Origin of the sequence: Paenibacillus hebaui, assembly GCF_051934385.1 — a bacterium.
Classification (GTDB): Bacteria; Bacillota; Bacilli; order Paenibacillales; family Paenibacillaceae; genus Paenibacillus.
In genome coordinates this window covers 2,998,918-3,056,588 of sequence record NZ_CP196836.1, presented here as the reverse complement: position 1 = coordinate 3,056,588, position 57,671 = coordinate 2,998,918, and the positions used below count along the sequence as shown (strand labels likewise).

50 protein-coding genes and 1 pseudogene (1 of these 51 running past the window's edge) are annotated in these 57,671 nt (G+C 45.2%); 11 read left to right on the top strand and 40 right to left on the bottom strand.

The genetic code is table 11. The features are described from left to right. Window positions 1–77: 77 nt before the first annotated feature. The gene (locus ACR32F_RS13635; RefSeq protein WP_440119202.1) at window positions 78–467 is read right to left on the bottom strand and encodes a winged helix-turn-helix transcriptional regulator; all 390 of its coding nucleotides are present in this window, start codon (window positions 465–467) and stop codon (window positions 78–80) included. A 175-nt stretch (window positions 468–642) separates the two neighbouring features. Between ACR32F_RS13635 and ACR32F_RS13630 the strand changes: the two genes are divergently transcribed. After that, a complete protein-coding gene (locus tag ACR32F_RS13630) occupies window positions 643–1,203 on the top strand; it encodes an NAD(P)H oxidoreductase (RefSeq protein ID WP_440119201.1) in 561 nt (186 codons plus the stop codon). Window positions 1,204–1,452: 249 nt separating this feature from the next. Here the strand turns inward: ACR32F_RS13630 and ACR32F_RS13625 are convergent, their stop codons facing one another. Next, complete coding sequence (locus ACR32F_RS13625; protein WP_440119200.1) at window positions 1,453–6,696, bottom strand: S-layer homology domain-containing protein; 5,244 nt, start codon at window positions 6,694–6,696, stop codon at window positions 1,453–1,455. Between the two features lie 433 nt (window positions 6,697–7,129). Further along, window positions 7,130–8,686, bottom strand: a complete 1,557-nt coding sequence (locus tag ACR32F_RS13620; RefSeq protein ID WP_440119199.1) for an ABC-F family ATP-binding cassette domain-containing protein — start codon at window positions 8,684–8,686, stop codon at window positions 7,130–7,132. Between the two features lie 366 nt (window positions 8,687–9,052). On the opposite strand from ACR32F_RS13620, the gene ACR32F_RS13615 reads away from it, so the two are divergent. Beyond that, window positions 9,053–9,526: an SET domain-containing protein gene (locus tag ACR32F_RS13615; protein WP_440119836.1), complete on the top strand. Its 474-nt coding sequence runs from the start codon at window positions 9,053–9,055 to the stop codon at window positions 9,524–9,526. A gap of 231 nt (window positions 9,527–9,757) precedes the next feature. Here the strand turns inward: ACR32F_RS13615 and ACR32F_RS13610 are convergent, their stop codons facing one another. The 6 genes and pseudogenes from ACR32F_RS13610 to ACR32F_RS13585 all read right to left on the bottom strand — a co-directional run bounded on the left by ACR32F_RS13610 (window position 9,758) and on the right by ACR32F_RS13585 (window position 16,333). Beyond that, complete coding sequence (locus ACR32F_RS13610; protein ID WP_440119197.1) at window positions 9,758–10,366, bottom strand: DUF1349 domain-containing protein; 609 nt, start codon at window positions 10,364–10,366, stop codon at window positions 9,758–9,760. A 259-nt stretch (window positions 10,367–10,625) separates the two neighbouring features. Further along, window positions 10,626–11,970 (bottom strand): annotated as a pseudogene (locus ACR32F_RS13605) (dihydrolipoyl dehydrogenase family protein). A 37-nt stretch (window positions 11,971–12,007) separates the two neighbouring features. Continuing rightward, a complete protein-coding gene (gene opuFB / locus ACR32F_RS13600; RefSeq protein WP_440119196.1) occupies window positions 12,008–13,522 on the bottom strand; it encodes an osmoprotectant update ABC transporter permease/substrate-binding subunit OpuFB in 1,515 nt (504 codons plus the stop codon). Further along, window positions 13,515–14,558: an ABC transporter ATP-binding protein gene (locus ACR32F_RS13595; protein ID WP_440119195.1), complete on the bottom strand. Its 1,044-nt coding sequence runs from the start codon at window positions 14,556–14,558 to the stop codon at window positions 13,515–13,517. Before ACR32F_RS13595 ends, opuFB begins: the two co-directional genes overlap by 8 nt. Before the next feature lie 200 nt (window positions 14,559–14,758). Further along, the gene (locus tag ACR32F_RS13590; RefSeq protein WP_440119194.1) at window positions 14,759–15,616 is read right to left on the bottom strand and encodes an ergot alkaloid biosynthesis protein; all 858 of its coding nucleotides are present in this window, start codon (window positions 15,614–15,616) and stop codon (window positions 14,759–14,761) included. A 132-nt stretch (window positions 15,617–15,748) separates the two neighbouring features. Further along, window positions 15,749–16,333, bottom strand: coding sequence for a TetR/AcrR family transcriptional regulator (locus ACR32F_RS13585; protein WP_440119193.1), 585 nt, complete (start codon window positions 16,331–16,333; stop codon window positions 15,749–15,751). A 170-nt stretch (window positions 16,334–16,503) separates the two neighbouring features. Between ACR32F_RS13585 and ACR32F_RS13580 the strand changes: the two genes are divergently transcribed. After that, complete coding sequence (locus ACR32F_RS13580; protein ID WP_440119192.1) at window positions 16,504–16,857, top strand: iron-sulfur cluster biosynthesis family protein; 354 nt, start codon at window positions 16,504–16,506, stop codon at window positions 16,855–16,857. A gap of 51 nt (window positions 16,858–16,908) precedes the next feature. On the opposite strand, the gene ACR32F_RS13575 is transcribed toward ACR32F_RS13580, so the two are convergent. Continuing rightward, window positions 16,909–17,901, bottom strand: a complete 993-nt coding sequence (locus ACR32F_RS13575) for a WG repeat-containing protein (protein WP_440119191.1) — start codon at window positions 17,899–17,901, stop codon at window positions 16,909–16,911. Window positions 17,902–19,211: 1,310 nt separating this feature from the next. Between ACR32F_RS13575 and ACR32F_RS13570 the strand changes: the two genes are divergently transcribed. Then, on the top strand, window positions 19,212–19,988 hold the full coding sequence (locus ACR32F_RS13570; RefSeq protein ID WP_440119190.1) for a M15 family metallopeptidase: 777 nt from the start codon (window positions 19,212–19,214) through the stop codon (window positions 19,986–19,988). Window positions 19,989–20,166: 178 nt separating this feature from the next. Here ACR32F_RS13570 and ACR32F_RS13565 read toward each other — a convergent pair whose 3' ends face one another. Continuing rightward, window positions 20,167–20,406: a hypothetical protein gene (locus ACR32F_RS13565; RefSeq protein ID WP_440119189.1), complete on the bottom strand. Its 240-nt coding sequence runs from the start codon at window positions 20,404–20,406 to the stop codon at window positions 20,167–20,169. A 130-nt stretch (window positions 20,407–20,536) separates the two neighbouring features. Between ACR32F_RS13565 and ACR32F_RS13560 the strand changes: the two genes are divergently transcribed. Then, window positions 20,537–21,169, top strand: a complete 633-nt coding sequence (locus ACR32F_RS13560; RefSeq protein WP_440119188.1) for a nitroreductase family protein — start codon at window positions 20,537–20,539, stop codon at window positions 21,167–21,169. Between the two features lie 72 nt (window positions 21,170–21,241). Here the strand turns inward: ACR32F_RS13560 and ACR32F_RS13555 are convergent, their stop codons facing one another. Further along, a complete protein-coding gene (locus ACR32F_RS13555; RefSeq protein WP_440119187.1) occupies window positions 21,242–22,051 on the bottom strand; it encodes a leucine-rich repeat domain-containing protein in 810 nt (269 codons plus the stop codon). Window positions 22,052–22,501: 450 nt separating this feature from the next. Here ACR32F_RS13555 and ACR32F_RS13550 point away from each other — a divergent pair, with 450 nt between their 5' ends. Next, window positions 22,502–22,966, top strand: coding sequence for an AraC family transcriptional regulator (locus ACR32F_RS13550; RefSeq protein WP_440119186.1), 465 nt, complete (start codon window positions 22,502–22,504; stop codon window positions 22,964–22,966). Between the two features lie 205 nt (window positions 22,967–23,171). On the opposite strand, the gene ACR32F_RS13545 is transcribed toward ACR32F_RS13550, so the two are convergent. The 4 genes from ACR32F_RS13545 to ACR32F_RS13530 all read right to left on the bottom strand — a co-directional run bounded on the left by ACR32F_RS13545 (window position 23,172) and on the right by ACR32F_RS13530 (window position 25,580). Next, window positions 23,172–23,411, bottom strand: coding sequence for an indolepyruvate ferredoxin oxidoreductase subunit alpha (locus ACR32F_RS13545; protein WP_419892256.1), 240 nt, complete (start codon window positions 23,409–23,411; stop codon window positions 23,172–23,174). 36 nt (window positions 23,412–23,447) lie between these two features. Further along, window positions 23,448–23,990: an NADPH-dependent FMN reductase gene (locus tag ACR32F_RS13540; RefSeq protein WP_440119185.1), complete on the bottom strand. Its 543-nt coding sequence runs from the start codon at window positions 23,988–23,990 to the stop codon at window positions 23,448–23,450. A gap of 34 nt (window positions 23,991–24,024) precedes the next feature. Then, window positions 24,025–24,453 carry an Rrf2 family transcriptional regulator gene (locus tag ACR32F_RS13535; RefSeq protein ID WP_440119184.1) on the bottom strand — a complete coding sequence of 143 codons (429 nt, stop codon included), beginning with the start codon at window positions 24,451–24,453 and terminating at the stop codon, window positions 24,025–24,027. Between the two features lie 128 nt (window positions 24,454–24,581). Further along, entirely contained in the window at window positions 24,582–25,580 is a 999-nt protein-coding gene (locus ACR32F_RS13530) for an NAD(P)/FAD-dependent oxidoreductase (RefSeq protein WP_440119183.1), read from the bottom strand. Window positions 25,581–25,782: 202 nt separating this feature from the next. Between ACR32F_RS13530 and ACR32F_RS13525 the strand changes: the two genes are divergently transcribed. Continuing rightward, complete coding sequence (locus tag ACR32F_RS13525; protein ID WP_036608584.1) at window positions 25,783–26,022, top strand: indolepyruvate ferredoxin oxidoreductase subunit alpha; 240 nt, start codon at window positions 25,783–25,785, stop codon at window positions 26,020–26,022. Window positions 26,023–26,091: 69 nt separating this feature from the next. Here ACR32F_RS13525 and ACR32F_RS13520 read toward each other — a convergent pair whose 3' ends face one another. Next, window positions 26,092–26,739 carry a helix-turn-helix transcriptional regulator gene (locus ACR32F_RS13520; protein WP_440119182.1) on the bottom strand — a complete coding sequence of 216 codons (648 nt, stop codon included), beginning with the start codon at window positions 26,737–26,739 and terminating at the stop codon, window positions 26,092–26,094. A 334-nt stretch (window positions 26,740–27,073) separates the two neighbouring features. On the opposite strand from ACR32F_RS13520, the gene ACR32F_RS13515 reads away from it, so the two are divergent. After that, window positions 27,074–27,715 (top strand): superoxide dismutase, encoded by a 642-nt coding sequence (locus ACR32F_RS13515; protein ID WP_440119181.1) that lies wholly within the window; start codon window positions 27,074–27,076, stop codon window positions 27,713–27,715. A 105-nt stretch (window positions 27,716–27,820) separates the two neighbouring features. Here ACR32F_RS13515 and ACR32F_RS13510 read toward each other — a convergent pair whose 3' ends face one another. From ACR32F_RS13510 to ACR32F_RS13500, 3 genes are all read right to left on the bottom strand, one after another. After that, window positions 27,821–29,065, bottom strand: a complete 1,245-nt coding sequence (locus ACR32F_RS13510) for an aminopeptidase (RefSeq protein WP_440119180.1) — start codon at window positions 29,063–29,065, stop codon at window positions 27,821–27,823. 73 nt (window positions 29,066–29,138) lie between these two features. Beyond that, a complete protein-coding gene (locus tag ACR32F_RS13505) occupies window positions 29,139–30,680 on the bottom strand; it encodes an acyl-CoA synthetase (protein WP_440119834.1) in 1,542 nt (513 codons plus the stop codon). 279 nt (window positions 30,681–30,959) lie between these two features. Further along, window positions 30,960–31,964, bottom strand: a complete 1,005-nt coding sequence (locus ACR32F_RS13500) for an aldo/keto reductase (RefSeq protein ID WP_440119179.1) — start codon at window positions 31,962–31,964, stop codon at window positions 30,960–30,962. A gap of 202 nt (window positions 31,965–32,166) precedes the next feature. Between ACR32F_RS13500 and ACR32F_RS13495 the strand changes: the two genes are divergently transcribed. After that, window positions 32,167–33,012 carry an AraC family transcriptional regulator gene (locus ACR32F_RS13495; RefSeq protein WP_440119178.1) on the top strand — a complete coding sequence of 282 codons (846 nt, stop codon included), beginning with the start codon at window positions 32,167–32,169 and terminating at the stop codon, window positions 33,010–33,012. Between the two features lie 73 nt (window positions 33,013–33,085). On the opposite strand, the gene ACR32F_RS13490 is transcribed toward ACR32F_RS13495, so the two are convergent. The 11 genes from ACR32F_RS13490 to ACR32F_RS13440 all read right to left on the bottom strand — a co-directional run bounded on the left by ACR32F_RS13490 (window position 33,086) and on the right by ACR32F_RS13440 (window position 46,423). After that, window positions 33,086–33,484, bottom strand: coding sequence for an Asp23/Gls24 family envelope stress response protein (locus ACR32F_RS13490; RefSeq protein ID WP_440119177.1), 399 nt, complete (start codon window positions 33,482–33,484; stop codon window positions 33,086–33,088). Between the two features lie 55 nt (window positions 33,485–33,539). Then, a complete protein-coding gene (locus ACR32F_RS13485; RefSeq protein WP_440119175.1) occupies window positions 33,540–34,619 on the bottom strand; it encodes an AI-2E family transporter in 1,080 nt (359 codons plus the stop codon). A gap of 72 nt (window positions 34,620–34,691) precedes the next feature. Continuing rightward, on the bottom strand, window positions 34,692–36,107 hold the full coding sequence (locus ACR32F_RS13480; protein ID WP_440119174.1) for a sensor histidine kinase: 1,416 nt from the start codon (window positions 36,105–36,107) through the stop codon (window positions 34,692–34,694). 10 nt (window positions 36,108–36,117) lie between these two features. Continuing rightward, entirely contained in the window at window positions 36,118–36,825 is a 708-nt protein-coding gene (locus ACR32F_RS13475; protein ID WP_440119173.1) for a response regulator transcription factor, read from the bottom strand. A gap of 363 nt (window positions 36,826–37,188) precedes the next feature. Further along, window positions 37,189–39,141: an ABC transporter permease gene (locus tag ACR32F_RS13470; protein ID WP_440119172.1), complete on the bottom strand. Its 1,953-nt coding sequence runs from the start codon at window positions 39,139–39,141 to the stop codon at window positions 37,189–37,191. Further along, window positions 39,116–39,886 (bottom strand): ABC transporter ATP-binding protein, encoded by a 771-nt coding sequence (locus ACR32F_RS13465; RefSeq protein ID WP_440119170.1) that lies wholly within the window; start codon window positions 39,884–39,886, stop codon window positions 39,116–39,118. Before ACR32F_RS13465 ends, ACR32F_RS13470 begins: the two co-directional genes overlap by 26 nt. Window positions 39,887–40,142: 256 nt before the next feature. Next, entirely contained in the window at window positions 40,143–41,126 is a 984-nt protein-coding gene (locus ACR32F_RS13460; RefSeq protein WP_440119168.1) for a sensor histidine kinase, read from the bottom strand. Then, entirely contained in the window at window positions 41,123–41,827 is a 705-nt protein-coding gene (locus ACR32F_RS13455) for a response regulator (RefSeq protein ID WP_440119167.1), read from the bottom strand. Before ACR32F_RS13455 ends, ACR32F_RS13460 begins: the two co-directional genes overlap by 4 nt. Before the next feature lie 75 nt (window positions 41,828–41,902). Next, window positions 41,903–43,291, bottom strand: coding sequence for a beta-N-acetylhexosaminidase (gene nagZ / locus ACR32F_RS13450; protein ID WP_440119166.1), 1,389 nt, complete (start codon window positions 43,289–43,291; stop codon window positions 41,903–41,905). A 478-nt stretch (window positions 43,292–43,769) separates the two neighbouring features. Continuing rightward, window positions 43,770–44,873 carry an NADH:flavin oxidoreductase gene (locus ACR32F_RS13445; protein WP_440119165.1) on the bottom strand — a complete coding sequence of 368 codons (1,104 nt, stop codon included), beginning with the start codon at window positions 44,871–44,873 and terminating at the stop codon, window positions 43,770–43,772. Window positions 44,874–45,373: 500 nt separating this feature from the next. After that, window positions 45,374–46,423: a 2,3-butanediol dehydrogenase gene (locus ACR32F_RS13440; protein WP_440119164.1), complete on the bottom strand. Its 1,050-nt coding sequence runs from the start codon at window positions 46,421–46,423 to the stop codon at window positions 45,374–45,376. A gap of 594 nt (window positions 46,424–47,017) precedes the next feature. Between ACR32F_RS13440 and ACR32F_RS13435 the strand changes: the two genes are divergently transcribed. Beyond that, window positions 47,018–48,055: a LacI family DNA-binding transcriptional regulator gene (locus tag ACR32F_RS13435; RefSeq protein WP_440119163.1), complete on the top strand. Its 1,038-nt coding sequence runs from the start codon at window positions 47,018–47,020 to the stop codon at window positions 48,053–48,055. A gap of 150 nt (window positions 48,056–48,205) precedes the next feature. On the opposite strand, the gene ACR32F_RS13430 is transcribed toward ACR32F_RS13435, so the two are convergent. The 3 genes from ACR32F_RS13430 to ACR32F_RS13420 all read right to left on the bottom strand — a co-directional run bounded on the left by ACR32F_RS13430 (window position 48,206) and on the right by ACR32F_RS13420 (window position 50,293). Then, a complete protein-coding gene (locus tag ACR32F_RS13430) occupies window positions 48,206–49,180 on the bottom strand; it encodes a D-2-hydroxyacid dehydrogenase family protein (protein ID WP_440119162.1) in 975 nt (324 codons plus the stop codon). Between the two features lie 203 nt (window positions 49,181–49,383). Further along, on the bottom strand, window positions 49,384–49,635 hold the full coding sequence (locus ACR32F_RS13425; protein ID WP_440119161.1) for a hypothetical protein: 252 nt from the start codon (window positions 49,633–49,635) through the stop codon (window positions 49,384–49,386). Between the two features lie 46 nt (window positions 49,636–49,681). Then, a complete protein-coding gene (locus ACR32F_RS13420) occupies window positions 49,682–50,293 on the bottom strand; it encodes a TetR/AcrR family transcriptional regulator (RefSeq protein WP_440119160.1) in 612 nt (203 codons plus the stop codon). A 219-nt stretch (window positions 50,294–50,512) separates the two neighbouring features. Between ACR32F_RS13420 and ACR32F_RS13415 the strand changes: the two genes are divergently transcribed. After that, on the top strand, window positions 50,513–51,739 hold the full coding sequence (locus ACR32F_RS13415) for an MFS transporter (RefSeq protein WP_440119159.1): 1,227 nt from the start codon (window positions 50,513–50,515) through the stop codon (window positions 51,737–51,739). On the opposite strand, the gene ACR32F_RS13410 is transcribed toward ACR32F_RS13415, so the two are convergent. The 6 genes from ACR32F_RS13410 to ACR32F_RS13385 form a co-directional block, all read right to left on the bottom strand. Further along, window positions 51,736–51,894 (bottom strand): hypothetical protein, encoded by a 159-nt coding sequence (locus ACR32F_RS13410; protein ID WP_440119158.1) that lies wholly within the window; start codon window positions 51,892–51,894, stop codon window positions 51,736–51,738. The two genes, ACR32F_RS13415 and ACR32F_RS13410, sit on opposite strands and share 4 nt — an antisense overlap. Before the next feature lie 6 nt (window positions 51,895–51,900). Next, window positions 51,901–52,383: an SRPBCC family protein gene (locus tag ACR32F_RS13405; RefSeq protein WP_440119157.1), complete on the bottom strand. Its 483-nt coding sequence runs from the start codon at window positions 52,381–52,383 to the stop codon at window positions 51,901–51,903. A 157-nt stretch (window positions 52,384–52,540) separates the two neighbouring features. Further along, window positions 52,541–53,626, bottom strand: coding sequence for an HD-GYP domain-containing protein (locus ACR32F_RS13400; RefSeq protein ID WP_440119156.1), 1,086 nt, complete (start codon window positions 53,624–53,626; stop codon window positions 52,541–52,543). 279 nt (window positions 53,627–53,905) lie between these two features. Next, window positions 53,906–55,741, bottom strand: a complete 1,836-nt coding sequence (locus tag ACR32F_RS13395) for a UbiD family decarboxylase (RefSeq protein ID WP_440119155.1) — start codon at window positions 55,739–55,741, stop codon at window positions 53,906–53,908. A gap of 287 nt (window positions 55,742–56,028) precedes the next feature. Next, window positions 56,029–57,363 (bottom strand): sensor histidine kinase, encoded by a 1,335-nt coding sequence (locus tag ACR32F_RS13390; RefSeq protein ID WP_440119154.1) that lies wholly within the window; start codon window positions 57,361–57,363, stop codon window positions 56,029–56,031. Window positions 57,364–57,365: 2 nt separating this feature from the next. Beyond that, window positions 57,366–57,671, bottom strand: the final stretch of a protein-coding gene (locus tag ACR32F_RS13385) for a response regulator transcription factor (RefSeq protein ID WP_440119153.1). The gene runs 363 nt beyond the window's last position; the window shows 306 of its 669 coding nt (coding positions 364–669); its start codon lies beyond the right edge, outside the window; its stop codon occupies window positions 57,366–57,368.

Sequence of the window (57,671 nt, the reverse complement as noted above, 5' to 3'; positions counted from 1 at the left end):
AAATGACAAAAAACAACAAATACCCTCCTTTTCAAATCAAGGACGGTTTTTGTTTTATTTTTAATTTGGCGGCCAGCTTAGGTTGAAGTTGAAAGTGGAATATAGTCACTAAAATGATTTCCCAGCACTCTGCTTTTATCTCCGTATACTTTGTCTAGGTGATTTTCTCCCCACAGACAGATGCGGTCGATGATGTCCTGTAGTGTCAAGCCGTACTCGGTCAGCTCATACTCTACCTTGGGCGGAATCTGGGGATGAATAATCCGATGGATGATTTCATTTTTTTCCAGGTCACGCAGCTGTTGGGTTAGGACCTTCTGGGTAATGCCAGGGATGGCTCTGCGAAGTTCACTTGTGCGTTTTTTACCTGATATCAGCTGATGCAGAATAAGAATCCTCCATTTTCCACCGACCAGTTCCAGCATCGCCTGCACACCACTCTCATATTTTTTCAGTTCTTGTTCCACTTGTACTCCCCCTTAAATCACATATGTATATCCATTATTAAAAGTAACCGAAGAACCCCAAGGTATCTACAGCACTCTCAGGTGCGTACTTCTCAATAAGATGTCATGAAACTTATAATAACATTGGTCAGAACGTTAAACCAAAATATAAAGGAAAAAGGATGGTTACTCCTACATGAAAGTTAAACTGGTCGTTACTCACCCAAGACAGGATTCCCTAACATTTGCCGTGATGAATCGTTTTATAGAAGGTATGAAGGAGAATCACCACGAAATCGATATCCTCGATCTGTATCATGACGGATTCGATCCGTTATATAGCGTAGAAGATGAGCGAGACTGGCAAAATCCCGATAAACAGCATGCCCCTGTGATTCGCAAAGAGCTGGATCGTGTGCTTGCGGCTGATGCCATTGTATTTGTTTTCCCGATCTGGTGGTACAACGTTCCCTCCATGCTCAAAGCCTATCTGGACAAGGTATGGAACATGGGGCTACTGAATAAAGCAAACTCCAAAAAGGTACTGTGGATTGCACTAGCTGGAGGGACGGAGGCTTCATTCCATAAATACGACTATTACAACATGATTTCCAATTATCTGAATAATGGGATCGCAGGCTATGCAAAATTGCAGGAATCCCGAGTCGAATTTCTCTATGAAACCATATCAGAATCCAAAGAGCATATTGAAGGCTTGCTGGAGCAAGCGTATCAAATCGGCAGACATTACAATTAACTACTGCAAGCGGATAGCCGGTTACTCGTTCGTTGAGTAGCCGACTTTTCACACCACCGTACGTACCGTTTGAGTATTCGACGGTTCAACCGTTGAAATGCAATTTACGTAAACGCTCGCACCGCGTCATGAATTTATAATATCCGAGTTGTCGCTCATGCCGGGCGCACAAGCAAAAAAAGCGTACTCCATCCTGTAAACCAGGTTGAAGTACGCTTTCTCTCCTTATACTATAATTGTTGTTATCCGTCAGTTTGGCCAAACCAGTTTGCTCATCATTGCATATAACAGCGTAGCCGATTCGGCTCGGGTCGCTTGGGCAAGAGGTTTCACCTCGCCATTGTATCCACCGACGATGCCGAGATTCACAAGAAAGGCTACGCTGTCCCGGGCATAAGAACGGATCGCGGAAGCGTCGCGGAAACGGGTCAGGTTATCCGCCGAAACCGATTCGGGATCGACCAGGCCAGCCACGCCAAGTGCCCTCACTGTCAGCGTCATCATTTCTTGACGGGTGATCGTTGACGCTGGCAAGAAGCGTCCGTCACCGGTACCGCTGGTGATGCCGAGCAAACGTGCAGCTGTAACCGCTTCATAGTACGGAGCCTTTTCGTCTACATCAGAGAACGCACTCCCTGACGAAACGTTCAAACCCAGTGCGGTCATCAGCCACTGCACGTATTGGCCGCGCATCATATCCTCATTGGGACGTAACTGGAGAGAATCACCGCTTGCCTCCGTATCAATCACGCCTCGGGCTGCCAATGCCTCCATCGCTTTCTTTGCCCACTGTACTTCTGCAAGATCGGCGAACGTGTGATTCACAGACACAACAATGTAATTTCCTGTCAGTGACGTTACGGAAAATACAACCTCACCGCTGTTTGGGTCGTAATGACTTTGCGGCAGCGGGGTTGCCACACCGTTTGCGTCAATGACAAACGCTACAATCCGATCCTGCTGAGCATCTTGCGATGATTGGTAAGGCAGATGAAGCGTCAACTCGCTTCCCAACGGCCATTCATGACCGTCCAGATGGAGTTCAAGTTGAACCCCATGCTGCGTGCCAAGTTGATCTGCGACCTTTTGCGGTAACTCTGTTCTGATCAATCGCACAGAACCGATCTCATCGCCCTCCACATCTTTCGTTAAAAGCGTAGCAGGAAGCTCTAACGTCCCGAGTTCCGTAACGATGTTGAATATGTGCGACTCCTCTTGATCTAGCAACGCAGAGACAGGCAGAAGCACTTCATAAGCGCTTGCTCCTGAGACTGGCTTCAACCGAAGTTCGACCAAACGGTGACCAGCACCTGTCGATGGAGCAACCTTAAAAGCCTCTTTAATCGCTGAAGCATCCACTTTGGACTGAACTACACCCTTCTGGTCAGTCGCTCCCTGCAACTTCAGAAGGGCACGGTCTTTTTGCGGTTCAGGCAGTGGGGAGGAATTCTCTGCATTCGGCGTACCACTTCCTGATTGCCCGGCAGTGCTGCCTGAAGCAGAACCATTTCCTGAATTCCCACCGGAATTGCTTCCTATACCTCCACCAGGATTACCGCCCGAACCATCAGGGTCCGTGCCACCAGGCGAAGGTGTATATGCTGGTACCTTTACCGTCAAAGGTATTGTCATCGCTTTACTGTCGTCAGAGGTTCGAGTAATTTCCAACTCCAGCGTTACCTCCGTTTCCTTCAATGGCGGGACAATCGTTCCATCGGTTTGAATGACGGACGGTACAGAGCTGGAAGCGATCGCCACGGTGAAGCCTGATGGCACCACCGGCAACTTCAGTTTCTTCGTACCAGCAGCGGAAGGCTGCTCCAGTGCCGTAATGCCTGCAGCTACATCGGCAGCGGTCTGTTGGGCCGTAAGCACCTGATAAGCGGAAGATAAACGGTGTATGGATTGCCCCGACGCATCAAAAGCTTCCACTTTGTAATAGTAACCCATGCCGGGACTCAGTTCGCTGTCCGTGTATTCCCTCAAACTGCCACTGTAGACGACGCTGTACTCGCCTTGTTCGCGATCCGAGCGGTATAGCTTGTAGCTTGCTGCGCCAAGGCGCGCATCCCAGTGAAGCGTTGCGCTCGTTACAGACAGTGAATCAGCATTTAGCCCCGCGCTATCATTCGCAGGAGGCGCTTCATCAGGCTTGACGATCATAATCCAACTGATCATCGGGTCCTGCGATGCCGTATTGCGCACGGTCAGTTCCAGCTTGTTGCCCGACACGTTAATGCCTTTGTGGGCCCTGACACTGGCGGGCGTAAAAGTTACTGCACCGGTATTGGTGCCGTTGATGAGGAAATTCGCTTTGCGCGAAGTATTCGTCCACGGATCATTGAATCCGGCGTACACATCGTATGTCCCGTTCGGAACATCAAAGCTATAAGTTAGGTCGCTGCCTTTCGGAGAATTGCTAACATTGCCGCCGTTCAGATAACGCACGGTCGAGAATATATCCCCGCCGTTCGAACCGGATGACATTGCATCGGCGCTGACGTAGCCCCAATCGCGTCCCTCTGCCGGAGCATACATCTGATCCGCCGTTCCCGGGTTGGCAAGCGTTCCTTTCATATAGGCACCCATTAGCTTGTAATCAGCCGTTTCATAACCTCCGCTGTTCACGAAATATAGTGCATTCTCCGGAATGACGTATACGCGAACCGCCTGCTTTTTGTTACCAAACTCCGGTGTCGTCACTTGTAGCGTGAGTGGCCCTGGCTTGGTAAAATCATCTGCCGTCATGGCTCGGTTATCAATTGTCCAGACTGCTGGCGTTGATACCAGCGCACCCCCGTCACGCACATTAACTGTCGTTGGCAAGGATGGCACCTCTCCGAGCGTCACCGCTTCCGGTAACGGATCAGCAATATCCACCTTGCCCATCGAATTCAGCAGATCAGGCGTCCAACTGTTATACCACTTGATGGCGATGTCAGAGCCTATTCCGAACTCAATCGGCAAGAACACGTATTTTGCACCGTCATTGGAAAAATTGCCACCGTTCCATGTATCCCCCACGTAGATGAACTTACCTTTTTCCGGGTCGACCGGAATGACTGACGTGGTCTGCGTGCCGAACGCCTTACCTGGATCGGGATCGCTCGGCAACGTGCGCACGAACGGATTGGTCTGCGTTGACCAAGGACCAAAAATGTTATCCGCCACCGTCACTTTGTTTTCGTTAGGGGCCCAACCGGAAGCTCCAGAGGTCAATATATAATATTTTCCCTGATACTTGAACATCGCTGGTGCTTCGCGCTGTCCGCCTGGGAACACCCGCACGTAATCAACACCGTATTGCGCCTGATAAGTGGAATCGCGCACCGGATTACCTTTGTCATCCGTTCGTCCCTCTTTATGCCAACCTGTAACATCGCTATAATCATCGGTCAGTTTGGAGATGTATAATGTCAGGTTTTCTTCGCTGGAGTAGATCAGATATCCGGTGCCGTCGTCGTCTTTGAACAACGTCATGTCACGTGCCATGCCCCGATCGCTTGGGAAGTAATCTTTCTCCCCTTCGGGAGCTCTGTCCATCCGGTAACTCTTCTGATACACAAAAGGCCCTGTCGGGGAGTCACTGATCGCATAACCGGCCTGTGCCTTGCCGTAGTTGGCATTATCGTTATAGGGGTCTTTGTCTCCATCGATATGGGCCCACATCACGTATTTCTTCGTTTTATCGTTGTAAATGACCTTCGGCCGTTCAATAATTCGCCCTCTGCGGATATCCGCCCAGATGTTCACCTTGTCCTCACGCCCGGCGTACAATTCGGAAATTAAAGGATCATTGTCGAAATCATCCATCGATTGAATTGTCGTTAGAGCCATGCCTTCATCCGTCCAGTTCAGCAGATCCCTTGATGAATACACGCGCACGCCAACAGCCGGCCATCCCCCCGTGTGATATTCGCCGTACCAATAATACTTTTCTGTCTGGTCATCGTAGAAAAAGCCTGCCCCATGCGCATCAATCGGCTTGCCGCCCTGATCGGGCCACAACTGACCTGGCGTGAAGCTTGTGCGAACGGTCGCTACACCCAGCGGTGCGGATGCTGGAGTCAGAACACCGTCCATGGTCGCCTGAATCGTATAAAAATACCCCGTGCCCATCGTCAGGCCACTATCGTTAAACGTAATTTCATCGCCGCTGTACACCTGCTGGTACGTACCCGAAACACTGGTTGCCCTAGAGACCGTATACGTTACATCAGATCCAGGAAGGGCGTTCCACCCCAGGGAGATCGATGTATCCGTCACAGCCGTAGCGACAAACGATGCGGGGGAGTCGATCGAGTATGTGGTGGCCTCTGCAACAATGAACGCTGACTCTCCAGCAGCGTTCAAGGCCGTTACGCGGTAGCTGTAGCTGTTGCCTGGCTCAAGCCCCTGATCCGTGAAAGCGAGTCCCTTACCTTCGTACACCTGCTCGTATTGCTCGCTGCCAGCCTCGGCCCGAACCACGCGATAACCAGTCGCCTTGTCCACAGCGGGCCAGGACAGCTTCACACTCGTGGCATTCAGTGCCACGGCCTTCAGTTCGCCCGGAGCCTGCGGAGCAGTCGCTGTCGTTCGAACTTCCAGCGGCGCAGACCACAAGGATTCGGTTATCCCCCCGTATTCATAGGCCAGCTTGTAATAATACACCGTGTCGGTGCTCAATCCTTCATCCATGTAGCCCAAAGCCCCGGTGTTGGTTACCAGGGAATAGCCGCCTTCAGGCGTAGAGGAACGGTACAAGCGATAGCCTGTTGCACCTGTGATTTCAGTCCATTGCAGCGAAACTGAAGACGCCGTCTGCCCATCACTGGAGAGCAGAACATCATTCACTGGCGGCTGCTCGGCAATGATCACATCATCAATATGTACCGACTGCCAACGATTCCGAATGCCCACCGTACCTGACCCGTGTGAAGTGTCAACCAGATCAAATACCAAACGATCCGATCCGTCTTCGACGATGTACCCTCGAATGGAGGTACCCGATAGCACCACTTTGAGCGTATACCATCTATTTTGGGCAAACGCATAGTCCACCGATTTCAAGGTCGTATTCGCTCCGTTCACCAACTTGGAGAAGACAAGTTTATTCGAAGGAACTTGCATTTGAAAATAATAATAGTTGTTCTTGTCCTGAAACCTCGGCAAAATTCCTGGATAACCCTGACCGCCTCCGGTGTAAAAGCGCATGGACACTGTCATGTCTGACATGGAGTCTCCAGTGGAGATGATGCCTTCATTGGTATCGCTCTGGAAAAGCGTGGAGTTGGACGCATCCGCCGGATCTGCAACCACTTCCCAATTACCTGAGCTTACATTCCATGCGGGCGAGGCGATGTAATCCCCGTCCGAAAAATCGTCCTGCAGCAACGTGGCAGGCATTCTGTCCAGATCGGCATATGCCTTACTTGGTAACATCAACGGACCAGAAGACAACGCTAATGTAGCCGACAGCATGAATACGAAGGATTTCCTGAGTTTATTCAATATCCATTCTCTCCTTTGTCTCGGAAGATGAAAGCATGGTTCTTGAAGGCGTAGTATTGTTGTCGGGCCTGTCCTCAGTAGCAATGTGCGGTGGCGAGCGCCTTCAATCTCCCCCTTTCAATGAAACCGATTTCATAAGAGCGCAAAAAAGACCGTATTCCCTCCTAAGTGCAATGATGCCAATACGGTATACCGCGTCTTTCTTGCCCCTATGTAGTGAAACAGGTCTATTTTATGTAAATGTAAGTGCTTTCAAAAATTATATTATTGCCTGCTCGAAGCTGTCAACCACTAATTCGCTAATACATTATTTTGCTGTAACGATGCGAAAAAAGCGCGTATTCCGCCTGCCTCGCAAGCAAAATACGCGCCTTTCATCACCGTTCGAATAACGGATTGGGACAAGCTCCCACGGCTGAGTTACGATATGATTTTAGAATACTTTCGTTGTCCACGACTCACAGTTCCACGTCTCTGTAACCACATCACGATAGAATTCAGGTTCGTGAGAGATCAGCAGAATACTGCCTTTGTACGCTTTGAGTGCTCGTTTCAACTCTTCCTTGGCATCGACGTCCAGATGGTTCGTCGGCTCATCGAGTACAAGCAGGTTGGTTTCGTTATTGATCAGTTTGCAGAGACGAACTTTGGCTTTCTCGCCACCGCTCAATACCGCTACCTTGCTCTCGATATGTTTCGTGGTTAGTCCACATTTCGCAAGTGCAGCACGCACTTCGAATTGGGTATAGGAAGGGAACTCCTGCCAGATCTCTTCGATACAGGTATTGTAGTTTGCATCCTTCATCTCTTGTTGGAAATACCCAATCTCCAGATGTTCACCACGCTGAACGGTTCCTTCCAATGCCTGAATTTCACCCAAAATGCTGCGCATCAGGGTTGTTTTACCGATCCCGTTTGCACCAACGAGTGCAATTTTCTGTCCACGCTCCATGCGCAAATCCAGGGGTCTGGACAACGGTTCGTTGTATCCAATCACAAGCCCTTTGGTTTCGAAAATGAGCTTGCCGGATGTTCTTGCATCACGGAAGTTAAACTGTGGTTTTGGTTTCTCCTTGGCGATTTCGATGACATCCATCTTGTCCAGCTTCTTCTGTCTGGACATCGCCATGTTGCGGGTAGCCACGCTTGCTTTGTTCCGGGCCACAAAGTCCTTGAGGTCAGCAATTTCCTGTTGCTGGCGCTTGTAAGCTGATTCCAGCTGCTGTTTTCTCATCTCATGGACTTCCTGGAAGTGATCATAATCGCCCACATAGCGGGTTAGATCCTGATTCTCCATATGATAGATCAAGTTAATCACACTGTTCAGGAACGGAATATCATGAGAAATGAGGATAAACGCATTCTCATATTCCTGCAAATAACGTTTCAGCCATTCAATATGCAATTCGTCCAGATAGTTGGTAGGCTCATCCAGGAGCAGAATATCCGGTTTTTCGAGCAGCAGCTTGGCAAGCAGTACCTTTGTACGTTGTCCACCACTCAGATCATTAACATCCTTGTCCAGACCGATATCCGTCAGACCCAGACCACGCGCTGTCTCGTCCACTTTGGCATCGATCATGTAGAAATCCTGATTGGTCAGCGTATCCTGAATCGTACCTACATCCTCAAGTAGCTGTTCCAATTCCTCAGGAGTTACATCTCCCATTTTGCCGTACATATCATTCATTTCCTGCTCCATATCGAACAAATACTGGAACGCACCACGAAGAATATCACGAATGGATTGTCCTTTGTTCAGTACGGCATGTTGATCCAGATAACCGACACGCATCCGTTTGGACCACTCCACTTTGCCTTCATCCGGCTGAAGCTTGCCCGTAATAATGTTCATGAAGGTGGATTTACCTTCACCATTGGCCCCGATCAGACCAATATGTTCGCCCTTCAACAGGCGGAATGAAACGTTGTTAAAGATAGCACGGTCACCAAAACCGTGACTTAATTTTTCCACATTTAATATGCTCATTCATGACACCTTTTCTATATAGACTTAATTCTTTCAGCATTTTGCATCATTCGAATCCTACCGCTCACGGGTACAAGATATAGACGAACAGGATCATTTCAATCTATATCTTGCTGATTGGAAGACGCTCAGGGGATTTATGCAAAATGCTCCTTTGTATATTATAAGCGTTATATCATGCACAACTCAACGCCATATTGAAAATTAGTCCCCCTTTTTCGACGAAATGACCTGTCCCCCAACACTTGATTCACCCAAGCCGGATGCTTTACATTTGCCTTATATGAAAGTATAGGTTAAAATTTTGCCTTAAACGACTTACTACTATATAGAACGGAGCTCTTAGAAGAGCATCAGGTGAATATGATGATCGAAGTGAAACAATCCAAATTGGGTGATGGTGAATTTAACCGGGGGGTATTTGCTACCGTTGATATTCCTAAAGGCCAGCTGATCCACCAGGCCCCGGTTGTCCCTTATCCGAATGAAGACCACGAGCACGTTGAAAAAACGCTTCTGGAAGATTATGTGTTCGAATATGGTGCCAATCACACCGCGATCCTGCTGGGGTACGGCAGTTTGATTAACCATTCCTATGAACCGAACGCAACCTATGATATCAACTTTGAAAACCATACCTTTGACTTCTATGCTTATACAGATATCAAAGCCGGTGAAGAAGTGCTCATCAATTATAACGGCGAGGAAGATAATATGGACCCGTTATGGTTCCTGGATGATTATGAGGAACGTATGCGTGAGTTGAATGAAGCTAATGATGATAACGAGGATGGCGAAGAGAACGAACCTGCGTCACTGGACACGGATTCGAGTAAATAAACGAGAAATCCAGCAAAATTAGTAAGGTAGGGAGTACGGAATATGATGTGAACAGAGCTTACTGGGTGTGCTTCCTTATGCCAGATAAATGAATAAGTTTTCGATGTTCTAACATGTCTACGTCAAAACAAGATCAAAACAAGCAAGTCCTCCGCGATGGAAGACTTGCTTGTTTTCGTGTTTGATATGCTTATCGCCTTTGATATGCTTAGCACCCTGTCCCTGCTTGTCTTAATCGAGCACAGGGGGATCTGTGTGCAGATCTTCATCAGGCGCTGTGCAATGCCACTTGGTAAACGCAACTTCGAATCCGGCACGCTTCGGTGAACACAGAAACGGGCCCGCCTGCTTATCCGCTGGATAGGGAAAGCGTGCAACCCGGATCGTTCGCCAAGGATGCTCATCCGTGCGAGCACGGATGACTACGGCTTCATCGTGATAGGAAGCGCGAATGGTAACAATGCGGCCGCCCCACTCCGGTACGGGGGACAGTGACCAATCCGAAAACTTGTCGGTCACGACTGCTCCAACATGCACCACACCGTCGTTTACTTCAACCCCGGCCTTGATCCATTGGTCCTGCCCATGCCATAACATCAACCCTGCCTGATCATATAATTCGGTGAACGAACTCAGATCAAATGATACTTCAACAGCCTCGGTTCCATCCCATGGAGCAAGCATGGCGTGTCCATTCTGGTGACAGAAACCATAGAATGTTTTCTCCCAGAAATCACTGCCTTCCTGCGCTTCCACAATGAAATGCTCGCCTTTCATCCTTGCAGCAACCGGATCGGTTGTCCACTTGGCTTCATGTACTCGAAGAAAACTAGATGACATGATTATTCCCATCCTTTCACATTCACGTCTTGTAACCTCGTTACTATACAAAATGGACTGAAGACTATAACACTCTGATACTTCAATTGCAGAACCATCTTCCGATCGCTGTTATCCCCAGATTTTTTGATCTTTTTCAAATGGAAAAATCCGGGGATAAAGGCGAACGCTCCGCTTCTTCAGATTGATTCAGCACTTTCCGTTTCGTGTAATCTTCTTTTTACTTTGTATAGACACAAATTACAACACGTGAGTTCATCTAAATTAGAGAGCCGAGGTCCGATGCGGCTGAAGGATATGCAAAATTCATGGTGCTTAACTGATCGGTCGTCAGATCGAACTGAATCGCCATGGCAAACAGGTTAATCAGTTCCTCTGTCTCGCTACCCAATATGTGCGCACCCAGGATGCGCCCCGTTGCCTTGTCGATCACAACTTTGGCCATGGCATTTTTTTCATTCGTACGTTTATAAGTATACCATTTTGACATATCATTTACCTTCACCTCGTAGCCTTCTTTCTCGGCTTGCTCCACGCCAAGACCTACAGAACCAAGGGATGGCACGGTAAACACAATCGAAGGCATCACTTTATAATTCGGTTTGTTGTGGTTACCCTCCAGCAGATTCAAGGACACCGCTCGGGATTCCTGTCCCGCGAGCGGGGTCAACGGCAGTCCTTCCGTTGCGGGCAACGTCACCAGCTGCATAGACTCTTGGGTTGCTTTCACTTTGCAAGTACTCGTTGACGGTAATACCTTTTTGGCTATAACTGACGTTACCTTTCTCCAGTTCCAGCCCGTCCACGTTGGGAACACGGCCGGCTCCGTGAACAACAATTCCACATTGCCACTGATGATCTGCACCGTTTCGAGTGCCGCTGACCACATAGGTCTGCCCCTGCTGCCTGATCGACTTCACTTCTGCATTCAGGTGAATATGAATGCCCACTTCTTCGGATTTTTGTAATAAACGCTCCACAAGCTCCGAGTCGAATTGTTCCAGCGGCCGCTCGCCTCGATGTATAATGTGGACCTCCGTCCCGGCTCTGGCAGCAATATGAGCAAACTCAAATGCAATATATCCGCCACCCACCAGCACTAATTTATCCGGCAACTGTTCCAGATCAAGAAAATCATCACTGTATATTAGGTGTTCCTCACCATCAATAGAGAGCGGTGCCGGATGTGCGCCTGTAGCGATCAGAATATGTTTTCCCTGAAGAACCTCATCCCCTACTCGAATGTGGTCTTCATCAACAAAAGAAGCTTTGCCATGAAACGTGTCCATCCCGGCCTGTTTGAATTTATCCTCACTTGCTCTTGGAATGCTTTCGGTAAACGTACGTTTAAATGTCATGAGATCAGACCAGTTAATAGTCGTTCGCCCTTGAATGCCCTTCCCATGCATCCGCTCATTCCAGTCAATTATCTCGGCTGCTCCAGCCAGCACTTTTTTGGGATCACAACCGCGCAATGCACAGGTTCCTCCAAAATCACGCTCATCAATGACGGCAATTTTCCATCCTGCTTCAGCGCACCGGGTTATAACGGAGCTTGCTGCGCTCCCCGTTCCAATCGCAATAAGATCATATCGTTGTGTCATGTAAACCCTCCTCTTCATGTGTAACCAGATCGTTAAACTATAGTAAACCTGCTTTTTGCAGATATTGCGTCGCTGCTTGCTCTGCACTAACTTCATTTACATTGACTTCGTAATTCATCTGGCGCATCTCCTCGTCCTTGATTCGACCCGCGAGTTGATTCAGTACCTCCACAAGCTGCGGATATTGATCTGCCGTTTCTTTACGGAGCATAGGTGCCCCTTGATACGGTGGAAACAGCTCCTGATCATCCTCAAGCACAACAAGTTTATACTGTCTCAGCTCACTGTCTGTGGAGTATGCATCGACCAGATTAATATCTCCTCGCTGAACAGCACCATAGCGCAGCTTCGGTTCCATCGTGGTTACATTCGGAAATGTAATGCCATACTTTTTCTGGATTCCAAGGTAGCCGTCTTCCCGGTCAGAGAATTCAAGCGTAAACCCTGCCTTGATCTGCTGTTGTACCGCTTTGAGATCTGAAATGGTCTTAAGGTTGTATTGGTCTGCTATATTCTGTGGAACGGCCAGTGTGTAGGTGTTGTTGTAGTCCATCGGGTTCAAAAGCACCATATTGAACTGGCTGGACATGCCTTCTCTCGCCTGTTCATATACTTCTGTGCGATCCGTGCTTACCGCTGTCTCTTTCATGAATTCCGAGATCGCTGTACCCGTGAATTCAGGATAGATATCAATGTCCCCTGATTGGAGTGCATTGAACAGGAATGGCGTTTTGCCTAGTCCTGGCTTCAGCTCTACCGTCAGATCGGTATCCTTTTCAATCAACAATTTGTACATATGAATGAGAATTTCCGGTTCTGCACCCAATTTACCGGCAATGACCAGATCCTTCTGTCCTCCACGGGAGAGCCAGGGGATCGTAATTACAAGTACAGCCACCAGAGCCAGCGTTCCAAGAGTGACGAGTGTTTTTCGGAAGGACAAACGTTGGAACTGACGCAGCAGTACATCAAATAATATGGCAAGCAATGCAGCTGGAATTGCTCCAAATATAATCAGTGCCGTATCGTTTCGATCGATTCCTAGCAAAATCAGTTCGCCTAGACCGCCTGCACCAATGAGGGCAGCAAGTGTCGCCGTCCCAACGATCAGAACCATCGCGGTACGAATACCTGCCATGATGACAGGCATCGCAAGTGGCAGCTCCACCTTGATCAGACGCTGACGATTGTTCATGCCCATCGCGTTGGCCGCCTCGATCATCGAAGGATCAACTTCCGATATCCCTGTGTAGGTATTGCGAAGTACCGGAAGCAGAGCATACACAACAAGTGCAATGATCGCTGGCAATGTCCCTATACCGAACAATGGAATGAGCAATCCAAGCAGGGCCAGCGACGGGATCGTCTGCAAGACAGCCGCAACACCTATAATAGGTTCAGCCGCTCTTGGCTTGCGTGTTAGATATATACCAAGCGGAATGGCGATTAGAACCGCAAAGAACAATGCGATAAATGAGATTTGAATATGTTCCAGCAAAGCAGACAACAACTGCCCTTTCCGCTCACTGAATACCTCCGAGAATCTACTCATGTTCTTCACCTCGTTCCTGCAACTGACCAGACCAATACCGCATCAGATCAGCTCGAGTGACCTGACCTATAATCTGGCGGTCTCTCTCGACCAATAAATGGTCATGGGAAGCCATAATATCCACTAGTTCCGTCAGCGTAATCGCTACGGGGACGGCGGTTTTGGCAGACTTCGGCACATGACCAGGTGAGATCGGCGACATGATCGATTCAAGATTAAATGATGAATCCAATCGTTCCTCTGTGCTTAATGTCGCTCGCAATCCGTTCGTCGGTTCGACACCACGCGGTGCAGACTCCGAACTCATATTCAGACTTGAACCTCCAACAAATTCTCTTACAAATGTATCTGCTGGCTGCTGGATCAACTCTTGCGGGGTACCCACTTGCAACACCTGTCCATCCTTCATGATACAGATGCGATCACCCAGCTTCATCGCTTCCTGAATGTCATGAGTGACAAATACAATGGTTTTCTTCATCTGACGCTGGATATCCAGAATATCATCCTGCAGCTTCTCCCGGCTCATCGGATCAAGTGCACTGAACGGTTCATCCATTAATACAATCTCGGGATCGGCAGCGAGTGCTCGCAATACACCGATTCTTTGCTGCTGTCCCCCAGATAATTCCGCAGGCTTGCGATCACTATAGGTTTGACCATTCAGTCCAACCATGTCGAGCAAGGTATGTACGCGTTCCTTAATTTTGTCAGACTTCCATTTTCTTAGTTCAGGAACAACGGCAATATTTTCAGCGATCGTCATATGCGGGAACAATGCAATCTGCTGCAGCACATATCCGATATTCCAGCGTAGTTCATGAATGTTATATTCATCAATGAGTCGTTCGTTAATTCGCACCGTGCCAGCTGTGCGTTCAATCAAACGATTGATCATTTTGAGCATCGTTGTTTTGCCACAACCGCTCGGACCAATCATAACGAACAGCTCACCTTTGTTGATTTGCAGGTTAACCTGACGTAAAGCATCGGTTCCATCAGGGTACTGCTTGGATACATTATCGAACTGGATCATTCGGGCCATTCGCTCCTTTATTAAACATTCATTCTCATCTATTTCCCCAAAAGTGAGTTCGTATAATCACCGCTTTGCGTAGTGCCCGATGGCTATTGTAAGATCGAGAGTCAAGTAAACGATATCAACTTGTTGTTAGACAGGCAAAAAGACGGGCACTAGGCACCGTCTTCTTGTTTAATAAGGAAAGTTATCTTCCATTATTTCCATACTTCCATATGATTTTGAACAAATTGCTCGAATGAAATCGGGCTATTCCCCGTTATTTTTTTCACCGTATCCGTCGTTTGATCCTCTCTCCCCTCCTCCCGGATAGGTACATCCAGTCCTGCGAGAGCAGTAGCGTACTCTTCTGACATTCCCGCCCGAATCATGCTGTTCCTCAGATCATCATCGGACAGTGATTCATGCTGAATGGGCTGATTCAGGAAACGGCTCATGACGTCTGCAACCTGTCCATAGGATAACGTTTCTGGCCCTGTAATGATGTGCTCCGTATTATGGGGTACAACATCAGTGAGTGCATGAACACCGACCGCAGCAATATCATTTACGCTGACAAATCCAATTTTCCCGTCCCCGGCGGCACTAAAGATTTTCCCGATTTGTTTCATGTTCTGTCTGTGTGGTCCCTCCGTAAAGTTTTCCATAAAATAAGACGGTTGTAGCACAGTCCACTCGGGAGCCAGCTCCTTCAAAGCCTGATGTACCCTGCCAAATATAGGGCCGTTCTCATCAACCGAAGCACTGCCGAGCAGCACGAATCGCTTAACGCCTTCCCATAACGCCTCCTTAATAAAAGGAATCATCACTTCTTCGGGATTCATGTCCATTGCAGGAACCACAAGGTATACATGGTCCACATTCTTCAATGCTGCAGCAAAAGTGGATGGATCATACCAATCAAAATAGACGCTGTTCTCGGCTCTATTGGAAGTGGGGTTACTTCTGCCTGCCAGGCGTACCGGGTATTTCCGCTCCTGAAGCAAAGCCGCAATGCGGCTGCCTGTCTTGCCATTCGCTCCTGTAATAAGTGTTAAAGGTTTATCATTGATCATGTTCATTTCCTCCTTCGGTCTGTTGTTGTCCATTTTCTAGACTGATCAGTCTAGAATGGTGAAAAAATAAACGCCTTAAGCGTTCATTTCATTTTAAGAAATTCAGCAAACAAAGCATTTTGATGTAAAGTTTCAATCCATAACTTTCAGTGTCGTACGTACAAGCTCTTGCATCACTTCTGCGCTGGCACCACTCTTGGCCGTGAAGGTCAGTGATAAGCGGGAATAATTCAGAAACCGGGCAAGGCCGGGCAATTCTTCCACAGGATGTCTCAGCTCACCACTCTTCTGTCCACGCAACAGCACTACGTGAAAAACATCTTCCATCTGTTGGTTAGTGCACTGAATAAAGGCTGCAATTTCGTGATTCTGTGGTGCCTGTTCAACCGCGCTATTGATAATAAAGCACTCGTTCCGGCGTTTCTCATCCGTCAGTACATTAACAGCTTCGTTAAAAAGCTGCTCCACGCCCTGTCTTGCACTGTCGCATTCGTTCAGAAATTGCATGGCAGCTTCTGTTTTCTGCTCGATGTAGAATTTCAATGCAGAGACGAATAAATCATGCTTGGTTCCGTAGGTGTCATATAAACTCTGACGTGCAATCCCCAACTCGTTTAAGAGCAAGGTCAGGGAAGTGCCCTCATAACCATAGACTCCAAATACAGACGTTGCTTTGCGCAGAACACTTTCGGTATCAAACTCCTTCGCTCTTCCCAATGTCAGACCTCACCTCCTCCTTGAATTAAGTACAGAATACATTTTCCAGACTGATCAGTCAAGAAAGTAATTGCGTTGATTTTTCACAGGGTGGTATAATGATATTAGAAATTGAACGAATTGAATTTACCTTTTACGAAGCCTTTCAACATATAAAGGAGTGTAACGATATGCATATTCAAATTACAGATCTGGCGGTAAAACGCTTAACGGAAAGTCTGAATGATCAGCCTGGTTATTTCAAGGTCTTCTATGACATGGAAGGTTGTGGCTGTAACGGTATTATCGTCATTCTGATCGTCGATGAACCAAGTGCGCTGGATGTCCAAATCGAGACCAATCTGGTTCCATTCTATGTAGATCCGAAGCAACAGCTGAACCTTGAACAGCATATGAAGCTGAATACAGAAGAAAATCACCCTTCCTTCACATTAAGCAGTGATTCCGGTGTACTCAGCAGCAATGTTCGGGTTCGCGATACTCGTGCCTTAGTCGCTGGAATTTCCAAGGGATCTGTTTCGTAAAACAATGAAGTCCATCTCATTTGAGATGGACTTCATTGTTCGTATTATTTTTTACTCATCATACTCCCACTTCAGAATGTCTTTAGCCTCCTTGATTACTTTTCCTTTTTTGTTGATATAATAGGCTTTTTTGTTCTTATAAACAATAGCTCGGCCATTGCTAAAGCCCGTTACACTACTGTAAATCGCGGGGATGACCATTGTACCTTTTTTGTCGATGAAGCCAACTTTTCCGTTATGTAGATTTACAGGAGCTAACCCTTCCGAATAAAAAAAGATACTAGCATACTTAGGCTTCACAACAACTGTTCCTTTTTCATTGATGAAACCCCAGTTTTTGCCGATTCTTACTCCAACCATTCCTTCATGAAAACCAGCATCATCAATTTCGTCAAACTGCGGCTTAATTAAGTAGGCTCCTTTTTTATTGATGAACCCATACTTTCCATTGATGCTGACTCGGGCTGCCCCTTTAGCGTTAAATGGTTTGGCTGTCTGAAATTTAGCCGGAATGATGATTTTTCTGTTTTTATCAACATAGCCGTATGTCCCTTGGCTACTCTGGTAAACATATAGCTTCTGATTGTGAGGATCATCATTAAAGATTTTTAGAATACTAGGTTCTTTAGATTCAACGATAAATTCGATGGTAAACTCGTTCAATACATAACCACCGATTTCATATACCGAGAGTTCTAGCAGGTATTTCCCAGGTTTCACCTTTTGGGCGAATTTGACGGTATACGAAAACGCGCCACCATCGCCCGGAAGCAATTTTAGCACCGCTGGCGAGCTTGTGACCGAAACCATGTTTCCTCCAGCGTGACCCCAACCGGACAAATAAGCTCGGGGTTTTAGATACATCGTTTCGTTGGTGTTATTGGTATAATGGGAGGGAATCTTGAGCTTCTTCGCTTCGCCAGGTTTTAATTTAATCGTTTGGCTCACTCCTTGACTCGCGGAAACTTGAGTAGGAATGCAAAATACAGATAATAGAATCGTAACAATAGAAAGCAGTAGTGCTAATTTCAGTTTCGTTCTCACGCTTAACCCTCCAGTTAATTCCTCTTCAAATTTTCATATATGTAACTTCTAACTTATAAATAAGCAACTCACTTCTAATAAATGTAAGCTGAAAAAGAATAGATACACGTCGCATTTCCTAGTGATAAGGACAGTTACATTCCAATTCAAGATCAGAACAAGGTAGCTATGGCTGGACAGACTCTTGGTTTACCTTTTCCCATGTCATCGACGCTTACGTTGCGACAGTCTGTCACTTTATCGACCACTCCAAACCAACCGGATTCTTTGTATCCCCGAAGCATCCGAATTTCCATGGCAAGACTTTGCTAAAAGCGTTCCTTCTTAGCGGAGCACCAGCATCCAGTATGAAGAACCGTACACGGTCACAAAATGAAAGGTTGCTTTTTTTTAATGTTCTGAACCTAATTGGCAATGCCGCCGCACTCCTGTATTCAACCGAATAGGCTTTTGGACAACCGAAGGCCCTGCTTGCTCTTTCTTGCACAGATGTTTGACTGGATACTTAAATCATTGCCTCGTAATATGCCAAGAGCTAGCCCATTGAAAGCTTCTTTTGCCAGTCCGAAAAATATGATGGTATGAATACCTATTAAGTTCATACCATCAAAGCCTTTATTCGTTTATGGACATTTTGGCGTGGGTAAATCTGTATAGCACTTCGGTTTGGGCCGATCTCATGCTTGTGGAGAATAGACTACATATTGTGCATGAACAGTTTCAGCAAGACCACCTTCAGTATGTATGTCTAAGAGTCCGCCCATAAAGATATTCCATTTCATACAGTCTATTAGTGAGATTCCTTATCGTTTAAACGCTATTGGAATTTTATGTATCTATTTTTGCTCATTTATTCTTCTAACCTTACAGCATTTTATATAAATAGAAAACAAAAAACTATGACAGCTCAATATCTAATCTAATTCTCCTATCTTTTATCCAAGGTATAGGAGCAACGAATTTGTCAGAATTTAGTCTCTCAAGTCTTGAAAGACAGGAAACCGCTACTCGACTTACCCGGAACGTTGATCTATAAACGAGCCCAAACCATCAGTCATGTGTTAAATGGGCTCTATACAGATTTTTACGAAATATTCCGTCATAGTCGATAACGTGGAAAACTATTCTCGTGAATTCTGGAAAGTAATGTTTATCTTTTATTCTTTTTCTCGTCAGCAACCTAAACTATCAATCTTGCAAACTTTGTTTACAACTCGGAAACATTTGGAGAACCTATGGATATAATCCTCTAGTATACTCGGTATATAACAATGTACGAGATTGATATAACCCGAGGAGGAACACATTTCATGAAATCTTTTACTCGCAAATCCATCGTATCCACGATACTCATAGGCTCTGTCGTTGCAGGTTCAGCGTTCACGACACTGCCTTTCACTATGAATATGAACCCGGTCGCGTCTGCTGCCAGCTCTAGCTTCACTCAATTTCTGCATGATAACGCACCAGGTCGTACGATCAAAACAACCAGCAATGGTCTGGCCACCGTAACGAATCTATCAAGTACCGTTGTCCTTGTAAATAAAAAAAGAAATTTGCCTTCAACCTATGCACCACAGGATTTGGTTGTTCCTAATATCCCGTTCAGCTTCTCCGGCTCCAGTCCAAAAAAGCAAATGCGTAAAGTGGCTGCGACTGCGATTGAGAAGTTGTTCGCTGCTGCCAAAAAAGACGGCATTGATATCAAAGCCGTGTCTGGCTATCGTTCTTATGCAACTCAGAAATCCATTTTTGACCGCAACGCCAGCATCAAAGGCGAAGCTGTTGCCAATAAAACGAGTGCACGTCCAGGACAAAGTGAACACCAGACCGGACTCGCGATGGATATCTCCAGCGCTTCTGCGGGATATGATCTACAGCAAAGCTTTGGCAATACCAAGGAAGGCAAATGGCTGAAAGCCAATGCCCATAAATATGGCTTCATCATTCGTTATGGCAAGGATCAGGAGAAATTGACCGGTTACTCTTATGAGCCATGGCATGTGCGTTACGTGGGTGTATATATTGCTGGTGAAATTACGAGCCAGAAGCTTACGCTCGAGCAATATTTGGAGCGCGCCAAGTAAACAGCCGGAAGCTGAATGATAAAATAACTCGTTCCGCTCTTATGACTATCCTATGTAAACGAACAAAACTGAACTATACAGGACAGGCCCGCAATCGGGCCTTTCGCTCCTGCATGCATCATATCCACTATATTTTCACCCACCTCATCTACCAGCAAATAAAACATGTTGTCATCGATTAAGGACCTACGATTTTTCTGAATACGAAGGGCAATTTCTTCAAGCTTTCCGTTCCGGCCCAGGAACCAACGCCAGCAAGCAGTTCATTATGGAACAGATAAAGTGCCACATTGTATACGACCGTACCGAGGATCATCTCCACAACCAAAAACCGTTTTAGCGTGGAGGATTCAATAACAAATACCTGAAATTCATGCCGGGACATTCCTGCCTTATATCTTGTGATGAAAGATATCATGAATCACCTCAACTGTTTTATTTTAGATTATGGCGGGCATATCTTGTCTTATTCAAAAATAATACTTACATAAAGTAACTAAGTGTGTTATAGTCAGTTTACAAAACATACATAAGCGAGGGAAACTACCATGAGTGAGCTGGAGAATCTGGTTAAAAACCGCAGATCGGCCGTTATTTTTGAAGAAGGAATTGAAATTTCAGAGTTGGAACTGCAAGAGATGTTTGCCCTGAACAAATTCGCACCTTCCGCCTTTAACCTGCAACATACCCACTATCTTGTGCTTACAGACGCAAAACAGATAGAAAAGGTCTTTGAAGCTTCCCAGCAATATAAAGTTAAAACCGCATCTGCCGTCATTGTGGTATTGGGCGATGTCAACGCACACCATCATATTCGTACGATTAATGAGGGCTTGTTAAACCTTGGTGTACTTACTCCCTTCCAATACGAACAGGAGTCACAGAGTGTCATCGAATTTTACGAAACACGGGGAAGGTTCTTTCAACGCGAAGATGCGATTCGCAATGCCAGCCTGTCAGCCATGCAATTGATGCTAATCGCTCAGGATCGTGGCTGGGACACCTGCCCTATGATCGGCTTCGACGCTGAAGAACTGCAACGGAGCTTGGATATTCCTGACCATTATGTACCTGCCATGCTAATTACGATGGGCAAAAAATCAGAAGCCAAGCAGCGCCCGCGCGGATACCGCAAACCGATTAATGAATACGTCAGCTTCAACAAAATGCAAGCCGAATAACTATACGCTGTAAACCAAAAAGCCACGATCTCTCGTGGCTTTACTACGTTTGAATAGATTTCATCCTATGCTTTAATACGTTTCATAGATAAGTCTCTCAGACATTTCAAGTTTGCCGTCAAACTCCGCATACAAGCAGAGCCGTCCGGCAGGTGTATCACCCGCGTCATACCCTACTCGAAAATGGCCACCCTCCTGAAATTCCACGTCAGCCAGAACTAATTCGTTCACATCCTCATTGGGATGGGCTTCTCCAATGAGTTGAAGCGTCCGCTCCGTTAGCTCGTCGAAATGTTTCCACGCTTCCTCAATGACAGGAATGAGCACTTCCATAGCTGCTTTGGTAGGTACACTTGCTGTAACTACAAGCTCTCTCCCCTTATACGGCACGGTTACATTGTAGTTGATTAACGAAGCATTGTATTGAAAAATCCCGACTTCTGGGACCATACAATCCGGTTCTGTAATCAGGTTGTCCGCATATTGAAGTCTCTCCAGTTTGGGATTTTGTTTAGAATCCAGCTCCGTAAGTTTATTTTCTGAGCAGTAGAGCTCTTCCAACTGTTCATTATGGCTGATATCCAGCTTTGTGATGTGGTTATTAAAGCATCTTACACTTTTCAATTCTGAATTGTGACTGATATCCAACGCTGTTAAGTGATTATGATTACAACGAATTTCCTCCAGGTTCACGCAGCTTGTAATGTCCAGATGTGATATGTAATTGCTGGCGCATTCGAGCCGTTCCAGCCTTTTATTCTGGAGCAACTCCAGTGTGAAGAGTGCGTTATAACTACAGCTTAGCTCTTTTAAATGCGGATTGTGCTCCACATCCAACTTGGAAAGCATATTCCAATGGCATTCCAGAGTTACAAGCTTCAAATTGTTGTTGACCTTCAAAACCCGGAGTCGATTAAAGCTGCAATCCAGCATCTCCAAATCTGAATTTGCACTCAAGTCCAGTGAAAGGAGTTGATTCTCTTTTGCATTTAAAGACTTGAGTCTTTTATTGTGGCTAAGATCCAACTCGATGAATTGATTATAAGAGCAATCCAATTCTTCCAGCGCACTGAAGTGTTCTATGCCCGTCAAATTTGTAAGATGATGATTTGCGAGTTGCAACGATGTAACATGATCGATGTCACTTACCTGGATAGATCCTCTCTCATTACAGAAGTGGTCCAAAATCCATTGTCTGAAATGTTCGTCCACAAAATCATGAGTAATGATTCTGAACTACCTCTCTTTTTCAAAAAAAGGATATGAATATTTTTTTATATCATGATAGCATTCGAGATGTAGCCAATTTCATTCAGAAAGGGATGAGAATCCATGGAGTTCTTTATTGAGAATCTGCCAACCTATCACATCGCCTATGTGCGACAAGTTGGTCCGTATGGGCCTGCCAACAGTCAAGCTATGGAAATGTTAAAGAGTTGGGCTAGAGCCAAAAATCTGCTTACTGCATCGACTGTATTATTTGGTATCCCCCAGGATAACCCGGAAACCACGATTCCCGAAAATTGCCGATACGATGCTTGTATTGTCATTTCGAAAGATTTTCCTATGGATGAATTGACCCCCGATCTAAACGAAACTGAACTTCCAGGCGGGCAATATCTGGTTTGCAAAATCAAACATACTACAGAGGCTGTTCAGCAAGCATGGACTGAAATTTTCCCGCGTTTGCAGAGTAGCGATTATACTCTGGATAACAAGCCAGTTATGGAAAGGTATACAGGCCATCTTGTTAACCTTGATTTTTGCGAGATATGTGTTCCGATCAGGCCTGTTTAGTTGCAAAAAAGTGACTTCAGTCAATGAAGTCACTTTTTGCTTTGGGTTCCAACAAAGACCACTAATCTCTTCACTCCGCTCCCTGCTATTGCTAATCAAGCTTAGAAGAAGAGTTTTTACTGAACTGTATTACACTTTCAGTGCGTTGAGTATCCAAGTAAAAAGCTTTGGAGCAACTCTACCCAAGCAAATGTAGATTGTTGCATTATTGCTTTTCAAAAAATTCAGTTGCTTTATGCACGTATTTCAAGTATTGCGAAGGTAAATCCTCTTCATAGTAGATCGCTTCAACCGGACACACCGCTTCACATGCGCCACAATCGATACATATATCGGGGTTAATAAAGTATTGATCCTCGCCCTGCACTATACAATCAACTGGACAAACGTCTAAACAATCAGCTGCTTTTTCTGAAATACATGCTTCGGTAATTACAAATGGCATTTCTTCCAATCTCCTTTTCGTATTTAGAATGATATCTTATCGCGACTTCAATTGAATCTGCATGAAGACTATTTCTTCGGCCAATTTCTCCAACCGACTCAGCGCATCCGCATCTTCGATTTTATTCTCAGCACCAAAATGATCACTATTTAAATAAACATATCTTGGCGCTACATATGAACGAAAAAAGCCCGCGATCGGTTTTAATTGATTTTCGACAACCAAATAATGCTGATATGTGCCCCCAGTTGCAATAAAGCCTATCACTTTATTATAAAAACTCTGTACAGGGAGTAGATCGAACACATTTTTCAGTACACCTGTCAAAGAGGATTGATATATAGGTGTGCCGATAATGAAAAAATCAGCATCAATCATTTTTTGGATTACTGACCGGGTGTGTTCATTATAATCCTCTAACTTGCGGCCATCGCAAAATTCGATGTTTTTGTATTCTCTCAAGTCTATTAGTTCAACTTCAATTTCCGGATGATTTTTTTTCACGAATTGTAGTACAGTATCCACACCAATTGCAGTCTTTGATCCAATCAATGACCCAGACAAACCTATTAATTTCATAACTGCTCCTCCTAATCACTTATCTGTATTTGAACTATTCCGTTCGTTCTAACTGACAGTCAGTCATTAATTTGAGCATACTACCCAAGTTGATTTTTCCTAACTGCCTTATCAGTTGTTGTTCACACTCTATAAAAATACTTGTGAGTTGCATATCTATCTCTGCTGTTAGATGTCCCTTAGTGCTCATGGATGGTTTGGGAATCTGTAGGGGCTTAGACGACACCAATTTATATATATCTTGTAAGGTTATATCATGCGGCTCCACGGACAACACATAACCACCATCAATACCCTCTTTTGTCTTAACATATCCCTCTTTTTTAAATGAGCTAAGGATACGGCGTATCCTAGCAGGGTTTACACTAATCTTTTCTGAGATCTGAGCACTGGTTAGTTTCTCATTCTTATGTGAACTAAGGAGAATGAGAATGTATATGACAACACTTAGCTCACTATTCATATTAGGCCCCCAAGCTCATTATTCTTCGTAATTGTCCTTCAAATCCAGTGGCATGAACTGTAGGAGGCTCACCTTTATCAAACCATGATTTTCTTTGAAATTTTGCATCATTTACCTTACTGAGCGTATCAAAGCTTCATGTTACTGCTATGACCTGGTGATAATTTGGCAGTAGGATCAATATAAACTTTAGCATTGTTGATTGCAGTTGGAGCCTCTCCGAAGCCTACAGCGATCAGCTTAATTTTCCCTGGGTAGGATGTAACGTCTCCAGCTGCAAATACTCCTGGAATATTGGTTTGCATCCGCGTATCAACAACAATAGATCCGTTATCAACTTCCAATCCCCACTCAGCAATGGGACCCAAAGAAGAAACAAAACCAAAATTCACTATAAGAGCATCACAAGGAATGATTCTTTCCTCCCCCGTTTTCGCAAAAGTGACTGTAATCTCGGTAATCCGTTCATCACCAGTTAACCCGGTAATCTCAGACGGAGTGACGATATTAACTGAAGATGCCCTCAATTTTTCATCGCTGTGTTCGTGAGCACGAAATTTATCTCGTCTGTGAAGTAAAGTGACTTCTTTGGCAATGGGCTCAAGCATAAGTGCCCAATCGACTGCAGAATCTCCACCACCGTTAATAATCACATGTTGATTGGAGAACTGCTGCAAATCTTCAACAAAATAATGAAGGTTAGATTGTTCAAACTGACTCGCGTTCTCCAGTTCCAATCGGCGTGGTTCGAATGCCCCTATACCTGCGGCAATAATAACCGACTTACTGTAATGAATAGATTTATCTGTAATAATTTCGAAATGATGTTCCCCTTTTTTTAATACCTGTTGTACCTTTTCCTCTAAATAGACATCAACCGGAAATAATTGCATCTGCTCCAGTAAATTTTCAACGAGCTGAGCAGCAGTAACCCTTGGAAATCCAGCAATATCATAGATATATTTCTCAGGGTAGAGGGCAATCGCTTGACCACCTAATTGCGGCATACTATCAATAATTTTGACACTTGCTTGACGCATACCAGCATAAAAAGCGGCAAACATTCCAGTTGGCCCACCACCAATAATCGTGATATCAGTAATCGATGGAGTAAGTTCTAGTGACAATGGGAGCTCTCCCTCTCTTTATGTTTTTATAATACACAACATAATATACTATAATGTATAAAATATATAAATATCAAATAAAATCCTTTATTAAAATCAAACATAAACGATAGATTTGATATTTTTATACTTATATGTATACTATGTATATGTTAAAGAGTTGCGAATAGGAGAAATGAAAAGATGGGAGGTATGGAGGAATATGCCCTTTGTAATTACAGAGCATTGCATTCATGAACAAGCTGCCGATTGTCTTGATGTATGTCCAGTCGATTGCATTGTAAAAGGAGAAGACCAATATTTTATCAATCCTGACCAATGCATAGATTGTGGGAACTGTGAAACAGCTTGTCCTGTTGGAGCTATTTATTATGAGGAAGATTTACCTGATCATCATCAAATATATGTAAGCAAGGCACTCGACTTCTTTAAGTTAAGTTAAATGAATATATAAAAAAGATGCTTCTTAGCGTTATGCTAGGAAGCATCTTTACATATCTAATACGTTCAATTACTCTTTTTTTACTTTTATGGAATATGTGCAACGTTGCCCGCCGTCAGCCAAACATTCCATTCTTTTGACTTCAGCATCCCCAAGCAATGATTTAAACATACTTAATTCACATTGACAAACCTTCTTATATTTCATGGCGACGTGACTAATTGGGCAGTTATTTTCCTTTAAAATAAATTCATCATCGCTAATCTTCTCAAGTCCCACCATATAGCCATTCTCATTCTGAATGTTCGCAAGTGTCTCAACACGCTCCGAGATATTTTTCGCTTTCATACTTTGGTCATATTTTTCGATCATTTTATTTTTGCGACTTTCAAAAATTTTCTCAACAGCTTCCGGTCCTAATTGTTCTTCAAGCTCAGTCAATATATCCAATGTTAGTGAATGATATTTATTAGGAAAATATCCTACAGACTGTTCAGTTAAACAATACACTGTTGTTGGTCTTCCAATAGATTGTCGCTGTATCTTAGACGTAATTAAATTATCTCGTTCAAGCGATTGGATATGACGCCGAACCGCCATGGTGGTGATCCCAAGCTCATCGGTAAGATCTTTAGTAGTCATGTCCCCTTTGGTTTTGAGGAGATGTAATATAATTTCTCTGGTTGGAAGACTATTCACCAGATTAGGATTAGTCATTTATGATTCAACCTCCTTACGAATAAATAATTTTTAAAACCTTCGATTTCATGTATACAATCAATGTATATCGCTCTAGCTGTTTACATCATCTCATGTTCTCAGATACATTATATCCTTAAACAACCGATATAACTAATTTTATATTTATTATATATAATATATGTGTTAGTTCAAACTCTAATAAATGGAAAATAACCTAAACTATTAACTGTGATCATATAAATACGAGAATAACAAACTAAACTTTATATACATAAATGTTGATTAAGTATATAAAATGAAGTATGATCAATTTAGAAAGATCATTATATTACATTGGGAGGAATAACACATGACATATCAATTACCTGCATTACCCTATGCAAATAACGCACTCGAACCACATATTGATGAGCAAACGATGATGATCCATCATGACCGTCATCATAATACTTACATTACGAATCTGAATGCTGCTCTGGAGCATGCGCCTGAGCTGCAAGGGAAATCTATTGAAGCTTTGATCTCCAATCTGGACAGTGTTCCACAGGAACTTCGCGCAGCTGTTCGAAATAACGGAGGCGGGCACGCCAATCACAGCTTGTTTTGGAAAATCATTGGCCCCAACGGGGGAGGAAATCCAACAGGAGCATTGGCAAAAGCGATCGATAATGAACTGGGCGGATTTGAAGAATTTAAAGCGAAATTTACGAAAGCGGCAACTACTCGGTTTGGCAGTGGATGGGCGTTCCTTTCCGTTGCGAATGGAAAATTGAAAGTCGATAGTCTTCCTAATCAAGATAGTCCTTTGATGGAGGGGGAAACTCCGATTATTGGTCTGGATGTCTGGGAACATGCCTACTATTTGAAATACCAGAATAAGCGCCCCGATTATATTAGCGCATTTTGGAATGTAATCAATTGGAGCGAGGTAAATAATCGTTACGAATTCGCAATCAAACAAAATATTGATTCCAACTTCATCATTTCATAAATTCAAGTCTTCAACTATGCTGTAAAGAGTATGACCAAAAGGAGAAGAGCAACCTCATTAGAGATTGCTCTTCTCCTTTTCACTACGTATATTACAAATTACAAATTAAAATGCCCAGTTCCCTTTGCGGAAGACAGGTTCTATCGTACCATCCTGCAGCTCACCATCAATATCCAGCTCTGCGGAACCGATCATAAAGTCCACATGTGTCAGACTTACGTTGCATTCATGTTTGAGCAATTCCTCGTTAGACATGGTCGTACCATCTTTCATGTTGAACGGATATGCACTTCCAACTGCCAGATGGCAGGATGCATTCTCATCAATACCGGTATTATAGAAGATACGATTCAAGTTAGAAATCGGGGAATCATGCGGCACCAAGGCCACTTCACCCAGATAACGTGCACCTTCATCGGTGGCAAACAGGTTTTTCAGGTGCTCTTCACCGGATGCCGCTGTAAAAGCCACGACCTCTCCATCCTTGAACGTAATTCTCATCTGGTCGACCAGTTGTCCATTCAGGTTCAGCGGCATTGTACTGCTGACGAATCCATTCACTCCACTACGCTTCGGCATGGTAAACACTTCTTCTGTAGGCATGTTGGCAACCGTATAGACACCTTGCTTGTTTTCGCTACCACCACCGCCCCAGATATGATTGTTCACCAGTTCAATTTTCAAGTCTGTACCTGGTGCGCGGTAGTGCAGGCTTTTATAGTTTTTCTTGTTCAGCAAATCACTCATGGTATTCAGTGTTTCCAGATGTTTTTTCCAATTCTCTACAGCATCTCCGCCATCGACACGGTTCATTTTGAAGATGGTATCCCACATAACGTTAATTCGGTCTTCCTCTGGAATGTCAGCAAACACTTTGTTCGCCCACGCCTTGGTTGGCGCTTTGATCAGACACCAGCTAATCTCGTGGTTACGTGTATACTTCGCATAACCGCGCCGTGCATGAGCTGCCGCCTTGGTTGCACGCGAAACGTTGTCCGAATCGATGCCGTTGTACAATTCCGGATCAGGAACTTTGATGGTCAGGGTAGCGCCGCCTGCTTCGGCGAATTTCTCCATCATGTCGCCCTTCCAGGCCGGATAATAGTCGAAGCTGTCATCCGAAGCCTGCTCAAAACGACTGCGGGTGATATCGTCATCCTCGAAATCAACCTGTACATACTTAGCGCCTGCTGCATAAGCCTTTTGTACGATGAGACGGGTAAATTCCAACGTTTCGATTGGCGCAGTCACAAGCAGATCCTGCCCTTTCTGAACGTTTACACCGACTTTGACAACGAGCTCTGCATATTGTTCCAACGATTTTTCAAAGGTTTGTTCAAAATTACTCATAGTTGTATTCACTCCTGATTCATATTTGAATGGTTATTGCTGCAAAATTTACTTAGAATCTGCTGAGTTGCCGTTATGCATTTCGTTTTTCCTGCTCACGCAGTTCGATCCGACGAATTTTACCCGAGCTTGTTTTCGGCAGATCCGTAACAAACTCAATTTTGCGCGGATACTTGTATGGGGCCGTCCATTCCTTCACGTGGCTTTGCAGTTCCCGTACCAGCTCGTGCGAAGCCAGCGACTCATCTCTCAGCACTACAAAGGCTTTGACCACATTGCCGCGGATCTCATCGGGACTTGCGACAACCGCGCATTCCTTCACGCTGGCGTGTTTCATCAACGCTTCTTCCACCTCGAAGGGCCCAATGGTATACCCCGAACTGATGATAATATCATCGCTGCGGCCTTCAAACCAGAAGTATCCTTCATCATCTTTACGTGCGCGGTCCCCTGTTACAAAATAATCGCCACGCTGGCTCGCTTCCTTCCGTCCCTCATCCTGATAATAGGCACGGAACAGTGCAGGCATATCTTTATGCACTGCGATATCACCCACTTCACCCGCAGGCTGAGGTTGTCCCTCTTCATCAATGATCTCAATCAATCCTGGTGTGATCGACTGACCCATGGAACCAATTCGAACGGGCGCATCCTTCAGACTGCCAATCAGCAACGTGCTCTCCGTCTGTCCGTATCCGTCCCGAATCGTCAGGTCAAAGTGACGCTGGAAGATTTCAATGACTTCCTGATTCAACGGTTCGCCTGCCGACACGGCGCTGCGCAGTTTGGACAGATCATAATGTCCAAGGTCATCCGTTTTGGCCATCAAACGATATTCGGTCGGCGTACAGCACAACACGTTGATATGGTAGGTCTGCATCAGTTCCAGATAACGTTTGGGCTGGAATGCCCCATTATAGACAAGTCCTGTAGCACCTCTTCCGAGTACCGACAGGAATGGACTCCAGATCCATTTTTGCCATCCAGGTGCAGCTGTGGCCCACACGGTATCCGATGGCTGAATATCCAGCCACAAGGAAGAAGCGATCCGCAGGTGGGCATATCCCCATCCATGACTATGTATAACGCCTTTTGGTTTTCCTGTTGTACCAGAGGTATAGGCGAGAATCGCTATATCGTCGCGATGTGTTTCCACCGCAGGCATTACATCGGATTGACCCTCCATTAATTGTTGCACGTTAACCCATCCATTGGCAGGTACACGTTCTTCACCGTTTGGTGATGCCACGATGCGATGTGCCAGTGCAGGAAGGTCCACATCCATTTTCTCCACTTCTGAAGTGGTCTCGGACCAGACGATAACTGCCCGCGCCTCGGAATGACGCAGACGATATTCCAGATCCTTAGCTCGTAGCATCTCTGAAGATGGAATAACCGCAATACCCAATTTCAGACAAGCGATATAAATAACATAGGCAATGATACGGCGTGGTACCATGACCAACACCCGGTCCCCCTTCTCCAAACCCAGATCACGCAAGCCTCTGGCAAGCCGGTTCGCCTGCTTGAACAACTCCCCATAAGTGATCTCTTCCAATTCTTTATGATCGCTGAGCCATCGAAGTGCAACCCGATCCGGCGGGTGATTCTCCATCTCGGATGTCAGGTTATAATTTTCAGGCGAAATCCACTGTTCAAAATTCAAATGGACCCTCTCCTTCATAGATCAAATGTAAAGCATCTATATATTATACCCTAAATCCTAGGACCAGGTGCTATGATAAACAATCGTTTTGCAAAAAAATAAACATAGGTCAATTATGATCATATCTCATCATGGTCAACCTATTGTTATGAATAACAAGATGTTAGACAAAAAGGTGTCTTCCCAATTATCAGGAAGACACGTTATATTTTGCTCTTTATTGACTCATTACCAAGCGTAGTTTCCAATGCCCTCCAAAATGCTATCGATCTCATTCAGATCTTCCGTTGTTAGGTCTGGTGCTTTGAGCGCAGCCACGTTTTCTTCGATTTGCGACACACGACTTGCACCGATCAAGGCAGAGGTAACCCGGCTGTCGCGTAAAATCCAGTTCAGGGCGAGCTGGGAGATTGTCTGTCCTCTCCGCTCGGCCACCGCTTGAAGTGCTTCGAACTTGGCGATCCTTTCGTCTGCATAGGCTTCTTTTCTCAGTTTCCCCGTTGGATTCGCTCGCTCTTCCTTGATCTTGTCCACATATTTATTCGTCAACTGACCGCGCCCAAGCGGACAAAATGCGATCGACCCTACGCCATGTTCATCCAGCACATCTTGCAGCCCATCTTCAACCCAGCGGTTCAGCATCGAGTAGTTCGGCTGGTGAACCAGACAAGGTGTTCCGAGACCACGCAGAATGGTAACCGCCTCTTGCGTCTGTTCTGCATTATAGTTGGACAAACCTACATACAAAGCTTTACCTTGTCGAACAATATGATCCAGCGCAGTCATCGTTTCTTCGAGCGGTGTTTCCGGGTCTGGACGATGATGATAGAAAACGTCTGCGTAATCCAGTCCCATCCGGCTCAAACTCTGGTCCATACTGGCAATCAGGTTTTTGCGTGAACCCCATTCCCCATAAGGTCCGTTCCACATATGGTACCCTGCCTTGGTTGAGATGAGCAGTTCATCACGATAGGGACGCAGGTGTTTTTTGAAAATGATGCCAAAGTTCTCTTCAGCTGAGCCAGGAGGTGGACCATAGTTGTTCGCCAGGTCAAAATGGTTAAATCCGAGGTCGAATGCACGCAGAATCATGTCTTCCTGAATATCCAGAGTGCGGTTGCCACCGAAGTTCTGCCATAAACCAAGGGCAATTTGCGGCAGCTTGATTCCCGTTTTGCCAGAGCGTGCATATTTCATTTCACTGTATCGTTGTTCATTCGCAGTATAGGGCATCGTTATTCTCTCTTTTCATTAAAAGTTATTGATTACCCTTTCATCTTAGACACTTTCCATGCAATACGGTATGGCATTTCACTATGACGATATGGAAAAATGATTGTTATACCAATAACTATCTATTCATCTAACGATTCCTTTTACGATTATGTATGTTAAAATGCAAGATGAAACAAAATCATTACAGGAGTGAATAGCCTTGATTACGTATATGTTCAAAAACAATCATTTTCAGGAGCTTCAGCTCCTTCATTATGGTACGGAAGCTTGTACACCAGGTCATCACTTCGGCCCCGCCATGAGAGACTATTACAAGATCCATTATATTTTAAATGGCAAAGGCACTTTTGAAGTCGGAGGTAAGAAGGTTCAACTGCACAAAGGCCAAGGATTTCTGATCGTACCGCATTCAGTCGTTCATTACGAAGCGGATCAGGACGATCCGTGGGAATATAGCTGGGTTGCTTTTCAAGGCAGCAATAGTCCTTCCTTTCTACAACAAGCTTATCTATCTGAGCATCACCCGATCTTTGAACTGGGCAATGAGGATGATGAGATGCGATCCTGCCTGCACCGAATGATCAACTCCCGTAATACCCATAAGGGCTGGGAGATCAGTATGACCGGATGGTTATATCAGTTTTTCTCCATTCTGATCGATCATGCTAACCAGGAGAACTTGCCTCTGGTGCAGGACTATTCGAAAGAAAACTACGTGACACAGGTGATGGATTTTATCGAAATGAACTATGCCAATGCCATCACCGTTCAAGCCATCGCGTCCCATGTCGGGCTTCAGCGCAGTTACCTGTGCTCTCTCTTCAAGGATCAGATGGGAAGCAGCATTCAGTCGTATTTAGTCCATTACCGGATGCGAAGGGCGGCCGAACTGACTCTCGACCCTGGCTTGACCATTGGAGATATCTCACGTTCCGTTGGGTATGCAGATCAGTTACTTTTTTCAAAAATGTTCAAAAAAGTGATGGGCGAAGCTCCCACACATTACCGCAAACACAAAACAGCACGTTCCCAAGTAAGCTGTTAATGGGAACGTGCTGTTTATTGTAGTTTACATACGATATGACGAACGACTTCAAACTGAGTTTTTAACTAATTCACTATACCTGCTCCTGCATGGTCACGCCTACCACATGCACTTTGATTTCATTCACCATAATGCCCGCTAATTGTTCCACAGCTTGCCGCACATTATATTGAAGTTCCCGGCAAACTTCATGCATTTTACTGCCATATTGAACATTAATGCGCAGTTGGATGGATGCCTGGTCGTCTTTGATGTGCACGTCGATCCCTTTTTGCAGGCTTTTACCGCTGATGCTCTTGGCAATCCCTTCGGTAAGACCAACGGACATGGAGGATATCCCCCTCGTAGCCTGGGCTGCCATGCCGACAATCTTGGATAACACATCGTTGGAAATATGAATGGTGCCTATTTGAATAGATTGAGGTTCAATATATTCAGGTTCATTGTATGGTTTTGGGATGATTTCAGACATGTTTTTCACTCCTTATCATAATGTAATAAATTCAAAAGTCCATTCCATTGTTAAGTTAAGCATTCTGCCACTTGTCCTTGAAGAACATTTGATAAATTCTAACCAAGATAATCTTAACAATCATATAGACAGGGATAATAATCAGAATGGCAATAATTCCACCGATATCCCCTGCACCCAACACCAATATGATGGTTGTCAGCGGGTGAATATCAAGCTTTTTGCCGAATACATACGGCGCAACCAGATTGTCCTGAATCTGTTGGGCCACCAGAATAATGACCAGAGACCAGATCGCAACGGAAGGAGACACCACCAGACCCATAATGACAATGGGCACCGAGGACACAATCGCACCGATAAACGGTACAAAGTTCATAATCACGGCAACGACAGTCAGCAGCAGTGCATAAGGCAGACCAATGATGAGGAACCCGATATACATCAGTACGCCCAATGCCAGGTTGACCAACACTCTTCCCACAATAAATCCACTTAGTGCCTGATCAATCTCAAGCACCGCTCCACGGCTGTCTATTTGGAAGCGTTTCGGCGCAATATGCATCAGTTTACGACCAAATTTCTCACCCTGTTTCAGCATGTAGAACAGAATAATGGGGAAGGTGAACAGGATAATCGCAAAACTGGAAATGAGCGAGACAAATCCACTTACATAGTTGGTCACAAAAGTAAAACCTTTGTTAATATAATCCGTAATTTGAGAAAAAGGGGTTGACCCTTCAGGGAACAAAGCCTGAATGGCTCCGTTCTGTTCCAGTTCTTTCAACTGTACACTCAGTGAATTGATCAGATCCGGTGCATTATCGACCAGATTAACCAGCTGTTCACGCAAGGATGGCCATAGCCCGATGATGAACAGGACACACAGAATGGCAAACACCAAATAGATCAGCAAAATGCTAAGCGTTCGATTCAGCTTCTTTTTTTCCATGTAATTCACAAGCGGTCGTAACAGATAATACAAGAATACGGAAAGCATCATCGGCACGGTAATGACCGTAAGCATAGTCACGAACGGCTGAAAGATGAAGCTGACGCGTGATAATAAATAGATATTAACCAATACCAGCGCCAGCGCAATGCTGAACCGGACAAACGAATTTCCTTTAAACAAATAGTTCCCCTCCACATGGCCTTATCTTATATTTGATTTACAATGACTCAATCTACATCTATTGTCGGATAGTTAGCTCGGAATTTGAATGGTGAACACGGTTGTTTCTCGCCCACGCTGGGACAGAATCAAACGGCCCCCCATTTTCTCCGTATTCCGTTGTGCGATTGCGAGTCCCAGTCCGGTGCCTCCGGTTGCTGTCCGCGCTTCATCTCCACGCACAAATGGGTCAAAGATGGTCGCCCACAATTCCTGGGGTATCCCTACTCCGGTATCTGCCACCTCAATAACCACATGGGTATCCAGCGGAATCAGTTCCACGCGCAGTTCGGTTCCACGCGGGTTGTATGATAACGCATTGGTAATCAGATTTTGAATAACCCTGGACAATAGCTCCGGATCATATCTTGCATAGATCTCCTGATCTGGAACAAGCACATGCAGGACAAATTGTTTCTGCTCAATCTCCCCATACGTATCAGCCATGATCTCGCGCACAAATTCGCCGATTTCCCTTTGTTCAATATGCATGTTAAAATCCGGAGAATCCACTTTGAGCAACTCCAGCATATTTTGAATCATGCGAGCGACCTGCACGGACTTGTTGTAGATATATCCGAGATACCGCTGTTGTCTATCTTTGTCTTCCCCTCGTCCTTCCACTAGCGCCTGAGCGTATCCCTGAATGGAGGTTATAGGTGTCTTCAGATCATGCGATAGATCCACAATCAGTCGCTGCTTGCTCTCTTCGGCATAACGTTTCTCCGCAGATGTGTTCTCAATGACGTCCGCCATATAATTAAAGGTCTCGCCAATCTGGACAAACTCCTTCTCAGCCGAGATCGACATGCGGGTACTGTAATTTCCTTGAATCATCTGAGTCAGACCGAGGGACAGAATACTCAGCGGCTTTTTGATGCGCCGGGCGACCCAGTAACTATATACAAAGATCAACAGCAAGACCAGCCCAATACCGATCATAATATAAAATGATAACGGATGCTTCAAATTGGTTATCAATTGATTATCATTCATTCGCACGCTGACCAGATCACGCGGGATCTTCAGCAAAACATAGCCAGCATCTCCCTCTGAAGAAAACGGAGTGATGGAGTAGTAATAAGGCTGATCCCTACGGTTCTCCAGTCCCGCATACATTTCAGATTCGCTATATTGAGTGAACGTATCCTGTTTGTCTCCGACATAACGGATCACCTTGCGATCCACATCCAGAAGCTCAATCCAGCCGCCGCTGTCCTTGAGACGCTGAATTTCCGTATCTTTGGCCTGGTTGTCACCGGCGTACCATTCATTCTTCAATTCCGCCACATACACATGGGCTTCAACATTGAGATCGGGATCAACCACTTGATCTGAAATGCGGAAATCGACCACATCCAGAGAGATGATTAGATACACAATGAGTACAAGCAGCAATAAAAAGAAGTTGAACAGCAAAAAGTCCAGTGTCAGGGACGTTTGCAGCATTCGCTTTTCTCTAGCTTTCCATGGGCGCTTCAATTTTGTATCCCAGTCCCCTTATCGTTTTTAGATATTCCGGTTGCCTGGAGTCACGCTCGATTTTCTCCCGAATGTTGCTGATATGTACCATAATGGTGCTGTCCTCGTGCGCATAATAATCACCCCAGACGGCCTCGTATATTTTTTTGCGGGTGAATACTCGGCCAGGCTGTCCCAGCAACAATTCCAATATTTTATACTCTGTGGAGGTCAACATCACAGGCTTCCCCGAGCGAAAAAGGATACATTGGGAGCGGTCCAGCATAAGTTCACCCAGAACAAGATTCTGCTCTTGGGGTGTGGGTACCTCTGGCGCATCGAATTGATTGACTCTTCTGAGCAAGGCCTCGACTCTGGCAACGATTTCGAGCGGATTAAATGGTTTGGAGATATAATCATCCGCCCCGAGTCCAAGTCCAAGAATTTTATCGTGATCCTGGCTTTTGGCTGATAAGAACAGAACAGGCATATGATGTGTGGACCTGATTTGTTTGATCAGCTGCAATCCATCCATGACCGGCATCATAATATCAAGTATGACCAGATCGACGTGTGTTGAACGAATGCACTGCAACGCTTCTGCTCCATTTTCCGCAGTCATGATGTTATAGTCCTTTTCCAGATACAGCTGGAGCAGTTCCACAATTTCCGGTTCGTCATCTGCAATTAGTACGGTGTATCTCATGCGATTCCTCTCATTTCCTATTCTACTAAGTTCGGGTTCTACTAAGTTCAGGTTCTACTAAGTTCAGGTTCTACTAAATTCTATATAAGTTCGACTAATGAATATTTACACTGGCACTCCAATGACAGAACTATCTTCCGATCGCTGTTATCCCCAGATTTCTTTGAATCCCTAAACTCCGCTTCGTAGCTCACATGTAGTTTACCTTACTACTATATACTACGTCTCTTAATTCAACCTAAACCATTTCTAAAGATAACCTAAATAAAAAGCCCAGGCATGAGGCCAGGGCTCTAACACAATGCAAAATGAGCACCATTTCATAAATTCAACGTCTAATTATACCGTCACATCGGCGCTGCCCTAGATCAATTTCGTATACATATTCCGCAGATAACGCCAGCGTACAAGCAGGAAATAGAGAACCTGCATCAATGCAAATACCAGGAAAATTCTCAACGTATAGCCGATCACCGAAAAATCGACCAATTGTTGCAGTGCGACAAATGCTACGGAACTGTGAATAATGGCCAAGGCAATGGGCAGGAAAAACATCAGCAAGAGCTGCCGGGTTACAATTTTGCGAAGCTCCGGACGACTCAATCCCATTTTGCCAATCATGCGATATTGTTGTTCATCACGCTCCAGATCGGCATACAAACGGAAGTAGGTAAAACTTGCCGCAAAGGTGAAAAAGACAATGCCAATCAATCCGCTTAGAATGAGAATAATACCGTTGGTTTGCTTGGAATTCAGCCAGTCCACGACGAGAGAGTTGACCGTAAAGTACCCTTCAGTCATCTCCTCACTCTGGATAGAGTTAATCAGATTAGGCGCAAAGCTGCGTGTACCCATCCAATCCGCAACAACAAACAGGGTTATTTTATTGGAATAGAAATCTTCACCCTCAAATGCTACCTTGTTCAGCTTATCGTAAAACGCATTGGAAACCACATAAATGTCCGTTTTGTTTTCCAGTGGAATAACAATCTCTGTTTCGGGTAGAGTTAGATTAATCTGTTCCCGATGGTTCTCCCCAACCATTATATCGATCGTTGTTTGTTCGGGTACACCCCGTTCCGCTAGAGCACGCAGTTCTTTACGACTTGAAAGGTTACTCGGGGTCCTAAACGAGTCATTGTCCGTTTCCAGGGAACGCTCACCATAACCCAGCGCCTTGGATAGATGATTGTACTCACTCAGTTTGATGATATACCCACCATTGTTATCATACAGCGGTTTATAACTCCCTTTTTGATACGGGACTTCATGTTCAATAAGCGTTTCTTCGATCTGTTGGATGTGGCGTTCTGACGAAGGTGTATTCCAAGAATTTTGGTAGCTGAATGCATATGGATTCGTCATGGATGACAATCCTGGATCAGCGATCGCCAGCATGGTACCAATCCCCGTAAAGGCAGAGGCTGAGATTACACTCACCATAAAAAACATGATCGCATTATCTTTCATTCGATAGGTAAGTTCGGAGAGAAACAGCAAATTCGTTTTGCGGAAAAACAAACGGCGGTTGTTTTTGAGTGCCCGAATGGCATATACACTAAGCTGGGTAAATAGCAGATACGTGCCCGCAATGACGAAAACGACACTTCCAAATAAGAGTGGGAACGAAAATGTCACCCATACAAAGCTGAACACCCCTGCGTAACCGCCCGCGATGAGCACAATCGACAATAAGCTCAGGAAACGTGAAGCCTTCGGCTCCGGTTTCGGTTTTTCCTCCGACTTCACAAGATCAATCAATGAACCTTTGCGTATCAGTAATGAAGAAGACATCGCAATGACAACAAACAGCAGAAGAAATGCCCCAGCCGTAAGCGCAATACCCTTCAGAGGAAAATAGAATCGAAGGCTGTTCTCCACAGCCAGCATGGAACCACAGATCAGCAGAATCAACTTACCGAAAACGATCCCCAAACCAATACCGACGATGATCGCGGCAAGTCCGATACACATGTTTTCCATAAACAATAGCCGATTCATCTGTTTACGGGTCATGCCGATGATGAGGAAAATACCAAATTCCTTCTTGCGTGTCTTCAAAAATGAACCGACGGAATAGAGCAAAAATAGAAATGAAAAGATAAATATAATGACTTCTGCAATCACAAAACCCTGGTTCGCGAGTAAGGTCACGGTCCTGCTTGATCCTTTCAGGCCATCTTTCAGATCTGGATGAAATAAAAGCAGTGCATAGGTGAAAAAGATCATGACCGAGAACGTACTGCTCAGAAAATGCGCCAGATATATGCGTTTGTTCCGAACGACATTATTAATGGCGAACTGGCGAAAATTCATGTCCTGACCCTCCCATTAGAGATAAGACATTGATAATCTTCTGGTAGAAAGTCGCCCGATTATCGCCGTAGTGTATTTCATTGTACAGTTTGCCGTCCTTGATAAATACAACCCGACTACAGTAGCTTGCCGCAACGGCATCATGGGTGACCAGCAGCATCGTAGCCCGATCCTCCTGATTGCGACTTTCCAATATCTCCATGACATCGCGGGCTGCCTTCGAATCAAGGTTTCCTGTCGGCTCGTCCGCCAGTACCAGCTTCGGAGCATGTATAAGTGCTCTAGCAATTGCCGTACGCTGGGCCTGACCCCCCGAGATTTCATACGTTCGTTTGTTCAGGATAGCTGAAATACCCAGTTTCTCTGCGAGTCGTTCAACACGCTCGTTCATCTCGTGAAGGGACACTCCATCCAGTGTGAGCGGCAATACAATGTTTTCCTTCACCGTCAGTGTATTCAACAGATTGAAGGATTGAAAAACAAATCCCAGTTCCCGGCGTCTGAACAAAGCCAGTTCATCATGATTCAGTTCAAACGGATTTTTTCCGGCAATACGCAGTTCTCCAGAGGTTGGATGATCAATGGTTGAGATCATGTTAAGCAACGTGGTTTTGCCGCTGCCTGATGGTCCCATAATGCCAACAAATTCACCTTCCTGAATACTAAGGTCAATTCCCGATAACGCTTCATAAGACACAATGCCTTTATAAATTTTGCTAATCTGTTGTACTGAACAGATCTCCATAGGGCGTAAACTCCTTCTAGTTCAATTTAGGATCAATACTCGATTGGATCAATTGGTGAACTCATTACCACTTTTTGAGTTCAGGTGTTGCCTGTAACCTCTGACTTCAGTCTATCGAAGTTTCGGTCATTCTCCTATGGTTTAACCTTTCATCTCCATGACATTTTTGTAAGGTTACGCTCCACCAAAAAAAGACGCCGATCCTCTAAGGGAACCAGACGTCTTCTCATTCGCAGCACAATACTTACAATCAGCTTCACGTATCAAACGTAATTTGAACCGTCGTTCCTTCGCCCTGAACCGACTCCAGATTAATCTTGTGGTTCATTCGTGTCAGTACTTCCTTCACAATATACAATCCCATGCCTGTCGATTCCTTAAAGTGTCGTCCATTCTCTCCAGTGAAGAACGGCTGGTACACTCTGCTGAGATCCGATTTAGGAATACCAACACCCTGATCTCTCACTTCAAGTACGATCGTACGTCCGGATTCGCGGGATTGTATGTATACCTTTTGACCGCTACCAGAAGAGTACTTGATGGCATTGGACAGCAATTGCACGAGCACAAATCGAATCCATTTGGCATCTGACTGCACTGTTAATGCTGGGTCAATCTGCATCTCAGGATAGACGTGGTTGCGAATAAAGAAACGTTTCAGTTCATGGATGGCTTCTTCTCCACTGGCTTTGAGCGACACAGGCTCCACACTGAAATCCTGTTCAAACGTCTCCAGTCTCGCTACGTACAACACGGTTTCCAGCCCACGTCTCATCTGATCCGCTTCTTCACGAATGCTGATGAAACGAGGGTCTTCATCCTCCTGGTCCTGAACCGTTAGTTCAATGACAGACAACGGTGTTTTCATCTGATGAACCCATTGATTCATAAACGTGAGGTATTCCTGCTGCCGCTTCTCCAAACGATGCAAATGCGCATGATAATGTCTGTATTGCGAGTCCAACAATCTTTCCAAAGCCTGCGGCAAGGGAGCTAACTCATTCAATGGAACGAATTCTTTGAGTGAATTCATGGGTTGAGACATTCGAGAATAATAGTTACGATGGGACAGATAACGGTATATCAAATAACCGATATACAGGATCAAACCCAGACAAACAGCATACGTTGCTGTTAACCAATGATCATACCCATCGTTCCAGAACACCGCGACAACGATGAGTAACATCACGAATACCCAACAGGTTAACACCATATGTTCCCTGATAAATAACTTCATAGATGCGAAGAAACCTTCCAATTGCTATTGATTCGGTACCCTGAACCCCGTACAGTTTCGAGTGCGTCCGTAATTCCTAGCTCGGTCAATCGTTTGCGTACTCGGGTTACATTCACGCTGAGTGTGTTATCATCCACAAAGGAGTCATCCCACAGCTTCTCCAGAATGGTTTCCCGGCTGACCAGCTTAGGACTGCGGCGCAGCAACGTTTCCAGTAAAATGGTTTCTTTCTTCGTCAGTTGCACCTTGCGGTCATACAGCTGCATCTCCAGTCTTTCCAGATAGACTGTCAGTCCATCCAGTTCCACCTTACGTTCTTCATGACGTGTAGCGTAATCTCCATACACCCGGCGCAGCTGGCTCCGAATTTTGGCCATCACAATTTCGTGTTCAAATGGCTTGGTAATGTAATCGTCGGCACCGTTCTCAAGTGCCATTACCTGATCCATCTTCCCGCTCCGAGCTGAGATGAAAATGATTGGACACGTGGATATCAAACGAATCTGTCGGCACCAATAGAATCCGTCGTAACTTGGCAAGTTGATGTCCAGTAGGACAACATGAGGCTGCAGCTGCTCAAACTGCTGAACAACCTGCTCAAAATTTTCAACCGTAACAGCCTTGTCGCCATATCGTTCGATATGGGATTTCAGCAGTCCGGCAATCTTCGGATCATCTTCTATGATCATGATCGTATGCATCAAGGCCCCCCCTCTCCCTCTCACCTATAATCATGGAATACACTTTTTCTTGCCAAAATCATAACACAGGTTGTGCTATCGGGCATTGACCTGCTTGCGCCAATCCAGAATATCAGCGTTCAGTTGCTTCAAATCTTCAGCGGATTGCTTCTCATCAGACAGCTTATACTTCTGCTTCAAAGCCAGAATTCGATACACACTTTCATCAATTCGAGTTTCTGCAATCTTCCCCGACTTCACTGCACTCATCAGTGTGTCAAAAATCGTCTTGGCACTCTCATAACTGTGAGCCACCAGCAGAATGTCACTTCCTGCCTGAACCGTTTCTACAGCGGCTTCACTCAGCTTGTAATTTTTCGCAATTGCGCCCATGCTCAGATCATCCGTGATGACAACACCGTCATACTTGAATTTACCACGCAGATGCTGACCAATGATAACGTCCGACAAGGATGCCGGATGGTCGGGATCAAGCTTCGGATACAGAATATGGGCCACCATAACAGCCTCAACTTGTTCCTTCACTGCCGCCTGGAATGGAATCCATTCAAGCTGAGCGAGCTGTTTTTCTGTTTTGTTCACCACAGGCAGATCCAGATGGGAATCCACCGATGTATCGCCATGGCCGGGAAAATGCTTCACCACTGGAATAATACCTTCGCTACGCAAGCCTTTCATCTCTGCTATCCCCATACGAGACACCAGTTCTGCCGAACTGCCAAATGAACGATCTCCTATTACCGGGTTATTCGGATTACTATTTACATCCAACACCGGAGCAAAATCGACATTAAAACCAATAAGCTTAACCTGCCGGGCCAGTAATTCCCCCATCGTTTCAGCCAAATCATCGTCTTTCGCCTTACCCACTTGGCCATTAGAAGGAATGGACTCCACTATTTCTGGCATACGACTTACTTTGCCACCCTCCTGATCCACACTCATGAAGATGGGAACGGGGTTCGCACGATTGGCATCCTTAATGGATTGTACAAACTTGGCTGTCCCTTGAAGCGTCGTTACGTTATTGGCATAGAAAATAATGCCTCCAACCTTTTGATCCGTGATCATCTGTCTGGCTTGATCATCTAGCGCAGTCCCCTGGACTCCGGCAAGTATCATCTGCCCGATCTTCTCCTTCAAAGACAACTGATCGAGCTGTTCCTGCAGCGGATCTTTCTGCTCGGGCGTTGTAAAGTTATTCTCTTCATTTTCATTTTCATTCTGATTCTCATTTTCGTCTGCACTAGCATCTGCATCCGGTTTTGTTTCTGTTCCAGTATTACTGCCGTTCTGCCCCGTCGAATTTTGCTCTGTGTTGGAGCCTGTGTTCGAATCAGCCGATGAGGAGGGTTTCTGTGTTTGCCCACATGCGGATAACAGCAGGATTGTTCCCAATAACAGGAATAGCATTAGTAGAGAGTGAATCTGTTTATTTTTTGAATTACGACTATGGATGTACAAGGATATTCTTCCTCCTTAAGCGATGTTGTGATGTAATACTATAGGTTAAATGTGGTTCAGGCATAACACTATCATAAGCTGCCTCATTTTCAAAATGGGGATGTTCGGGGATAAAGGCGAAGCTTATGCTTCCGATGCAGCTTTCTTTCAGAAAGCTTTTAGCTCCGCTTCTTCAGGTTATTTCTGTCCTCTCCGTTCTTGTGTACATGTTTAGTTCAATTTATATAGAAGCAAAAAAATATCTTTCCTTTGAAGCTGGAGTGTGGTACCTAATGCTGTTATAACTTGGTGCGTGTGCGTTGTAGGGAGATAGGATAGGGTATCAGCGGGATGAAAAACGGTTTTCTATTGTGAATTTTTCATATGTTGAAATTATTATTATAGAGAGGTGAGAAAGCCGCCTATCGGCGGCTAATGGTTCGTTTTATTTTTTTGTTTCCATCGTTGTTTGTTCTTTCGAAATTCTAGATGGATTCTTTTAATACAGTGTTTTCAACACTTCTGTTGTAAAAGGAATGATCTCGGACTGGCGTCCTTCACGAACTTTGACAGGCCATTCTGGATCACTAAGCAGCACACGTCCCAATGCGATCAAGTCAAACTCATTGCTCTCCAGCTTCTCGTTCAGCTCATCCAGATGGGCATCCCCTGTTCCTGGGTTCTCCGTTGCTCTGTCCACAAATTCAGCTTCCAGGCCTACTGAACCAACAGAAATGGCTGGTTTTCCACTTATTTTCTGGGTCCAACCCGCAAGATTCAGCTCAGAGCCCTCAAATTCAGGCAACCAGAAGCGGCGTGTCGAGCAGTGGAAAATATCTACGCCTGCAGCAGTCAATGGTGCAAGGAATTGCTCTAGTTGTTCTGGTGTTTCCACCAGACGCGCCTCATAGTTACCCATTTTCCATTGGGAGAAACGAAGGATAATCGGAAAATCCGGGCCAACAGCCGCACGACATGCTTCGATAATCTCTACAGCAAAACGGGTTCGTTGGACCAGATCTCCACCATATTTATCTGTCCGGCGATTGGTATGCTCCCAGAAGAATTGATCAATCAGGTAGCCATGCGCCCCGTGAAGTTCAATACCATCGAAACCGATACGCTGTGCATCCGCCGCCGCTTGGGCATAAGCTTGAATCAGATCCTTGATCTCGTCTTCTGTCAACGGTTCTCTATCCGCTTCACCTGCCATGCTAACACCCGATGGGCTTACCGGCTTGGCTTCCGCATTAGGCAGATCGCCAGAACGACGGGCTGTTCCCACATGCCACAACTGTGGCATAATTTTGCCGCCAGCTTCATGAACAGCTTGGACTACATTGGCCCATCCTTCTAATGACTCTTTGCCATGGAATAGCGGAATGGTTGCGCCACTAACGGATGACAGATGGTTAATGCCGGTTCCTTCCGTTATGATCAGCCCCACACCTCCAGCTGCTCTGCGACGATAGTATTCAACTACATCCGATCCGGGTACTCCCTCTGGTGAGAATCCACGAGTCATGGGAGCCATGACAATTCGGTTAGACAGTGTAAGCTTGTCTGAGGTGAATGGTTTAAACAAAGCTGAAGGAACGTTCATTTGGTATTGCTCCTTTACTAATAAATTGGAAACCTACATGTCCATCTTCTTGGAACATGTTCATGTATACATAGCATAGATGTTATCCAGCAAGTTGATTATGAACTGTTGCCTTTCTATTTTATAGTTTCTGAATTTTATTTTCAAATTTTCGAGTAGGGGCATTAACTATGCCTTCCAATACACAATACACAAAACAGAAAACAGAGCAACCTACACCAGCTTTCAGCACGATCGCTCTGCTGTTTCGGTTTGCTCTTCCTTGGATCTTAATTAGAATTAACAGGAATATCAAGGCGATTAACTCTGAGCAACTTGCCAGATGATTATGTAAAACTACAACTTCGTGCAACAAATCCCACCCGATCTGTACAAAAAAATAGACAATCGCATCGAAAGATACGTTGTCTATTTATAATTACCTCATTGCCGCTGCCTACTGCATATATAGCAACTTCAACTCGGTTACATATTGCTTTTTTTCGCTACCCACTCTTTTCCTATTCTGCTTTTACTAGAATCTTAACCTGATTTTTCTCTTTCAGCAGCGCTTCAAATCCATGCTCTACCACTTCATCCAAAGTAATTCGTTTGGTCACCAGCTTGTCTGCCGGGAAGAACCCTTTATCCATCAGACTAATAACAGCCGGGAACACATCACGGTAACCGATAATGCCATTGACTGTGCGTTCTTTCATGACAATGGAGTTCGGGTGAATCGGTGCTTCCTGTTCGAAAATGCTGACGATCATCAATTCACCGCCAATACGTGTCGAATCAATGGCTTGTTGCAGGACACGTGGAACACCGGTCACTTCATAAGCAACATTTACGCCTCCCTGGGTCCGCGCATGAATCTCTTCCACAACATTGAACTGGATCGGGTCAATAACAATGGCGCCAAGTTCTTCAGCTTTGGCTTTGCGCTCCTCAGACAACTCCACCACATAAATGTCGGATGCACCAGAAGCCTTCAGCGCTTCAATAACGAGCAAACCAATCGGACCGGCTCCAAAAACAGCCGCAGTGTCGCCCACTTTCAGCTTGCTTTGACGCACCGCGTGAAGAGCTACAGCGGAAGGTTCAACCAACGCTCCTTGCTCGTAAGAAATGGAATCAGGGATGGAGTGTACCATGTTTTCCGCAGCCGTCACATACTCGGAGAAGCCTCCACCTCCGCCTGCCAAGCCCAGGAAGCCCATCTTATCGCACAGATTATATCTCCCTTGCTTACAGGCTTCGCAATGACCGCACGCATAGATGGGTTCTACAACCACACGATCTCCTGCCTGAAAACGCGTTACACCTTCACCTACCTCAACCACTTGTCCTGAAAATTCATGTCCCATCACGACAGGCGCTTTTTCCCCTGTTAGCGGATGCGGTGCTTGTGCTGGAATGAAGATCGGGCCGGCCGTGTACTCATGTAAGTCACTGCCACAAATGCCGCACCACTCGACTTTTATTTTTACCTTCCCCTGTTCAGGGCGGGGTTCATCAATATTTTCGAGACGCAAATCTTTTACTCCATGCCAACGCAATGATTTCATTCGTTTCATCTCCCAGATCATAATTTTTGATATAATCGGAAACGTTTCCGTAAATTAAATATGTCACATTTTAGATAGACTGTCAAACGTATTTCATTATAAATATGTCGAAGTTATGATTTTTACACGATTACTCGGCCAACAGAAAAATCCTTATTACGGCAGTTAAATTAGCCAACTGGCTATATAAATTGAACTAAAGAATATCTACACTTGCCACTACGATGACAGAACAACCTTCCAATCGCTGTTATCCCCAGATTTTTTGATTCCCTTTTTAAAGGGGGAAATCCGGGGATAAAGGCGAAGCTTATCCTTCCGATGCAACTTTCTTTCAGAAAGCTTTTAGCTTCGCTTCTTCAAGTTATTTCTGTCTTCTCCGTTATCGTGTAAATGTATAGTTCAATTTATATAGATTTAGTTGGATATTTCTTGAAAATCTCATTTGAACCCAACTTATATTTGCATCGGTTGGTTGGTGTTTGCGGGATACTTGTTAGCTCAAATGTTATAATCAAGTTAGAGGACAGTCATTCCATTTATACATATTCTAATATTTCGGAATCGTTTCCGATTAAGTGAGGTTATATAAACGTGGATAAAGATCAGAAGGTTACGATCAAGGACGTGGCTGAACTTGCGGGTGTAGGCATCGCTACCGTATCCCGAGCCATTAACAATTCTGAAGGGATCAGCAGTAAAACGCGGGATAGAGTCATGCAAGCCATTGAGGAGTTGGGATTCGTGCCCAATACTTCTGCGCAGAGTCTGAAAATACGCCAGACCCATCAGATCGCGCTTGTTGTACCAGATATCCGCAATGCAATCATTCCCGAAATCTCCTGGTCTGTTGAGCAAACGGCGAAACAGCACGGGTACCATGTAGTTCAGATTAATACGGCGGGTAATGCAAGGACGGAATTGGAAACGATTCGTAATATCAAAAAACTGCACGTAGATGGGTTAATTTTCATGCCTTTGGCTTATCCCAAAACATTGCCGAGCCTGATTGATAAGGCACCACTCCCCATTTCCATGATTAATTACGGCAAAAAGCTTGAGCCCGGCATGAAAGCAGATATCGTTTCTCTATCTAAGCCTGAAGGGAAACTGGTTATGGAACATCTGATCAAGATTGGCCGAACCCGTATTGCATATGCCGGGGCCCCCAAAGACATTATTGAAGAACGTTATCGGGCTTACGAGCAGGCAGTGGGCCATGTGGATATCTCTTTGGTGTACTTTGGTGAGGACTTTTCACTTCATACAGGCGCCAATGCTGCCGATTATTTCTACGGGCTCACCCATATGCCGGATGCAGTATATGCGATTAATGATATGGTAGCCATTGGACTGGTGAATCGCTTCAAGGAGCTGGGCATTCGTGTACCCGAAGATGTCGCCGTTGTAGGTGTGGATAACAATCAATGGACTACCGTTTCGTCTCCAAAGATCAGCTCTGTTTCCATTATGGGCGAAGAAGTTGCCAGGCTTGCCACAGAATTGCTGTTGAAACGGATACGGGAGATGAATACCTCCGATTACGAGCACATTCAATTTGAGCCACGATTGATCGTCCGCGAATCCAGTGTTGCCATGATTCGTTCCTCTTCACAAGATCCACACGCATAAGATGGATATGAGGAAATGGATGAAATCTAGAATATACGTATCGCTTCGCAGCAAAAAAAGGTGTTCCTCAGACCCGTGAGCTGGTTCTGGGAAACACCTTTTTTGTATTTAAAATTTGCAGACTGCAGCTCACATTTGCACAGGAACGAGTTAATTTTTGGGCAATAACTGTCTAATAGGCGTTCCCTTCAGGAACATCTCAATATCCTCAACGGTATGATTGAAATAAATCTTATAGTTTCCATGGGTAACATAACCGAGATGAGGCGTTGCCAGCAGATTGGGCAAGGTTCGCAACATATGATTTACGGGAAGGGGTTCCTGTTCATATACATCCACACCCGCCCCTGCGATTAACCCACTCTCTAAGGCTTCTACCATCGCTCCTTGATCCACAATACCTGCACGTGACGTATTGATTAATAGAGCGGTACGTTTCATACGTTGAAAATCAGCCTGTCCAATCAGATTACGGGTACGATCACTCAATACCAGGTGAATGGATACAATGTCGCTTTGTTCAAGCAGCTGTTCCTTCGTTCTAGCCCAGATGACACCCTTCTCCTCAGCCTTCTCTTGTGTCAAATTCTCGCTCCAGGCGACCACTTTCATGCCAAAGGCTTGTGCAATCCGTGCCATGTTACTGCCAATCTTGCCTAATCCAAGCAGGCCCAACGTTTTGCCATGCAGGTCCATGCCAACCGTACTCTGCCAGTTTCGATTGGAACGTAATGCATTATTTTCGGTCACCAGATGTCTGGACAGGCCAAGAATGAGCGCCCATGTGAGTTCCATCGGTGGATTAGAGCTGCCTTCTGTACCACAAACGATCACTCCACGTTCTTCTGCAGCCTTGAGATCAATGGAAGCATTGCGCATGCCACTTGTAATCAGAAGCTTGAGCTGAGGCAATTTGGATATAACGGATTCAGGAAAAGGGGTACGTTCACGCATCAAAACGATAATTTCAAAATCCTGCAGTTCCTGGACTACCTTTTCTTCTGATCCCATGTAATTGTTAAACGTCTGTACCTCAACCCAATCCAGAATCGGAGTCCAATCTGCTGAAGACATGGAAACGTTCTGGTAATCATCCAATATGGCACAGCGTAATTTCGGCTGCATTCTTTTCCCTCCCCATATAACTGCATAATAGCGCTATCATCTTCAAAATCAACCTATATGTAAATCAATGAGACTCTGTTGATATTCTCTAAATCCTATATACCCATACGTTACTCATATTGTATCAACTTAGACTCATCCTGCCCAATGTCCTCCGTCATAAAAAAAGAGGCTGGAGCTTGTTCCCGCCTCTTGCTTGCCTCTTAAAATAGTTTAAAAAGCAGCGCGGTTATCAGGATCGCCACCCCCACTTGAAACAAGGAACGTAATTTCCAAAAAAGATTATCCAATTTGGATTGATCACTCTCTGCCAGGGAACCCACGATAACCATGAAAACAAGTAACCCAAACATGATCAAACTGAACTCAATAATCCCCATCCCACCGAATGTCGTTACCAACGCGCCGATGATGTAAACAGGCACAAGGTAGAGCCAACGAAAATAACGCTCCATAGGACCACTCTCCTTGAGAATAAAATTCTTCCTTTGCATGCTGCGATTAACGCAGACAATCACGCTCAGACTGCTCTTCCCCAAGCAACGATAACGTAATTTCTATACTCTGCTGCACAAACAAGCGATCCGGTGCCGATTTCATCATCACGGTTAATCCGATCATCGATACCACAAGAGATTGTGCGAGCGCACTTGCATTCAAATCACCGGACAATTGACCGGATTGTTGCCCACGCTCAATCGTCTCTTTGAAGATGGCTGCCAGATACATCTGATGCTCGCGTGTAAGAAGGGAGAATTTGGGATCATGCGGAGCCAGTTCAACCATCGTATTGATGCAAAAACAGCCATGGCGGGGCTGCGTTACATCACCTTCTGCACCAATATGCTCAAACAGCCCACGAAAAGCCGTTCTTACAGAAGATTCATGTTGAAGTCTGGATCTTACTTGCGCTGCATGCAGCGTTGTGTATCTGCGGAGTGCCGTTTCGAATAATCCCTTTTTGTCTCCGAATGCTGCATACAGACTGGGGCGCTGAATACCCATGCCTGTCGTCAGATCCGTCAAAGATGCTGCTTCGAATCCTTTATTCCAGAAAATCTGCATCGCTGCATCAAGTGCTTTATCTGTATCAAATTCTCGTTGTCTCACCATGAATCTCACCTTCTTTATGTATCGAACAGTATATATCAATTTTATTCTCCACCCCGCTATGTTGTCAAACAAAATCCGATTCATCCCTTTTTAGTTCTTTCTGATTGACATCATTTCAGAACTTAGAGTATGTTTATTTGGAATCATAACGTACCGATCAGTATAATATGATTCATTCTAATCCTATCATTTTCATTACAGAAAGGAACTCACTCACACATGAACACTTCACCCCAGCATGTACAGCCGTCTTCTGCAGGAGATTCAGGCATGTCGCGCCGTATTGCACTGCTCTTTGCATTATGTAGCGGACTGGCCGTAGCCAACATTTATTATGCTCAGCCTTTACTCGACTCCATTGCCCAAGAATTCAGTATCTCTTATTCATCCATCGGGATCGTTATCACGGTAACCCAGATCTGTTACGCCCTTGGTCTGCTGTTGCTCGTCCCACTCGGTGATTTGTTGAACCGACGCATCTTGATCATTGTACAAATGCTTCTATCGGTGATTGCTCTGGTTACGGTGGGAACTGCATCGTCCAGCCAGGTTTTGTTCATCGGAATGGCCGCTGTCGGTTTGCTCGCAGTCATTACACAAACTCTGGTTGCTTTTGCCGCTTCTCTGGCTGCACCCTCTGAACGCGGACGCATTGTGGGCCTGGTAACCAGCGGGATTGTCATCGGAATATTACTGGCACGGACTGTTGCGGGGACATTAAACGACTGGATCGGCTGGCGATCTGTTTATCTCTTCTCGGCCAGTCTTACCTTAGTGGGCATTATCGCCTTATTCCTTGTTCTGCCTAAACATGAACCACAGAGAGCGAAGGTAAGTTACGTGCAATTACTCTTTTCTGTCCTGCATCTGTACCGCGAATTGCCTGTTTTACGCGTCCGCGGTGTACTCGCCATGCTCATTTTCACAGCCTTCAGCATCCTGTGGACTTCCATGGTTTTACCACTCAGTAGCCCTCCATTTTCACTATCACATACGGCTATAGGAGCATTTGGCCTCGCGGGAGCGGCTGGAGCCCTGGCTGCTGCCCGTGCAGGTAAGCTGGCTGATCGGGGCTTGGGACAAAAAACAACCGGTATCTCCCTTGTTATTCTGCTCTTATCCTGGCTCCTCATTGGATGGGTTCATCATTCCCTATGGTTTCTGGTCTTGGGTGTCATTCTTCTTGATCTCGCTGTCCAGGCAATACATGTCACTAACCAAAGCCTGATCTATGAAGTTCGTCCTGAAGCGCAAAGTCGCCTGACAGCAGCCTATATGATCTTTTATTCCATTGGCAGCGCAACCGGCTCCATTGCTTCAACTCAAATGTACACTTGGGCGGGCTGGACAGGGGTAACCTGGTTAGGTGCAGGGGTTAGTGCGGCTGCACTTCTATTCTGGGCTATTGATCGTTATATGCATCGAAATATCGAATCATTAGATTAATCCAGTTTATTCCATACAACAATAAATAAAGTCGCTAACGGACCACATAACAGGGAAATCAGAAACCAGTTACGACCGCTTCTGTTTTTTCCCTGAGCAAGTCCGGCATTAATCAAGGCAAGTGTGCCCCAGCCTACAAAATATTCATTTTCCATCCGTTGTCATTCCTCTCTTACCGGATGCTCTCTCTGCTGTTCAAGTAGGACCTTAAGCTTGCGATTGCGACTTTCCAAAAAAGCCTGCATGTAACTCTTCAACACGAATCGTTCCGCGACCCATCCCAGTACACCAAGAGGGGCCTCGAACCTTAATGTATCTCTCATGCAAGTGATCTGTTTTCCACACTCGCTGAAATGATGTTCGTGGCGCATGCTCTTGAAAGCCCCCTTCTCCATCTGATCGACAAAGATATATGGGTATTCGTACTGGACAATTCTTGAAGTTAATTTCTGTCGGATGCCAAAATGTGTGGCCTGGAAAGTCACGGTGTCTCCTGTTCCAATCCGGCCTGTTGTTACACCTGCTATAGCCCGTTCCCTCGTATGTTTCCAGACGGTTTGGGTGTGAATATCAATATCCTTCGCATAATCAAAACATCGTTCGATCGGGGCATGTATTCTAATCTCGGTTGTTACTTCAATCATGGGCAATCGCTCCTAAAAAGGAAGATGAAGGTCTGCGCAAAGTATACCTCTGCTCTCTATAGAGAACAACGCATAGCACCATAAAATCACAAAAACGGGTCCCCTGTCATCGTACAGGAGGCCCGTTTGCGGCATGAAGTTATTTTATTATTCAAGGTTAAATAAGCAATTCATTAATAGCAAGGCTACGCTCTTTGGACAGATCACGATACTGCTCTGACTCAACCTTGATTAACGGTTTGAAAATATCAGATGTATTGTTCATGACAATTACGCCCCGTTCACCATTGCTCAGAAGCACTTGTTTGCCGATGAAGTTAGGAAGCAGATGCTGCATCAATGCCTGAACCGGCTTCTCGTTCAATTTACCGAATCCCATGGCATAGATATCTCGAAGGTTGTTGATCAGGTTTGGATTGCTTGCCCCGTGGCTGTCAGATCTCATCCCGATGTAAATATCAGCGACAGATACGATCTGTGTGTATGGATGAATCTCGTCTTTCTTCAATTGCATCGGATATCCGGAACCGTCCTCCAGTTCATGATGCTGTAGAGCGACCAGCGCGGTTGCCTCATCTGTCATGGAACTCTTGATAATATCATGTCCGTAGATGGTGTGTCGTTGCAATTCAAGCTGCTCGTCTGCTGTTAACGGTTCGATCTTGCTACGAATCCGGTGAGAGACCTTACATTTGCCGATATCGTGAAGATAGCCGCCCCGACTGATCTGGTAACTCTCTTTCTGAGAATAACCAAGCCAGTTAGCAATGTAAAATGATAACAGTCCAACCTGAATGGAATGCGTGTAGTTATTGACATCGTCTCGTTCCAGCATCATGAGAAGATGGACTACATCCTTTTGCTCATCCAATCCCTCCACCATCGGTTGCAGTGCATCATCCACCATCGTTGCGTTGAACTTACCTACCGTCAGCGCTTCGAGAAAGGCAGATTGATAATTATGTACAGTTTGTATAAATTGGGATTTCAGCTCTTCTTCAGGCGGTTCTTCCTTGGTACTTGCTCCAGATGAATATTTTGCTGCTGCCGCAAAGAATTCGGCTTCCGTAATTTCTTCCTGACGTGGTTCAATATCCACATAGTCCACGCGATGCTGCATCAGCAAGGTAATATCTTCGCTTTTGATGACAGTACCCTGGCCCAAGACGTGTAATCCCGCTTCGCTGAATGTATCCGCAGTCAGACGGTCTCCATCTTGCAGGTTCATAATATGGATTCTCAAATCGATACTCCCCCTGAACAATCATTTATAGTCAACAGCACCCGATACATCAGGTCCCAAAAATCCCTATACTACTTTATATCGATAAATATTCACTTTTTATCCATAGTCCAAACGACCTTAATCACAAAAGGAAATACGAACGCATAAGACTTTATCCTCATCCCATTTTTGCAAAAAGTCCCGGTTTCGAATTTTCATTTGCACAACAGGTCTTTCACTTAACACCTATATACGCAAAAAGCCCAAACGCAATCTTTGGACCTTTTACGTATGAAGTTAGATTTTAATTGAATTCAGACTTGCTCCCTGGATGAAAAAACGTTCAATCCTTTTCTCTATAGCAGGGTCAGGAATCAGCGGTGGCGCTTGGTGTGGCTTCACTCTGGCATCGATGATGATCTGATCACAACCCCAATGTTTGTAGCTGTAACCACTATTCACGCCGTACATATCATGGGACGGATTACTGCGGGTAAATGTCGCCCACAGGAAGTTGCTGAGATTCGCACTCAGGAAAGAGCTGTCATCACATAACACGATCATTGGAGAAGAGGATAGATCCCCTTTTTCCTTCAGCATGTCGGTAAATGCCTTCATCTCTTGTTCTGTATCCGCATAACTGGTGAATTTTTCACCCTGGATGGCAACGATTCCTGGCATCACCAGTTGTGGATTGGTGTAACCACGAATATCCTTCAATGACTCCGGTACGTCTCGGCATAACTCCCGAATCTTGTCACCGTAGGCCGCAAATACAACCTTACTACCACTGTTCAACCCGGTTCCCGAGTAATCCAGTGTATCGATCGTTGTATTGGTATGGAAATGAATATCCCGTTGCAAATCCATTCGTTCCAGAATATACGTCAAAAATTCCACTTCCCGATGGGTATCCAGCGGCTGCTGATCTTCTGCCGTAATGAACAGGTATTTCGCCAGACTAAGCTGACCCGTACCCAGAATCCGACTCGCAATGGTCAGCAACTCTGTTGGCTGTTTAACCGCTTGATACGGCGTGTAACGCTCACTTCCAATCGCGAACAGAAGCGGATGTACCCCTGCGGCATCTACGGCATGTACTTCTTTGACACCCGGAATCTCCTGTTTGATCGCATCGCCCGTGATTTCGTGAATCAGATCGCCAAAGGCTGTATCCTCTTGTGGCGGACGACCGACGACAGTAAACGGCCAGATCGCATTAGGTTTGGCATAAACTTTATGCACTCTCATTAGCGGGAATTCATGCGTCAGACTGTAGTATCCCAGGTGATCACCGAACGGACCCTCAGGTTTCGTCTCGCCTGGATAAATATCACCCGTAATGACAAAATCAGCATCATTGCTGATGCAATACCCATCCTTATAACTGTACCGAAAGCGTCGTCCGGCGAGTAGACCGGCAAAAGTCATCTCACTAAGTCCTTCAGGCAGAGGCATCACAGCAGAAAGCGTATGGGCAGGCGGGCCGCCGATGAAAATACTCACTTTGAGCGGCTCTCCCTTTTTGACTGCCTTGGCCTGATGAATACCAATCCCGCGATGAATCTGGTAATGCAGTCCAATTTCATTGTTCAACTCGTAATCATTGCCATCCAGCTGTACCCGGTACATGCCCAGATTGGAATTCATGATCCCTGGCTTATCCGGGTCTTCCGAATAAACCTGCGGCAGCGTAACGAACGCGCCCCCATCCATGGGCCAATGTTTAATTAACGGTAGATCTGAGATCTGTATCTCCTGAGCGGATACAGGCAGGCTAATCGACTTCTGCTTGGGCAAGGCTTGCCAGGCGGCAAGTCCTGTGCTGATATGCTGAAACGGCGTTTTGAGTGCCTTCATAGGATCGCCCCGCACGACCATAACACGCTGTACACCTTCAAGCGTGCCACGGAACATGAATTTGCTTCGCTCCACTGTACCGAACAGGTTGGATACTGCCTGGAACTTCGATCCTTTTACATTTTCGAATAGCAGGGCCGGACCCGTCGCCGCATGCACTTTCATATGGATCGCTGCCATCTCCAGATGTGGATCAACTTCTTCTTTCACTCGAATCAAATGACCGTGCTGCTCCAAATCATTTACACAATCTTCCATATTACGATATTTCATTGGATGGCTCCATTCTTTGGTTGATAAATTGGTTATGTTCAACTATTCACATGGACGTATAGAGGTTGTTGCTGAACAAAAGCTGGGTTTCCCTACTCTTTTTTCACTATTAAATGATTTATCCTCTCGTCTCTTCTATCTTATCAAATGATATGCCGCTAAACAAAACAATATATGAAATTGGTCACGTACACACACATCAAAAGAGCAATATTAAAGCAACCGGAGCCCTGTATTCATGAGGACCCGATTGTTTCAATATTGCTGTTCGTTATTCTTGGTTTGCTTTAGGATGTAGTCGTGACCGATCTAGGAATCGTTACAATAAACTGCGTTCCTTCTCCAGCTTGGCTCTCCACATCAATTGTACATTGATGCAATTTCAAAATTTTAATCACAATGGACAGCCCTAAGCCATTGCCTCGAAGCGCGCTGCTTCGTGCTTTGTCTACCATATAAAAACGATCAAAGATATGAGGAAGGGCTTCTTCTGGTATTCCTTGTCCTGAATCTCGAATAGATACCTTCACGAATGAAGATGACATCTCGATTTCGACATGAATGGACCCATCGGGACCTGTGTATTTGATCGCATTGCTGATTAAATTCAGCCAGACCTGATCAAATAAATCTTTATCCACCGTAATCTCGCAAGGCAATAAATCCAATTCTATCTTTATATTTTTGTGCGCCCACTGCGGTTCCGCCAGTACGATGGTTCTCCTTAATTGTTCATCCAACTGGAATGTGGTGAAATGAACCGGATGATGCTCCGAATCAAGCGAGGCTAATCGAAGTAGATTATCACTAAGCCTGGACAGCCGTAATGTTTCTTCATATATGATATCCAGATGCTCTTTCTGTTCCTCTAATGGAATAACGCCATCTTGAAGCGCTCTAGTAAACCCTCTAATCGATGTAAGCGGAGACTGCATCTCATGAGAGACGTTGCTGACAAAGTCATCACGAACAGAATCTATTTTTTGCAACTCGCTGGCCATATGATTAAAGCTCTCCATCAGATCACCGAACTCATCCTTATTATTATGCTTCAACCGGACCGATAAATCGCCTGATGCCATTTCCTTCGCTGCAAACGTTAGCCTTTTGATCGGCTTCACAATATACCCGGACATGAACAATATTAATAAACTTCCGATGGCTAAGACCGTTAATAGCGATATCAAGAGCGTATTTTTCAAATTATGAAAAATGGTCGAAAAATCACTTTGGATCAGAAGTGCACCCACTTCATCATTCATCCTGGGAACACCAACGATCCCTGTTCCATCTGTATTGGATAGAATAACCGCATCGGTTGAACTCGCCTCGAATAACAAATTAACTTTTTCCTCGGGCAAGGATGACAGCACTTCACTTTGTTCATTCACCGAAGTGATTTTCAAGCCGTATCGTGCAAAGAGTTCAAAGCTTGATTTAACTTTTTCTGGATCATCAATCAGGTTTATCAATGCAGCTATATCTTCAGCAACGCTTACGATAGAATGATTCGGTCTCTTTTCCTGAGACCCAACATTAAGTATAAAGGAGAGAATCAAACTGACCAGAACAATACCAATAAATGTAGCCACGATTCGAAGACGCAGACTTTTCTTCAACATTTTCATGCCTGCTCCAGACGATATCCAAGTCCTCTTACTGTTGAAATCGTTAGCTCAGTCATCGGTTCCAATCGTTCTCTTAACCGCTTGATATGCACGTCAACGGTACGCTCGTCGCCTTCGTAATCGATTCCCCATATATCTTCTATGAGCTGTGTACGTGTGAATATTTTCCCTGGCGAACTCGCCAGAGAAAATAACAACTCACATTCCTTCTTTTTCAATTCAACCGTTCGCTCTGCGGCAACAACTGTCAAACTGCCCAGATCAATCGTTACGTCGCCTATGATAATAACATTTGATGATAT

What these genes read in the sequence shown, in the direction of transcription:
- ACR32F_RS13545 (WP_419892256.1), bottom strand. Translation starts at nt 23,411, where the DNA reads ATGCCATTTGTAATTACCGAAGCATGTATTTCAGAAAAAGCAGCTGAT.
- opuFB (WP_440119196.1), bottom strand. Translation starts at nt 13,522, where the DNA reads ATGAGTAGATTCTCGGAGGTATTCAGTGAGCGGAAAGGGCAGTTGTTG.
- ACR32F_RS13565 (WP_440119189.1), bottom strand. Translation starts at nt 20,406, where the DNA reads ATGATATCTTTCATCACAAGATATAAGGCAGGAATGTCCCGGCATGAA.
- ACR32F_RS13525 (WP_036608584.1), top strand. Translation starts at nt 25,783, where the DNA reads ATGCCCTTTGTAATTACAGAGCATTGCATTCATGAACAAGCTGCCGAT.
- ACR32F_RS13580 (WP_440119192.1), top strand. Translation starts at nt 16,504, where the DNA reads ATGCATATTCAAATTACAGATCTGGCGGTAAAACGCTTAACGGAAAGT.
- ACR32F_RS13560 (WP_440119188.1), top strand. Translation starts at nt 20,537, where the DNA reads ATGAGTGAGCTGGAGAATCTGGTTAAAAACCGCAGATCGGCCGTTATT.
- ACR32F_RS13550 (WP_440119186.1), top strand. Translation starts at nt 22,502, where the DNA reads ATGGAGTTCTTTATTGAGAATCTGCCAACCTATCACATCGCCTATGTG.
- ACR32F_RS13445 (WP_440119165.1), bottom strand. Translation starts at nt 44,873, where the DNA reads ATGAACGTTCCTTCAGCTTTGTTTAAACCATTCACCTCAGACAAGCTT.
- ACR32F_RS13535 (WP_440119184.1), bottom strand. Translation starts at nt 24,453, where the DNA reads ATGAATAGTGAGCTAAGTGTTGTCATATACATTCTCATTCTCCTTAGT.
- ACR32F_RS13415 (WP_440119159.1), top strand. Translation starts at nt 50,513, where the DNA reads ATGAACACTTCACCCCAGCATGTACAGCCGTCTTCTGCAGGAGATTCA.
- ACR32F_RS13610 (WP_440119197.1), bottom strand. Translation starts at nt 10,366, where the DNA reads ATGTCATCTAGTTTTCTTCGAGTACATGAAGCCAAGTGGACAACCGAT.
- ACR32F_RS13420 (WP_440119160.1), bottom strand. Translation starts at nt 50,293, where the DNA reads ATGGTGAGACAACGAGAATTTGATACAGATAAAGCACTTGATGCAGCG.
- ACR32F_RS13510 (WP_440119180.1), bottom strand. Translation starts at nt 29,065, where the DNA reads ATGAGTAATTTTGAACAAACCTTTGAAAAATCGTTGGAACAATATGCA.
- ACR32F_RS13505 (WP_440119834.1), bottom strand. Translation starts at nt 30,680, where the DNA reads ATGGAGAATCACCCGCCGGATCGGGTTGCACTTCGATGGCTCAGCGAT.
- ACR32F_RS13410 (WP_440119158.1), bottom strand. Translation starts at nt 51,894, where the DNA reads ATGGAAAATGAATATTTTGTAGGCTGGGGCACACTTGCCTTGATTAAT.
- ACR32F_RS13475 (WP_440119173.1), bottom strand. Translation starts at nt 36,825, where the DNA reads ATGAGATACACCGTACTAATTGCAGATGACGAACCGGAAATTGTGGAA.
- ACR32F_RS13490 (WP_440119177.1), bottom strand. Translation starts at nt 33,484, where the DNA reads ATGTCTGAAATCATCCCAAAACCATACAATGAACCTGAATATATTGAA.
- ACR32F_RS13465 (WP_440119170.1), bottom strand. Translation starts at nt 39,886, where the DNA reads ATGGAGATCTGTTCAGTACAACAGATTAGCAAAATTTATAAAGGCATT.
- ACR32F_RS13590 (WP_440119194.1), bottom strand. Translation starts at nt 15,616, where the DNA reads ATGATCAATGATAAACCTTTAACACTTATTACAGGAGCGAATGGCAAG.
- ACR32F_RS13430 (WP_440119162.1), bottom strand. Translation starts at nt 49,180, where the DNA reads ATGCAGCCGAAATTACGCTGTGCCATATTGGATGATTACCAGAACGTT.
- ACR32F_RS13615 (WP_440119836.1), top strand. Translation starts at nt 9,053, where the DNA reads ATGATCGAAGTGAAACAATCCAAATTGGGTGATGGTGAATTTAACCGG.
- ACR32F_RS13455 (WP_440119167.1), bottom strand. Translation starts at nt 41,827, where the DNA reads ATGCATACGATCATGATCATAGAAGATGATCCGAAGATTGCCGGACTG.
- ACR32F_RS13515 (WP_440119181.1), top strand. Translation starts at nt 27,074, where the DNA reads ATGACATATCAATTACCTGCATTACCCTATGCAAATAACGCACTCGAA.
- ACR32F_RS13440 (WP_440119164.1), bottom strand. Translation starts at nt 46,423, where the DNA reads ATGAAATCATTGCGTTGGCATGGAGTAAAAGATTTGCGTCTCGAAAAT.
- ACR32F_RS13395 (WP_440119155.1), bottom strand. Translation starts at nt 55,741, where the DNA reads ATGAAATATCGTAATATGGAAGATTGTGTAAATGATTTGGAGCAGCAC.
- ACR32F_RS13500 (WP_440119179.1), bottom strand. Translation starts at nt 31,964, where the DNA reads ATGCCCTATACTGCGAATGAACAACGATACAGTGAAATGAAATATGCA.
- ACR32F_RS13570 (WP_440119190.1), top strand. Translation starts at nt 19,212, where the DNA reads ATGAAATCTTTTACTCGCAAATCCATCGTATCCACGATACTCATAGGC.
- ACR32F_RS13425 (WP_440119161.1), bottom strand. Translation starts at nt 49,635, where the DNA reads ATGGAGCGTTATTTTCGTTGGCTCTACCTTGTGCCTGTTTACATCATC.
- ACR32F_RS13620 (WP_440119199.1), bottom strand. Translation starts at nt 8,686, where the DNA reads ATGAGCATATTAAATGTGGAAAAATTAAGTCACGGTTTTGGTGACCGT.
- ACR32F_RS13460 (WP_440119168.1), bottom strand. Translation starts at nt 41,126, where the DNA reads ATGAAGTTATTTATCAGGGAACATATGGTGTTAACCTGTTGGGTATTC.
- ACR32F_RS13595 (WP_440119195.1), bottom strand. Translation starts at nt 14,558, where the DNA reads ATGATCCAGTTCGATAATGTATCCAAGCAGTACCCTGATGGAACCGAT.
- ACR32F_RS13540 (WP_440119185.1), bottom strand. Translation starts at nt 23,990, where the DNA reads ATGAAATTAATAGGTTTGTCTGGGTCATTGATTGGATCAAAGACTGCA.
- ACR32F_RS13630 (WP_440119201.1), top strand. Translation starts at nt 643, where the DNA reads ATGAAAGTTAAACTGGTCGTTACTCACCCAAGACAGGATTCCCTAACA.
- ACR32F_RS13480 (WP_440119174.1), bottom strand. Translation starts at nt 36,107, where the DNA reads ATGCTGCAAACGTCCCTGACACTGGACTTTTTGCTGTTCAACTTCTTT.
- ACR32F_RS13520 (WP_440119182.1), bottom strand. Translation starts at nt 26,739, where the DNA reads ATGACTAATCCTAATCTGGTGAATAGTCTTCCAACCAGAGAAATTATA.
- ACR32F_RS13470 (WP_440119172.1), bottom strand. Translation starts at nt 39,141, where the DNA reads ATGAATTTTCGCCAGTTCGCCATTAATAATGTCGTTCGGAACAAACGC.
- ACR32F_RS13390 (WP_440119154.1), bottom strand. Translation starts at nt 57,363, where the DNA reads ATGTTGAAGAAAAGTCTGCGTCTTCGAATCGTGGCTACATTTATTGGT.
- ACR32F_RS13405 (WP_440119157.1), bottom strand. Translation starts at nt 52,383, where the DNA reads ATGATTGAAGTAACAACCGAGATTAGAATACATGCCCCGATCGAACGA.